We start from the raw sequence: 56950 nt of genomic DNA on the forward strand, positions 1-56950 counted from the left end.
ATGGCCGAACTGGACACCGAGCTCTTCGAGGAGCCCACCGAGGAGAGCAACCGGGCGGGACTCCGCACCTGGGAGAAGGTGAAGTCGCCGTACCTCGAGTTCATCGAGTCCGAGGGGATCCCGATCTTCAAGGGGATCGGCGTGCACAACGTCCGCGAGCTCGAGATGGGCGACTGGGCACGCACCGGCGTGAAGGGCCACTACCTCTACCTGGACGGCAATGACGGCATCAAGGGGATGTTCGTCATGGAGATCCCGGGCGGCGGCCAGACCAACCCCGAGCGCCACCTGTACCACAAGTTCTACCTGGTGATGGAGGGTCGTGGGACGACCGAGACGTGGGTCGAGGGGCCGCACGGCAGCGGCAAGAAGACGATCACCGAGTGGCAGCCGGGCTCGCTCATGTACTTCCCGCCGAACGTCAGCCACAAGCTGGTGAACGCGACCAACGAGCGGGTGCTGATCATCGCGACGACGAACGCGCCACCGATCTGGAACATCCACCGCGACGCCGAGTTCATCTTCAACAACGACTACATCTTCCGGGCGCACTACCGGGAGGACTCGGACTTCTACAAGTACGACGAGAAGGTCTACAAGGTGCCGGTGAACGAGCGGGCCCAGACCCGCACCTCGTTCTACCCGGACATCATCAACTGCGAGCTGCCCCTCGACAACCAGCGCCTCCCCGGCTACCGCCGGATCCAGCCGGGCTGGCCGGGCTTCGAGTACGACCACGGCGGCTTCATCAGCCAGTACCCGCCGGGGCGCTACTCGCGGGGCCACTGGCACGCCGCAGGCGCGGTCCTCGTCTGCCTGCGCGGCGCCGGCTACACCTTCAACTGGCACCGTGACCTCGGCCCGACTCCCTGGAAGGACGGCCACGGCGACGAGGTGCGGGTCATCGACTACGTGCAGGGCGGCCTCGTCGCCGCTGCACCCGGTGGCGGCAACTGGTTCCACCAGCACTTCAACGTGAGCCGCGAGCACTTCCGGGTGATCAATTACTGGGGCGGCCCGACCAACATCCGTGGCTCGATGGGTCGCGACGACGGTGAAGAGGGCGAGTCCGTCACGAGCGGCAACCTCAACATCACCGAAGGCGGGAGCTCGATCGGCTACTCGATGGAGGACCCCTACGTGCGCGAGCTCTACGAGTCCAAGCTCTCCGAGGTCGGCCTCAAGTCCGAGATGCCCGAGGAGCTCTACAAGACCGACTGACCGGACGTCACGTACGCATCACCAGGCGGCCCCGACCATCCGGTCGGGGCCGCTCGCTTGGGGAGGGAGAGCGGCCGTAACGGGCCGGCGGATCGGCGCCTGCGGGCGCCGGAAGGGGGAGACGGATGACCCAGGAAGTGGCAGGACCCTCGCAGTCGACGGGGTGGGACGAGGGCGCGGCCCGCTCGTGGGTGGACAACGCGCTGCGGGTGGAGGACGTCGTCTTCCCCTGGAACCTCGCCGCGAATCTCACGCGTGCGGCGCGCCCGGAGGTGAAGCTCGTCCTCGACGCCGCGTCGGGGCCTGGAGGCTTCCTCGCCGCCGTGCTCGACGCCTTCCCCGAGTCGCGGGGCGTCTGGTTCGATGTCTCCTCGACGATGCAGTCCGAGGCGCACCAGAACCTCGAGCGCTTCGGCGACCGCGTCGAGTACGTGATCGGTGACCTCGTCGAGGTCGGCGCCACCGGCCCCGCGTCGAGCTTCGACCTCATCACCTCGTCGCGCGCTACGCACCACCTCGCGGTACCTGACCTCACCCGCTTCTACCAGCAGTGCGCGGGCCTCCTCGCGCCGAACGGCTGGCTGGCGAACGTCGACTCGATGAGCGAGCCGGGGCCGTGGCGGACGCGCCTGCGAGAGGTCCGGCGCCAGTACCGCGAGGCGGCGAACACCCCCGACCTGCCGACCCACCCGCAGATCAACGTCGCGCCGACCATGTCGGAGCACATCGCGGCGCTGCGCGGGAGCGGCTTCACCGAGATCGAGCTCGTCTGGAGGGTCTTCGTCACCGGGCTGCTGATGGCCCGCAAGGTCGACCCGGAGGAGTTCATCCGCAAGTAGGCACCCGGGAACGAAAACGAACAAGCCCTCGGCAGGAGCCGAGGGCTTGTTCGTTTTTCGGGGCCGTTCGGATCAGGCTCTCGCCCGAGCCCCCTCCTTCACCTCGGCGCCCTCGTACTCCGGCGCTGCCTCGAAGACGTGCACCTGGTCGTAGCCGAGGTGCTTGAAGATGCGGTTCTGGCCCGAGAACATGAGCAGCGGCGCACCGTCGTTCGCGAAGTGCTGGGTCACGGTGTTCTGCGGGACGTAGAGCGAGTCGCCCTTCTTGAACTCGTGACGGGTTGGCTCCTTCGCGATGCGCGCGTGGTACTTCTCGTCGATGTCCGCCTCGACCTGCCAGTGGAGGGAGTAGCCGGAGCCCTCGACGATGTGCAGGATCTCGTCGGACATCTTCCAGATCTTCCCCGAGCGCGAGCCTGCGGGAATCTCCCACTCGAAGGCGTCCACGGAGAACATCCGGACGTCGGTGCGCTGTGGCGAACTGAAGGTCTTCACCCGCCCGAGGGGCGTCAGCTCCCAGGGCGTTGCGTCGCCGGGGACGACCTTGATGCGCTCCTTCACGCCCGACGTCCAGATCTTGGACCAGTCCTCGCGCTCGCCGAATCGGCTGGCCTCGTCCTCTTTCATCGGGTTGTAGCTCTTCCCCTGCTGGATGAGGCCCATGAACATCCACATCGGCTTGGCCTTGATGATCATCACCGTGGCCGGCTCGTCGTAGGGGTTGAAGTGGCGGTGCACACAGTCCGAATGGACCATGTAGAAGTCGCCCTTCTTCCAGTCGTAGCGCTCACCGTCGTGGATCTCGTAGCCCTTGCCGTCAAGGACGTAGAAGCCGGCCTCGTTCTGGTGGCCGTGGCCGCGGTTCGAGGACTCCGGCGGGAAGTCGTGGAAGTAGTTCTGCAGGGTCTGGGTGAGGAAGGGGTCGTCGCCGGGCTCGATGTGGTCCCAGGAGGTGATCCCCCGCTCGGCGTTGCTGTTCCCACCGATGAGGGAGCGCCCCTCCTGCCAGACTGCGACGTTGCCGTGGTCCTCGCCCTTCGCGTCGCGTACACGCGGTGCGGCGAGCTGCTTGGCCCGCCAGTCCTTCAGGCTGTAGTCCTCGGCGGTCACGCCCCGGACGAACACGCGTCCCTCTTCTGCCACGGTGGCCTCCTCTTCTCGGCGCTTCGAGCTCCGCTCGCACCGGTCGATCGAAGGTGCGAGAGCCCTGCACAGCGATCGTAGCTGTCCAGCGCGCATTCGTTTAGGTCTCAATTGGTTCGGGTGGCGAATAACGTGCCGGCTCTACCGTCGCGCTGCCGGCCTTCTGCCTCGTGTACGCGATGGCCTCGATGCACCGCACCTTCCGGTCGCTCTCGGCGGCCGCTCTTCGGGGTCCTCACCGCGGCCGCGACGTGGGGGATGGTCTACGCGATGTTCTCCGCCATCCGCATCCTCAACCGGCCGATCATCAAGCTCTACTGAGCGCCTCGCCGCCGGCGGGCTCGCCCAGGGCTAGCCCTCGGTCACCTCGACGAGGCCGGGCGTGCGGTACGCGGCGAAGCGCGGCATGAACCTCGCGATGAGGGCGATCCCGAGCACGCAGCCGACGCCGCCAGAGACGACCGAGAACTGCGCGGTCGTGAGCGCCGCCACCACCCCCGCCTCGGTGTTGCCGAGACGGGGGCCGGACTGCACGACCGCCGTCTGGATCGAGGAGAGGCGGCCGCGCAGGCGGTCGGGCACTTCGACCTGGATGATCGTGTTGCGGAAGGTCGCTGAGATCATGTCCGCCCACCCAGCCACCGCGAGCAGGACAATACCGACGGCGAGCGAGGTGGTGAGGCCGAAGCCGACGAGCGCAAGCCCCCAGACGGCGATTGCGATCAGCACCGCGAGGCCCTGTCGGCGGATCGTCGCCGACCAGCCGCTGAGCAGTGAGCCGAGCGCCGCCCCCGCGCCCGGCGCCGCCATCAGCAGACCGTAGGCCCGCACGCCGGCGTGGAAGTGGTGGAAGGCCATGTACGGGAAGAGCGAGACCGGGAGCCCGAGGACGTTGGCGTTCAGGTCGGCGAGGAAGCAGGCCTGGATCACCTGCCGGCCGCGTAGGTAGGAGAAGCCCTCGACGATCGAGGAGAAGCCGAAGCGCCTGCCGCCGCCCTCGGGGGGGAGAGGCGGCAGCCGGAGCACCGCCTGCAGGGCGAAGGCGGTGCTCGCGACGTCGATCCAGTAGACGACGGGGAGGTGCCGGTGGAGCGCGGCGATGAGGAGCCCTGCGGCCGCGGGGCCGACGACGAGCGAGCCCTGCTGGAGGACCTGGCGGAGCGCGTTCGCCGAGAGCACCGACTCCCGGTCGACGAGGGCGATCTGTACCGCGGCGCGCGTCGGCCCGTCGATTCCCGCCAGCCCCCAGCTCACCGCCGAGAGGACGAACAACAGCCACAGTGCGGGATGGCCCGTGCCGGCGTTCAGCGCGAGGCCCACCGTGCACAGCGACATCGCGAAGGCCGTACCGAGGAGCAGCACGCGGCGGTCGATCGCGTCGGCGAGCGAGCCGCCGAGGATCGGGGCGAAGATCGACGGGCCGAGCTGCGCGAGGCTGAGCAGGCCGACCGCGAGGTTGGAGTGGGTGATCGTGTACACCTGGTAGATCACCGTCGTGACGGTGATCTGCGCGCCGAGCTGGCGGAAGGCGTAACCGGTCCACAGGCGCCGGAAGTCCGGGAAACGCCGCAGCGGCGTGATGTCGACAAAGAGCCGCGGCACCGGGGGACCCTACCCGGGCGTCAAGGCGGCGGAGGGCTTGCCCGCTATCCTCGTTGGGGCCAGTCGCACCGACACGGGGAGGCCGCGATGCCACCGATTCCGCTCTACCGTCCCGAGCCGCCGGTCTTCGAGACCGTCGAGGAGGAGCGCCTCCACCGCAAGCAGCAGCTCGCAGCGGCCTTCCGCCTCTTCGCTCGCTTCGGCTTCTCCGAGGGGGTCGCCGGTCACATCACGGCCCGCGACCCCGAGCTGAGCGACCACTTCTGGGTGAACCCGTACGCGATGCACTTCGGACACATCCGCGTCAGCGACCTCCTCCTCGTGAACGAGAAGGGCGACGTGGTGGAGGGGAGTGAGCGGGTGAACGCCGCCGCCTTCGCCATCCACTCCCAGGTCCACCAGGCGCGCCCGGACGTCGTCGCCGCGGCGCACGCGCACTCGCTGAACGGGAAGGCATGGTCGACCCTCGGCCGTCTCCTCGACCCGATCACCCAGGATTCCTGCGCGTTCTACGGCGACCATGGCCTTTTCGACGACTACACCGGCGTCGTCCTCGACCCAGACGAGGGCAAGCGCCTCGCGCACGCCCTCGGGGAGCAGAAGGCGGTCATCCTCCAGAACCACGGCCTGCTCACCGTCGGCCACTCTGTCGACGAGGCGGCGTGGTGGTTCATCACGATGGAGCGCTCGTGCCAGGCCCAGCTCCTCGCGGAGGCCGCCGGCAAGCCGATCCTCATCGACCACGAGGTCGCCGCCCTCACCGCCTCCCAGGTCGGCTCGCACCTCGCGGGCTTCTTCAACTTCCAGCCGCTCTTCCAGCGCATCGTCCGTGAGGAGCCCGACCTCTTCGACTGACCCCTCGGCGACAGGACGCGAAGAGGGGCCCCGCGAGGCCCCTCTTCGGTCTCCGCCGACGGCTACAGACGGAAGAGCTTGGTGGTGTTGCCCTCGAAGATCGCGCTCCGCTCGCCCTCGGTGAGCCAGTCGATCTCCTCGATGAGCGGCCGGATGTCGTCGAACCAGCGGCCCGAGGCAGGGTCCTTCTGCGAGCCGGTCCCGGGCTTTTCCGAGCCGAAGAGGCAGTTGTCCACCCCGACCACCTTGAAGAGGAGCTCGAGGGAGTCCTTGGTGTACAGGCAGGTGTCGAAGTAGAGCTTGCGCAGGTTGTCGAGGAAGCTCTCGCCGTCGTGCATCGCCCGGAAGGAGAGGAAGCGCCCCACCTGGTAGGGGATCGCGCCGCCGCCGTGCGCGAAGACGAGCTTCAGCGTCGGAAAGTCCTTCATCACGTCCGAGTTGAGGAGGTGGATGATGCCGATCGTCTCCTCGGTGATGAAGTGCAGCGAGTACGACTCGCGCGCCGGCGGCCGGCACGAGGCGGAGTGGACGAGGGCGGGCACGTCGAGCTCACAAAGTGCCTCGTAGACGGGGTACCAGTAGCGGTCGCCCATCCCCGGAGGGGTCGCCGCCCCCTCCATCGGGTCGGGGTTGAGCAGCGCCCCCTTGAAGCCGAGCTCGTTCACGCAGCGCTTCAGCTCGCCGACCCACTGCTCGGGGGAGGTGGAGGCGGCCTGGTTGAGGCCGGCGACGGGGATGAAGACGTCGGGGAAGACCTGGCAGGTCTGGTGGATGATGTTGTTGGTCTCCTCGTTGAACCATTCGACGATGCGCGCCGGCTCCTCGGAGTGCATCAGCGTGTAGGGGCGCGAGGAGATCAGCTGGCGGTCGATCCCGCCCTGCGCGAGGTGCTCGATGTGCGAGAGGCCGCCGAAGTGGGGGAGGGGCGACTGGTGCGACTCGCGGATGCGGTCGTCGCTCACCTTCACCCCGCCGCGACCGTGTGCCCCGCGCGCCGCGAGCAGGCTCGCCTGGTAGGCGTAGAGCTCTGACGGCGGTGTCACGTGACCGTGGACGTCGATGATCATTTCGGGCCTCCTTCACGCCGCGGCCCCTCCGCGCAGCTGGTGGCGGGAGCTTGGCATCGCCCCATAGGGCGTGCAAGGGCCGCGATGTTGGTAGTTTGCGGCGATGGCGGGGTCAGACGAGGGGCTCTGCTTCGCGAGCGCCCGCGAGCTGGTGGCGATGATGGTGCGCCGCGAGCTCTCGGCCCGCGAGCTCCTCACGGCCCACCTCGCGCAGATCGAGCGGGTCAACACCGACGTGAACGCGATCGTCACGCTCGTCCCCGAGCGGGCGGCCGCCGCGGCCGCCGCCGCCGACGAACACCTCGCGTCCGGTGGCGCCCCCGGTCTGCTGCACGGCCTCCCGGTGGCCCACAAGGACACGCACCGCACCGCGGGGATCCGCACCACCTTCGGGTCGCCGATCCACGCCGACCTCGTCCCCGAGGAGGACGACCTCATCGTCGCCCGCCTCCGCGAGGCGGGGGTGGTGACGATCGGAAAGACCAACGTCCCGGAGTTCGCCGCCGGCTCGCATACCTTCAACCCGCTGTTCGGGGCGACCGCCAATCCCTATGACCTCTCCCGCTCGGCGGGGGGGAGCAGCGGCGGTGCCGCGGCGGCGCTCGCCACGGGGATGTGCCCGCTCGCCGACGGGAGCGACATGGGCGGTTCGCTCCGCAACCCGGCCTCGTTCTGCAACGTCGTCGGCATGCGGCCGAGCGTCGGGCGGGTGCCGGGTGTCCCGGCGGTGAACGCCTGGGCGAACCTCAGCGTCGAGGGGATGCTGGCGCGCAGCGCGGACGACCTCGCGCTCGCCCTCTCCGCGGTGGCGGGTGAGGACCCGCGCTCGCCGATCGCCCTCCCCGGTGACGGGAGCGCCCTCGGCGCCCCGCTCGGCCGGTCCGTCGGGCGGCTGCGCGTCGGATGGTCTCGTGACCTCGGCGGCGCGGTCCCCGTCGAGGCGGAACCGGCAGCGGCGGTCGCTGCGGCGGCCCTCCTCTTCGAGGGCATCGGCGCCGACATCGAGGAGGCCTGCCCCGACTTCTCCGGCGGCGACCTCGTTTTCAAGACGCTGCGCGCGCAGCACTTCGCCCTCGCTTACGGGGCGCTCCTCGACGCGCACCGGCCGCTCGTGAAGCAGACCCTCGCCGAGAACATCGAGGCCGGACGGGCGCTCACCGGCGAGCAGCTGCGGGACGCGGAGCAAGCCCGCACCGTGCTCTACCTGCGCTTCGCGGAGTACTTCTCCCACCACGACCTGCTGCTCCTCCCGGTGAGCCAGGTGCCACCCTTCCCGATCGGGGCGGAGTACCCCACCGAGATTTCCGGCGTCGCGCTCGGCGGCTACCTCGACTGGATGGCCTCCTGCTACCTCGTGAGCGTGACCGGCCTCCCCGCCTGCTCCGTGCCGGTGGCCTTCACCGAGGACGGGCTGCCGCTCGGGGTGCAGGTCGTCGGGCCGCCCCGCGATGACCGCCTCGTCCTCGAGGCGGCGCACCTGCTCGAGAGGGCGGCGGGCGTCTCGACCCGCCGTCCCGCACTCGCCGTCGGAGGCTGAGGGTGCTCGGGAGCCTCGAGAGCCAGCCAGCGGGGGAGCGCCCTGAGCTGCTCGCCCCGGTGGTCGCCGCCGCGCTCGCGGCGCTCGGCCTCGCCGAAGTCGTCGAGGTGGCCGCGATCGACCCCTCCGCCGCCGACACCGCGGCCTTCTGCGCCCGCTACGGCGTCGCCGAGAGCGCCTCGGCGAACTGCGTGGTCGTCGAGGGGCGGCGCGGCGCCGACTCTTGGCTCTGTGCCTGCGTCGTCCTTGCTACGACGCGTGTCGACGTGAACGGCCTCGTCCGCCGCCACCTCGAGGCGAAGAAGGCCTCCTTCGCTGCGATGGAGCGTGCCATCTCTGAGAGCGCGATGGCCTACGGCGGCATCACCCCCGTCGGCCTCCCCGCCGCCTGGCCGCTGCTCGTCGATCCAGCGGTCGTGGCCGCGGGCCCAGTCGTGGTCGGGAGCGGTCTCCGGGAGTCCAAGCTCGTCCTCGACGGAGCGCTGCTCGCGGCCCTCCCCGGCGCAGTCGTCCTCGAGGGACTGGGCCTGCCCCGCTGAGGGTGCGGGGGTCCGACCAGAGGTCGACCTCAGACGGAGATGCCCGCAAGAGCCAAGACGACGCCGACCGCCCCCGCCCCAAGCAAGCCGCCGACCACGCCCCGTCCGAGGCCAAGCAACCACACGAGCGCGCCGGCGAGCAGCGGAAGCTGCCAAAGGTGCGCGAAGGCGAGGCCGAGGGGGATGGCCGAACCCGCGATCGCCCCGATCACGGCGGGGCCGCTCCCGGTGAGAAAGCCCTGGACCCTGCGGCTGGCGCGGATCGCGTCGAACCGGCGAGCACCCACGACACGAAGGCGAACGAGGGGGCGAAGGCGAAAAGGCTGGCGAGGAGGCCGCCACCGAGGCCGTGCGCGGCATAACCGATGGCGGCGTGGTGAGCACCACCGGCCCCGGGGTGACCTGGCCGAGCGCCACCGCATTCAGGAACTGCCCGCCGCTCATCCAGTGGTACGTCATGACTGCGTCGTGCTGCATCAGCCGCACGATGACGAAGCCGCCGCCGTAGGACAGCGCGCCGACCTTGAAGGCGACCCAGGCAACCGCATCGAGCCCTCCGAACGCGACGGCGTGTGTCGCCGCTGCGCCGATCACCGCCCGCGGGGTGATCGGCGCCGGAGGGGCAGCGGTGCCGTCCGAGCGGAGGGCGACCTCACTGATCCGCACGCGGCGAGGACGAGGGCGAGGAACGGGCCGATGGTCGCCGCCGCGGCCGCTCCGAGGAGGGCGTAGGCCAACCAGCGGGTGCGCTCGCTCTCGGTGGCACCGATCCGCCGCCAGCTCGCCGGGATCAACCCGCGCGGCGCTGAGTGCCACCGCGGGTACCGCAGCTCCGGCGCCATCCGCCGCACCGAGGATCCAGTGCGGCGGATGGTGCGCGAGGAAGATCGCTGACAGCGCCAGGATGAGGATTAGCCCCGGCACGATGAAGCAAACCCCCCGACGAGGGCGCCCAGCGTCCTGCGCAGGCGTCAAGCGGAGAAGATCGCGAGCTGCGTTGAAGCGGGGCCGGGGAGGAGGTTTACCGTGGCGATCGCGTCCTCGAACTCGCTTGCGGCGACCCACTGTCGCTCCTCGACGCACAGCCGGCGCAGCAGGGCGATGTGCGTCGGAGGCCCGCCGAAGCCGATGCAGCCGGGACGGCCCCACTCACGGGCGACCGTCCACAGCGAGGCCTCTCCGCGTCCCACGGCGTCAGGGGGCTCGCCGCTCGCCATGGCGCAAGACTTTCTGGCCGGCTTGACAGACGCTGGCCCGCGGGCGGACACAGCCCCTGCCGGACGGCGCGGGCTCAGCTGCCGGGGCGTTCCTTGCTACGGGCGATGAGCACCGGGCAGGGCGAGTGGGTCGCGAGGTACATGCTCACCGACCCGAGGAGCATGCCCGCGAACTCGCCGTGGCCGCTGCTGCCGACGACGACCAGGTCGGCGCCCTCCGCGGCGTCGAGGAGCGACGGCGCAGGATGGCCCTCGACGACGGTCGTGTGCAGTTCGAGGCCGTGCTCGGCCCCCAGCACTTCGTCGATGGTGCGATGGAGGCGCTCTTCTGCCTCGCCTGCGAGGTCGAGGTCGACCGGGATCTCGGTGACCGCCGCCGCCGAGCTGCTCGCGAACAGCGGCGGCAGCTCCCAGGCCGTCACGACCTGCAGCAGGTCTCCAGTGAGGTGCGCCTGACGGGCTGCGAGCTCGAGCGCGCGCTTAGAGGGTTCTGAGCCGTCCACTCCCACCACGATCCGTCCCACGTCCCCTCCTCGGCCGAGGGGGCCTACTGGCCCGCCACGGATCTACCCCGAAGCGCGCCCCGGCACTCGCCGCGCCGCTCGGTCGCGTGCGGCCACACTGGGGCGATGCGCGCCTTTGCCGTCGAGCACCCCGGCCCCATCGCCTCCGGCCCGCTCGTCGAGGTCGAGCGCGGCGTCCCCGTGCCGGGCCGCGGTGAGATCCTCGTGCGCGTCTCGGTGTGCGGGGTCTGTCGCACCGATCTCCACCTCGCGGAAGGGGACCTCGCGCCCAGGCGCCCGCTCGTCGTCCCGGGCCACGAGATCGTCGGCGTCGTCGAGGAGCGGGGCCCCGATGCGCACCGCTTCGCGCGCGGCGACCGCGTCGGCGTCGCCTGGCTGCGCGGCGTCTGCGGCCGCTGTCCGTACTGCCTGCGCGGCGAGGAGAACCTCTGCGCCGCGCCGAGCTTCACCGGCTGGGACGAGGACGGCGGCTTCGCCGAGTACGCCCTCGTCCATCAGGACTTCGCCTACGTCCTCCCCGCCCGCTACTCCGACGCCGAGGCGGCGCCGCTTTTGTGCGCGGGGATCATCGGCTTCCGCGCCCTGCGGCGCGCCGGGGTGCACCCCGGCAGCCGCCTCGGCATCTACGGCTTCGGTGCCTCGGCGCACCTCTGCGCGCAGGTGGCGCTCTCGATCGGCGCGACCGTGCACGTCGTCACGCGCTCGCCGCAGGCCCAGGCGCTCGCCCGCTTCCTCGGGGCGCACTCGGCCGGCGACGGCCCGCCACCCGAGCCCCTCGACGAGGCGATCCTCTTCGCGCCGGTGGGGACCCTCGTGCCCGTCGCGCTGCAGGCCCTTGACCGCGGCGGCGTACTCGCCGTCGCCGGCATCCACCTCTCGGCGATCCCCGAGCTCGACTACGCGCGGGACCTGTTCTATGAGCGCGAGCTCGTGAGCGTCACCGCCAACACCCGCGCCGACGGCCAGGAGTTCCTGGAGGTGGCGGCGGACCTTCCCCTCGTCGTCGCGACCGCGAGCTACCCCTTCGCGGAGGCGCCGCGCGCCCTCGCCGACCTCGCGGAGGGCGCCGTCACCGGCGCCGCGGTGATCGACTGCACGAGCGGCCGGGGCACCTGACCGACACAGCGCTCTGGGAGACTGCCGGCATGGCATTCGGTCAGCAGTCCGGCCCACCCGCCCCGCCCCGCGTCGTCGCCGAGCTCCTGGAGCGCGTCCAGGAGGCGGGCTACGCGGACTTCCGCGAAGCCCGCCACCCGCTCGGCCTCAACCAGCGCCAGGCGGCCGGCCGCTTCACCCGCGACGAGGCGAGCGCCCTCCTCGAGCAGCTGCAGGCGCTGGAGGATGACGCGCCGCCGACGGCCGCCCCGCCGCCGCGGCGTGGCTCGGCCGCCCAGGAGCTCCTCGCCATGGTCTCGGACAAGCAGCTCGCCGCCGAGCTCGAGCGCCGCGGCTGGACGTTGATCGCGCCGTAGCTCAGGAGCGGGTGAGGCGGTAGCGGGTCCCGGCCCCCGCCACCTCCTCGGCGGAGAAGCCGGCCGCCCGCAGCGCCGAGACGCCGCGCGCCCCGGCGAGGCGCGCCCAGCAGGTGACGTCGCCGTAGCCGGCGTCGCCGAGGACACCGAGGGCCGCCGTGACGAGCTCGCCGGCCGACCCGGCGGCGTCGCCGACGACCAGCTCGTAGATCTCGGCACCCCCCTTGCCGTCGGCGTCGCGGCTCCCACCGGCCGAGAGGTAGGCGACGGGCGCCGCCTCCGCGCCCTCCAAGAGGAGGTGGAAGTGGTCCTCGCCCGGCGGCAGGGCGAGGTGCTCGGCGAGGTGGAGGCCGGGGCGCCGGCCCCCCAGGGCGGCGGCCGCGGCGAGCGCCTCGAGGGCCGGATGGTCGTCCGCGGTCGCGGCGCGCACCGACAGCTCAGCCGTGCCCTTCCAGACCGCGCAGGCGCGCCGAGAGGGCGGGCGCGTCCTCGGCACCGAGGACCTCGCCGACGACGCGCCCCGAGGCGTCGAGGAAGAAGGTCGCCGGCAGGGCGTCGACGCCGTAGGCGGTCGCCGCCTGCAGGCCGGCGCCGTCGACGAGGACCGGGTAGCGGACCCCGCCAGCGCGCAGCAGCTTCTCGGCGAGGGAGTGGTCCGAGTCGTTGGTGTCGATCCCGACGAAGGCGACCGCGCCCTTCGCCCGCGCCGAGACCGCGCCGAAGGCGTCGAGCTCCTTCGCGCAGGCGGTGCACCACGAGGCGAAGAAGTTCACCACCGCCGGGCGGTGGCCGACCTCCGCGGCGAGGGTCACGCTCGCGCCGCCGCCGAGGGGCGCGAGCCGCAGAGCGACCGGCGCGCGGTCACCCGCGGCGAGGACCGAGGAGGCGGAGGCGGTGCCGGACGCGGGGCTGTGCACGCGGGTCGCGGCGAAGACCGCCCCGAACACCAGCACCGAGAGCGCGGTCGAGCCGAGCGTGAGGGTGAGGCGCCGCCGCCGGCTCAGCCGGCGGGCGGGCCGGTCAGCTGCCGGGGCGGATGAGGTCGCGGGCGGCACGCGCGATGTGGAAGGCCGAGATCCCCGCGAAGTCGAGGAGCTCGCTCGGGGTCCCCGAGGCGGGGAGCTCGCGCACCGCGAGATGCGCGAAGTGCAGTGGCGTCGAGAAGGTGCCGAGCGCGGTGCGCACGGCCTCGCCGAGGCCCCCCTCGGGGTAGTGGTCCTCGGCGACGACGAGCCGCCCGCCGGTCGCAGTGACCGCCCGCGTGAGAGTCGCGGCGTCGATCGGCTTCAGGCTGTAGCAGTCGACGACGCGCGCCGAGATCCCCTCGGCGGCGAGCTGGTCGGCGGCCTCGAGGCACTCGTGGGTGGTGACGCCGGCGCCGATGAGGGTCACGGCGTCACCGTCACCGGAGCGCAGCTCCGCCGAGCCGCCGATGGTGAAGGTCGTCCCGCTCGGGTACTGCACCGGGTAGGCGCCGCGCGTCGTGCGCAGGTAGGCGATCCCGGGCGCGTCGGACATCAGCGCGGTGAGGGCGACCGCCGAGGTCGCGTCGCAGGGGTAGAGGACCGACGAGCCGTGGATCGCGCGCATGATCGCGAGGTCCTCGAGCGCCATCTGGCTCGGGCCGTCGGCGCCGATCTCGACCCCGGCGTGGCTGCCGACCAGGCGCACCCGCAACCCGGAGATGGCGAGCATGCGCACGAAGTCCGCGGCCCGTGAGAAGAAGGCGCCGAAGGTGGCGGCGTAGGGCACGTAGCCGCGCGCCGCCATCCCGCCCGCGGCGGCGACCATCAGCTGCTCGGCGATGAAGGACTGGAAGTAGCGCTCGGGGGCGACCTTCATGAACTCCTCGGCGTGGGTCGAGTTGCCGACCTCGGCGTCGAGGACGACGACCTCGGGGCGAGCCGCCAGCGCGGCGAGCGCGTCGCCGAAGGCCTTGCGCGTCGCGACCTTCTCGCCGAGCTCGTAGCGGGGAAGCGTGACCGCGGCCTTAGGGTCGGGGGTGATCGCCGGCGTGCCCGGCGAAGGCTCGGGGCCGGTGATCACGAGCTCGGAGACACCGCCGAGCTCGGCGATCGCCTTCTCGGCGAGGTCGGGCGGGAGGGCGACGCCGTGCCAGCCCTCCTTGTCCTCGATCTCCGCGACGCCCTTTCCCTTCTTGGTGCGGGCGACGATCACTGTCGGCTTGCCGCTCGTGCCGGCCTTGGTGAAGGCCTCGTCGATCTCGCCGAGGTCGTGGCCGTCGATGACGATCGCCTCGCAGCCGAAGGCGCGCACCCGCTCGGCGTAGCGCTCGGTGTCCCACTCGAGCTCGGTGGGGCCGCGCTGGCCGAGGCGGTTGACGTCGAACATCACGACGAGGTTGTCGAGGTCGTAGTAGGAGGCCTTGTCGAGGGCCTCCCAGACCGAGCCCTCGGCCGTCTCGGAGTCCCCGCACAGGACGTAGACGCGGTAGTCGAGTTCGTCGAGGTGCTTGGCCGCCGAGGCGATGCCGACCGCCGCGGCGATGCCGAGGCCGAGCGAGCCGGTGGCGAGGTCGACCCAGGGGAGCTGCGGCGTGGGGTGGCCCTGCAGGCGGCTCCCGAAGCGGCGGTAGGTGGTGAGGAGCTCCTCCTCGCTCACCACGCCGACGGCGCGGTACAGGGAGTAGAGCAGCGGGGATGCATGGCCCTTGGAGAAGACGAGGTGGTCGTTGGTCGGGCGCTCGGGGTGCTGCCAGTCGTAGCGGAAGTGGCGGGCGGCGAGCACCGCGATGAGGTCGGCGGCCGACAGCGACGAGGTCGGGTGGCCCGAGCCCGCCGAGGTGCTAGAGCGGATCGAGTCGACCCTCAGCTGGCGGGCGAGATCGGCGACTTCGGCGAGCTCGTGGTTCGGCATCGGCTCCTCGCTCCTGTTCGGGTGGACGCGGCCGAGCCTACCGGCGCGCGCCGCGCTGATCGCAGTCGTCCCGAGCGGTCGCCGGCACGCTGTGCACGGGCCGCGGCAAAGCCCGGTCGGGGCCCCGCTCCTCGGCGCGGCGCCGGGCGGTGCCGCGTCAGTGACTGTGCTGGGCGCTGCCCGCGGGGGTGAGCAGGTCGTGCAGGGTGAGGCTGAGGACGCGCTCAGCGGCGGCGGGCGGGCGCCCGAGGCCGGAGCGCACGAAGTGCCAGTGCGGCCACGAGGTCGCCGCGTCGATCGCGTCGAGCACCAGCTTGCGCTCGCCGTTCAGCGCGCTCAGCTCCGCGGAGAAGGCCTGCTCGAGGAAGTGCCGGCGCACGAGGCGGCTGCGGCGCAGCCCCTCGGCCATCTCCTCGGAGGCGTGCTCGTCGAACAGCGTCGCCCGCCGGATCGGGGTGATCGCCTCGAAGAGGCGCCGCAGCGAGCGGGTGACCATGCCGATGCGAGCCTCGAGGGGTTCGTCGCCGTCGATCGCCACGAGCATCTCGTAGTGGCGGTTCAGCTGCAGGTCGAGTGCGGTGCGGCGCAGCGCCTCGACGTCTTCGAAGTGGTGGTAGACGGTGCGCAGCGCGACACCGGCGCGCCCCGCGACCTTCTGGGCGGTGGGGCGGAGCTCGCCCTCCTCGACGAGTACGAGCAGGGCGTCGAGGACCCGCAGGCGGGTGCGCTCGCCGCGGGCGCGCCGTCCGTCGGTCGACTCGACGCTGGCGTTCGAGGCGCCGCGGCCGCGGTTCAGGCGGGGCAGTGTTGTAGTCATGGCTCCATTGTGGAGCGGCTCGGGCGTCCGCTGTTGGCGCGTTCCGGAATGGGTCCCTGCGGGCTCGTGTGCCTTCTCGCCCCGCTTGGCCGTTCGCTCCAGACGGCTCCGTGGGCGCGAGGGCAACACGTCACTGTAGTTATCCCTTTCTCCGCCGGAGTAACCATCCGCACATCGCGAGCAGCGTGACAAGACCGCAGATCGTGACGATCAGTCCGAGGAGCAGGCTCGCCGGGGCGTAGCGCCAGGTGACGACCCAGCGTCCCTTGGGGATCGGCACGGCCTGCACGAGGCCGAGACGCTGCACGGCGATGACCCGCGTCGGGCCGCCGGCGAGGGGGCGCAGGCGGGCCGTCCAGCCGCCGGAGTAGTTCTCCGAGCGGACGAGCAGCGCGGCGCGCGGCGCGTCGACCGTCGTGCGCTGGGTCGCCCCGAGCGCGGCGTCCTGCACCGTGACCTCGCCGGGCGTCGCGAGCGCAGGGTCGGCGGCTGTCGAGCGCTGCGGCTCCAGCCAGGCGAGGCCGTGCGTCTCGGTGTTCTGCCACACCGAGAAGGGCCCGAGCTGGCCGCCGTAGCGCCAGCGCGGCGCCGCGAGGCTGCCCTGCAGGGCCCCGTCGAGGAGCAGGCGCTCGGACGGGGCGGCGGTGACCGCGACGGTCGCGCCGATCTCAGCGGCGGGGCCCGTGTCGCTCACGACGAGCTCGACGGCACTCACCCCGCCGAGGTTGACGCGCACCGTCCCGTCGCGCTCGACCGCCGCGGTGCGGCGCGTCACCGCCCCGCTCGGGCCGACCGCCGCCACGGTGAGCGCCGCCGGGCGCACCTTGGCGGGGAGCAGGGTCACCGAGGCGCGCCGCAGCACCGTCGGAGAGGCGAAGACGAAGGTGGCCGGTGCCCCCGCTCCGACCGACCAGGGGCCGGCGAAGTAGGCGGGGGCCGCCGGCGCGCCGGCGGCGTTCGTGGCGACCCCCGGAGCGACGCTCAACGGGATCGGCGAGCCGATGGGGAGCGTGATCGAGAACGAGAGCGGCAGGGCGACGAGCGAGCGCAGGTCGAGGGTGTCGGCCTCGGAGCTGGAGAGCAGCGAGCGGCTCACGTTCTCGAAGAAGTGCGTCGCGGTCACCTGCTGGTAGGCGCCGCTCACGAGCGAGCCGTAGCCCTCGACCGAGGCCACGTCGTGGAGGATGTTGAGGTCGGTCACCCCGAGCTCGTTGACGGCCACCGGCCCCTCGGCGGGGATGGCAAAGCTCGGGTTGTAGAGGGCGAAGCGGCCCGTCGGACCGGTATAGCGGGCGAGCCCCTGCGAGAGGGGCGTGTGCGCGGCGAGGCTCGACTCGGGGACCGCCGGGTAGGAGGCGTTCAGCCCGTAGAGGAGGGCATCGGCGAAGACCGCCGCGCCGACGATGAGGCGCGCCGCGCGCGTCCCGCGCCGTGCCGCGACGAGCAGCGCTCCTGCGCTCAGCACGGCGAAGATGATCGTGGCGACGAAGTAGGGCCGCATCCCGTGCAGGGTGGCGAGGAGGCGCGGGAGCCGGAAGTGCGCGGCGAGGCGGCCCGGGTCGGCGATCGCGAGGGCCGCCAGCCCGATGCTCCCGAGCGCGGGGAGCAGCACCACGACGCGGCGGCGGCCGAGAAGGAGGCGCCGCACCTCGCTGTCGGGGGTGCCGAGGTCCTCGACGAGGTAGGCGGCGAGCACCGCGAGCGCGAGGTCGAAGAGCACAGCGCTGCGGTTCTGCAGCCGCTCGCCACCGAAGAGCGGCAGGTGCACCGTGAGGTGACCGAGGGGGATCGTGGTGCCGAGGGCGAGGAGCACGCCGAGGGCGCCGATCAGGTACCACAGGCCGAGGTGGCGGCCGTCCGCGGCGTGCGGCAGGCCGAGCACGCGTGCCCGCAGCGAGGCGGCGAGCGGGAAGAGATAGAGGAGCGCCGCGGCGAGCGCGACGAGGCCGCTCCCGATGCTCAGCTCCGGGAGGTTGTAGTTGCCGGCATAGACCGGCAGGGCGAGGTTGCCGTTGCCCCCGAGGAAGAAGGGGACGAGCAGCTGGGTCGCGAGGCGGAAGGCGTCGACCGAACCGGTCCCGAAGAAGGAGTAGGCCGCCGAGCTGCGCTGCGAGTTGGAGAGGAAGGTCAGCCCGGGCAGCCACTGGATCGCCCCGAGGAGGCCGCCGAGCAGTGCCCCGAGGGCCATCGGCACGAGGGCGCGCAGCAGCGCGCCGAGCGGGCGCCAGGAGAGGACGAGCGCGTAGGGGATCGCCACGATCGCGGTGCTGGTGAGGGCGCGCGGGTCGCCGGCGAGGATCGTCCCCGCGAGCGCGCAGCCGAGGAGCGCGACGAAGCCGACGCGGGCGCGCGGCGACGGCTGACCGGCGAGGCAGTTGATCGCGAGCAGCACAAAGGGCAGGAGCGCCGTGCCCGTCTCGAGGCCGAGGTGGACCACCTGGCCGCTCATGAAGCCGGTGTAGGTGAACAGCAGCGCACCGAGCACCGCGGCGAGCGGCCCGACGCCGTGGCGGCGGAGGAGGAGGTGGGTGCCCACCCCGCACAGGGCGAGGGGGGCGACGAAGTTCGCCGTCCAGGCGAGGCCGAGGGGAAGGAAGGAGAAAAGGAGCGTGCCCGGGAACAGCGCCCCGGCGTTCCACCCGGCGAGCAGCGGTGTCCCGCTCCAGATGAGGGGGTCCCAGGCCGGGAGGCGGCCACTCCGGATCATCGCCCCCGCCAGCTCGCGCAGCGGCAGGTTCTGGACGAGGTCGTCGCCGGGGAGGATCAGGTAGCCGGCGGCGACGTAGGGGAGGTAGATCGCGAGCGGGAGCGCGACGAGGACCGAGAGGGCGAGGCGGTCGCCGCGACCGATGCGCGCGAGCAGCCGCGAGCGACGACGGCGGGGGCTCGCCCGGAGGCTCGCCCGGTCGTCCTCTCCCTCGTCGCCATCCTCGGTGCTCGGCGCGCTCAGGCGCCGCTGCTCGCTCAGCCCGCCCGTCCCGACGTGCCGTCCACCGCGCCGGTGGGGGCGCCCTCGACCTCGGCCCGGCGCGCCGCGGCGGCGAGCGCGCGGCGGTGGCGCCGCACGTGGTGAACCACGAGGGCGGTGCCCAGCAGCACCAGCGCGATCAACACGTACACGAAGTAGTGGCCGATGCCGTTGTAGATCGCCGTCACATGGCTCCCGGCGACGTCGCCGACGGTCGCCCAGAGGGCGACCCAGAGCACGGCGCCGATCGCGTTGAAGGTCAGAAAGACGGGCCACGGCATCTCCGAGAGGCCGGCGACGATGCCGTTGGCTTGGCGGAGGCCCTCGATGAAGCGGGCGATGGCGACGATCTTCGGGCCCTGCCGCTCGAAGAAGGCGGTCGCCTTGTCGAGGCGTTCGGCGGTGATGAACAGGTAGCGGCCGTAGCGCTCGATGAGCGGCCGACCCCCGAAGCGGCCGATCGCGTAGCCGACGTTGTCGCCGAGGACGGCGGCGGACACCGCGACGAGCCCCACGACCACGATGTTCAGCTGCCCCGCGCCTGCGTAGATCGCCGCGGCGATGAGGATCGTCTCGCCCGGGACCGGGATGCCGAAGTCCTCGAGCATCACGAACCCGCCGACGGCGAGATAGCCGTGGTGATTGAGCGTGGGCGCGAGGCTCTTGAGGAAGCCTGGCAAGGGGGGGTTCATCGCGCCCGACGCTACACACCGCGTCGCGGCGGACCGGGGAGCGAATTCTTGACCTCTCCGGTCGACTATCGGCGCCCCCGGCGGTAAGCTCGGCGGCGCATTCCACATCAGAGGAGAAACCCCATGGCACTGCAGCTTGGAGACGACGCGCCCGATTTCACGGCGGAGACGACTGAGGGCGAGATCCACCTCTACGACTACCTCGGCGACGGCTGGGGTGTCCTGTTCTCGCACCCCGCGGACTTCACCCCCGTGTGCACCACCGAGCTCGGCGAGGTCGCCCGACTGAAGCCCGAGTTCGAGAAGCGCAACGCCAAGGTCCTCGGCCTCTCGGTCGACCCGGTGGACTCCCACAAGAACTGGGCGGGCGACATCAAGGACGTCTCGGGCCACGCGCTCAACTACCCGTTGATCGCGGACCCCGAGCGCAAGGTCGCCGACGCCTACGGGATGATCCACCCGAACGCCCTGACCACGATGACCGTCCGCTCGGTCTTCATCATCGGCCCGGACAAGAAGATCAAGCTCACGATCACCTACCCGGCGGCGACCGGCCGGAACTTCGAGGAGATCCTGCGGGTCCTCGACTCGCTGCAGCTGACCGCCAAGCACCAGGTCGCCACGCCGGTGAACTGGCAGCACGGTGACGACGTGATCATCACCGCAGCCGTCTCCGACGAGGACGCGGCGAAGCGCTTCCCCGGCTACACGACGGTGAAGCCCTACCTCCGCACCACGGCCCAGCCGAAGGACTGACCGGGCCGCGCCGACGAGCGAGCAGGGCCCCCGCGACCTCAACACGAGGGTCGCGGGGCCGCTTCGGGTCTCGGCACCATCGACGGGGGCGCCGAAACTACGCTCCCAGGCGATGGCGAGCGTGTCGGCCTCCGTGGGGCCGACCGCACCGGTGGCGTTGCGCGACCGCCTCGAGGGGGCGTGGCGTCTCCTCAGTTCGCTCCCCCTCCTCGTGCAAGACGCCGTCCTGTACGCCGGCTCCTGCGGCTTCGCCCTGCTGAACGCCGGCCTCGCGGAGTCCCCCGACTACCGGGACTGGGGCCAGATGGCGGCGGTCGCCTACGGGGCGGCGACGATCGTCTGCCTGGTGGGGGCGCGGCGCACCGGCCGCCGCCGCCCACCGGCCACGGCCGCCGTGACGCGCCTGCGGCGCGGCGTGCTGTTCGTCCTCGTCCTCGGCGTCGTGGTCGTCCCGCTCGGCGCCGAGCTCGCCTGGCGCGCCGAGGCGACGCCGGGCGCGCACGCTCAGCCCGAGGTGGCGGTGATCGAACGGGCCGGGGACCGGGCAGCCGCGGCGCGCAGCCCGTACCTCACCTCGCCCTCCTCGGTCGGCGACTCGCCGCAGAGCGACCACCACGACGTGGACTCCACCGCCTTCTTCCCCTATCTGCCGGGGATGGTCCTCTTCGGCCTGCCGAGCGCCTACGTCGCGAGCGCCGCCTTGGGCGACGCCCGTCTCGCGCTCGTGCTGTTCACCCTCGGCGTCGCCGGCGGGGCCCTCCTCCTCGGCCCCGGCGCGCTGCGATGGCGGTCACGGGTGGTGCAGGTCCTCGTCGTGCTGCCCTTCGGGGCCCTCCCGATGGTGACCGGTGGCGACGACCTGCCGGTCCTAGCGCTCTGTCTGCTCGGCCTCGTCCTCGCCGCCCGCCGACGTCCCGTCGCCGCCGGCCTCGTCCTCGGCGTCGCCGGGACCCTCAAGTTCACCGCCTGGCCGATCCTCCTGCTCCTCGTGTTCGCGGTGCGTGACGGGGAGGGGCGCCGGGCGATCGGGCGCTACACCCTGGCCGCAGCGGTCGTGGCGCTGCCGGTGATCCTGCTCGGCGTGCTCACGAGCCCCGAGGGCTTCCTCGTGAACGTCGTCCGCTTCCCCCTCGGCCTCGCGAGCGTGCGGTCGCCCGCCGCGAGCCCCCTCCTCGGCCAGGTGCTGACGACGATCTTCCCCTCGCACCGTCGCCTCATCACCGGGCTCCTCGCAGCGGTGGGCGCCCTCCTCGTGCTCGCGCTGCTCTACCGTCGCCCGCCGCGGTCAGTGGCCGGGGTCGCCGGGGTGACCGCCTTCGCGCTGCTGCTCGCGACCCTGCTCGCCCCGGCCACCCGCTTCGGCTACCTCATCTACCCGGCGAACCTCGCCGCCTGGGCGGTGGCGCTCTCGGTCGGAGCGGCTCAGTCGGGGTCGTTCTGCTCGAAGAGCGTGAGGGCGAGCGTCGTCTCGCCGGCCGAGAGGTCGCCGTTCAGCGCCGGGGTGAGCGAGGGCCCCGCCGGGGTGAGCACGACCGCCACCTCCCAGTAGTAGCCGTCGGTCGAGGGACGGGTGCCGAACAGCTCGGTGTGTTTGCCGTCCGCGGTTGTGTCGGGGCCGGAGACCGACCAGCCTCCCGCCTTCAGCTCCGTGCGGTAGAAGGTGACGGTCTTCGCGCGGCTGGCGGCGACGTCGAGGGTGACGGTGCCGTCGTAGAGCTCGAGGCCGGCATCACTGCGCTCGTGGCCCTTCACCGTCGCGCCGGCGGGCACGACGAGCGCCTTCAGCACGTCGGCGGGAGGGTCGCCCCCCGAGGAGATCTGCCGGAACAGCGGTGTCGATGCGGCGGGGGAGAGGCCCGTCCCGCCCACGGCGCCGCCGCTCGGCGCCGTCGTCTTCGGCGGCTTGCCACCGACCGCGGCGAACACGAAGCCGAAGAGCGAGATCACGAGGACGATCGCGACCACGATGAGCGCCGGCCCCCGGCGGACTCGGCCGGGGCGCCAGGGCAGCTCGCCGCCGGCTGTCGGCGGCGCCGGATCGTCGAGGGAGGGAGCAGGGTCGGTGGTGGTCGCAGGCAAACTGTAGTGGCGGTCGGCAGTTGCTCGGAATGCGTTCCTGGGCCCCGGCCGACGGACACGGCTGCGTGGGCCCTCGGTCGAGGGTTCCGCAGGCACGGAGCCGTGGCAGTCTCTTCCCGGCCCGGCCCGGCCCGGCCCGGCCCGGCCCGGCCCGGCCCGGCGCGGCCCCGAGGACCTCGCGGCCCGAGGGGCACGGGCGCCGCGCCGCCATTCAGCTTCAAATCCGGCCCCAGCCGATAATCTGTCTCATGGCCCTCGTGGACCCGCTCACCGAGGCAGCGGCGCCGCCTTCGGCGGGCGCGTCTGGCCACGGCGTCTCCGCCGAGACGCTGCTCGGCCTGCTCGGCACGCACCGCCCCTCTGACGACCTCTCCGCCGTGAAGGCCGCCTTCGACCTGGCCTGCAAGGCGCACGAGGGCCAGACCCGCCTGTCGGGCGAGCCCTACGTCACGCACTCGATCGCCGTGGCGGAGATCGTCGCTGGCCTCGGGCTCGATGCCACCTCGGCCGCGGCGGCGCTGTTGCACGACGTGGTCGAGGACACCGAGGTGAGCCTCGGCGAGATCGAGTCGGCCTTCGGACCCGTGATCGCGCAGATTGTCGACGGGGTCACCAAGCTCGACCGCCTGCACTTTTCCTCGAAGGAGGCGCAGCAGGCGGCGACGGTCCGCAAGATGCTCGTGGCGATGGCTAAGGACTGGCGGGTCCTCGTGATCAAGCTCGCCGACCGCCTGCACAACATGCAGACGCTCTCGGTGATGCCGGAGTGGAAGCAGCACCGCACCGCGCAGCAGACCCTCGACATCTACGCGCCCCTCGCGCACCGCCTCGGCATCGAGGAGATGAAGTGGCGGCTCGAGGACCTCTCCTTCGCCTCGCTGCACCCCAAGCGCTACGCGGAGATCGCGCAGATGGTGGCGACGCGCGCGCCGCGGCGCGAGCCCGAGCTCGCCCTCGTGATCGAGATCCTGCGCGGCCGCCTCTCGGCGCTCGGGATCGACGCCGTCGTCACCGGACGCCCGAAGCACCTGTGGAGCATCTACGAGAAGATGGTGCTGCGGGGCAAGGAGTTCGACGAGATCTACGACCTCGTCGGCATCCGCATCGTCGTCGAGTCCGAGAAGGACTGCTGGGCGGCCCTCGGCTCGGTGCACGCGTTGTGGCCGCCGGTGCAGGGACGCTTCAAGGACTACATCAACTCGCCGAAGTTCAACCTCTACCAGTCGCTGCACACGACAGTGGTGGGGCCGCAGGGCAAGCCCCTCGAGATCCAGATCCGCACCCAGGAGATGCACCGCCGGGCGGAGTTCGGGATCGCCGCCCACTGGGGCTACAAGGAGGACACCACCCACCCAGGGAGCTCGCACTCCTCCGAGGACATGGCCTGGCTGCAGCGGATCGTGGACTGGGAGCGCGACACCCCCGACCCGATCGAGTTCCTCGAGACCCTGAAGCTCGACCTCGACCAGGGCGAGGTCTACGTCTTCACGCCGAAGGGGGCGATCGTCACCCTCCCGACGGGAGCCACGCCGGTCGACTTCGCCTACGCGATCCACACTGAGGTCGGCCACCACTGCATCGGGGCGCGGGTGAACGGCCGCCTCGTCCCCCTCGAGAACAAGCTCGCCTCGGGGGACACCGCCGAGATCTTCACGTCCAAGGTGCCGACGGCCGGGCCGAGCCAGGACTGGCTGCGCTTCGCCGCCTCCCCGCGGGCGCGCAACAAGATCCGCCAGTGGTTCTCGCGCGAACGGCGCGAGGACGCGATCGAGAACGGCCGCGACGAGCTCGCGAAGGCGCTGCGGCGCGAGGGCCTCCCCGTGCAGCGCCTGTCCAGCTCGGCGGCCCTCGGCGAGCTCGCCGAGGAGATGGGCTTCGTCGACCTCGACGGCCTCTACGCGGCGATCGGCGAGGGGCACTGCTCGGCGCGCGGCGTGGTGCAGCGGCTGCAGCGGGATCTCGTCGGCGGAGAGGAGCAGCTCCCGACGACGGTCCTGCAGACGCGGCGGCCGAGCGCGCGGCGCGGCGGCTCGGCGGGTGTCTACGTCGAGGGCCTCGACGACATGATGGTGCGCCTCAGCCGCTGCTGCACCCCTGTCCCCGGCGACAAGATCATCGGCTTCGTCACCCGCGGGCGGGGCGTCTCGGTCCACCGCGAGGGTTGCGTGAACGCGACCGCCCTCACCGGTGGCGACAACGAGCGCCTCATCGAGGTCGAGTGGGACGACTCGCAGTCGGGTGTCTACGTCTCGGCGATCGAGGTCAAGGCCTTCAACCGGTCACAGCTCCTCGTCGACGTGGCGCGCGTGCTCGCCGAGCACCACGTGAACATCATCTCTTCGTCGTCGCGCATCGCAGCCGATAGGGTCGCTGCGATGCGTTTCGAGTGTGAACTCGCCGACGCCGCGCACCTCGACTCCGTCCTCGGCTCGCTCCGCCAGCTCGAGGGCGTCTACGACGCGTACCGCCTCCTCCCCGGCGGTGGTCGCAGCCTCCAGCCCGCCGGGAAGTGACCGCCTTTCAGGCACCCACGGGCACGCGTGACGTGCTCGCTCCGGAGAGCGCGCGCATCGAGCAGCTCGTCGCGACTTTCGCCGGGCTCTGCAGGAGGGCCGCCTACGGCCTCGTGCTCTCGCCGATGTTCGAGGACGCGGGGGTCTTTCGCCGTGGTGTCGGGGAGGCCTCCGACGTCGTGACCAAGGAGATGTACGAGTTCGAGGACCGCGGCGGCCGCCTGCTCGCGCTCCGCCCCGAGGGGACGGCATCAGTCGTACGCGCCTACGTGCAGCACCGCCCGCCGGTGCCCTTCAAGTCCTGGTACGTGACGCCGGCGTTCCGCTACGAGCGGCCGCAGGCGGGCCGCTACCGCCAGCACCACCAGTTCGGCGTGGAGGCGATCGGATCGGCCGACCCCGACCTCGACGTCGAGGTCGTCGCCCTCCTCGACGAGTACCTGCGAGCCGCCGGGCTCTCGAAGCTCGTGCTGCGGATCAACTCGATGGGCGACGACGAGTGCCGTCCGGGGTATCTTGCGGCGCTCGAGGTCTTCCTCGCGGCGCACGCCGACGAGCTCTGCGGCGAGCACCGCGAGGGGTGGGCGCGCAACCCGCTGCGGGTGCTCGACTGCAAGCGGGAGGAGTGCGTCGCGCTCCGCCCCGAGATGCCCGTCCTCTCCTCGATGCGCTGCGACAACTGCGAGCACCACTTCGCGCGCGTCGTCGCCGGCCTCGACGCGCTCGGCGTCGGCTACCAGTTCGACGACTTCCTCGTGCGCGGCCTCGACTACTACACGCGCACGACCTTCGAGTTCGGCTCGCTCGCCCTGCAGTCCGCGCAGAACGCGGTCGGCGGCGGCGGCCGCTACGACAAGCTCGTCGCCGCCCTCGGCGGCCCCGAGACGCCGGGCATCGGCTTCGCGACCGGGATCGAGCGGGTGCTGCTCGCCCTCGACGCCGAGGGCGCCGCGCCGGCGGGCGAGGACGGGGTCGACCTCTTCGTCGTCGACCTCACCGGCGGCGCCTCGGCGCGCGACCTCACCCACCAGCTCCGCCGCCTCGGCTTCTCGGCCGAGCGCGCCTTCGACCAGCGGTCGATGAAGGCCCAGCTCCGCCAGGCCGACCGCTCCGGCGCGACCGTTGCGATCATCGTCGGCGAGGACGAGCTCGCCCGACGCCAGGTCACCGCCCGCGTGCTGCGCGGCCCCGACGCCCACCACCAGGAGTCCTTCGACGTGGACGACCTCGCCCCTTCCCTGCAGAAGCTGCTCGCCGGGGCGCGCCCGTGAGCGGCCCCCGTCCGCTCGGGCTGCGCACCGACTACTGCGGGGCCCTCGGTCCCGACGACGTCGGCCGCGAGGTCGCGATCTGCGGCTGGGTGGCGCACCGCCGCGAGCACGGCGAGCACCTCGCCTTCGTCGACGTGCGCGACCACACCGGCCTCGTGCAGTGCGTGATCGACACCCGCCTCACGGTGCGCAGCGAGTACGTAGTGCGCGTCACCGGGTCGCTCAGGCTGCGGCCGGAGGGGACCGAGAACCCCGAGCTCGCGACGGGCCTCGTCGAGCTGTCCGACTGCGAGGTGGAGATCCTCTCCGAGGCCCAGCCGCCGCCGTTCGTCATCGACGGCCACAGCGAGACAGACGAGAGCGTCCGCCTCCGCCACCGCTACCTCGACCTTCGCTCGACGCGCATGCAGCACAACCTGCGGCTGCGCGCCCGCATCAACCAGGCGCTGCGTGAGCAGATGGCGGCCCAGGACTTCCTCGAGATCGAGACCCCGTTGCTCTGGACTCCGACTCCCGAGGGGGCGCGGGAGTTCGCGATCCCCTCCCGGCTGCAGCACGGCGCGTTCTACGTCCTCCCGCAGTCGCCGCAGATCGCGAAGCAGCTCTCGATGGTCGGCGGGATGGACCGCTACTACCAGATCGCCCGCTGCATGCGCGACGAGGACCTGCGCGCGGACCGCCAGTTCGAGTTCACCCAGCTCGACCTCGAGGCCTCCTTCGTCACCGAGCGCGACGTGCGCGACGCGGTCACCGCCGCGCTCTACGCGGCGGTCGAGGCGGTGCGCGGCGAACGGCCGGAGGCTCCCGTCGAGATGACCTGGGACGAGGCGCTCGACCGCTTTGGCTCGGACAAGCCGGACCTGCGCTTCGCGATGGAGCTCGTCGAGCTCACCCCCGCGCTCGAGAAGACCGAGTTCAAGGCCTTCCGGTCGGCCGACGAGGCGCACCCCGCCTCGGTGCGGGCGATCGTCCTTCCCGGTGGCGCGGAGCTCGGGCGCGCCCGCCTCGACGCGCTCATCGAACGGGCCAAGGCGCTCGGGGCCAAGGGCCTCGTCTGGATGCGAGTCGTCGCTGGCGTAGAGGGGCCCGACCTCGAGTCGCCGATCGCGAAGTTCCTCTCCGACGCCGAGCGCGCCGAGATGGTCCACCTCTGCGGCGCGGCCGCCGGCGACCTGCTGCTCATCGTCGCCGACGAGCACCGCACCGCCTCGCAGGTCCTCGGCCAGCTGCGCGTCGACCTCGGCCGGCCGCCGGTGAGCGAAGGGCCGCTCCGCTTCTGCTGGGTCGTCGACTTCCCGCTCTTCGAGGGCTACGACGAGGCGGGGGACCTCGTCGCCGCGCACCATCCCTTCACGATGCCGAAGCCGGGCGACCTCGAGAAGTTCGACTCCGACCCCCTCGCGGTGCGCGCCCAGTCCTACGACCTCGTGCTGAACGGCTGGGAGCTCGGCTCGGGGAGCATCCGCATCCACCGCCCCGACATCCAGGCGAAGGTCTTCAGCGCGCTCGGCATCTCCGACGAGGAGGCAGCGGCGCGCTTCGGCTTCCTGCTCGGCGCCTTCGCCTACGGCGCGCCCCCGCACGGCGGCTTCGCCGTCGGCCTCGACCGCTTCGTCGCGGTGCTCGCCGGCGAGGAGAACATCCGCGAGGTGATCGCCTTCCCGAAGACCCAGTCCGGGACCGACCTCATGACCGGCGCCCCCCGCGCCCTCGGCGCCCGCCAGCTCCGCGAGCTCGGGATCAACGTCGTCGTCCCCCCCGAAAAGGGGGGAGCCCCCTCCGGGCCGGGCTGAGTTGCCGACCGGCGGCGGGAGCCTCTTTGACGCCGCGGCCGCGAGCGAGCTCGAGTCGCGTGCGCCGCTCGCGGCGCGCCTGCGCCCCCGCCGCCTCGACGAGGTCATCGGCCAGCGCCACCTGCTCGGCGAGGGCGCGCCCTTCCGCCGTCTCGTCGAGAGCGACCGCCTCTCCTCGGCGATCTTCTTCGGCCCCCCGGGGACCGGCAAGACCACCGTCGCCCGCCTCGTCGCCGACACCTCCGCGAAGACCTTCGTACAGCTGTCCGCCGTCTCGGCGGGGGTGAAGGACGTCCGCGAGGAGCTCGAGGGGGCGCGCCGATGCCTCGGCGAGTCGGGGCGGGGGACGATCCTTTTCCTCGACGAGATCCACCGCTTCAGCCGCGCCCAGCAGGACGCCCTCCTCCCCGGCGTGGAGGAGGGCGTCGTCGTGCTGATCGGGGCGACGACCGAGAACCCCTTCTTCGCGCTGAACGCCCCGCTGCTCAGCCGCTCCACCCTGTTCCGCTTCGAGCCGCTCACGCGCGACGACCTCGAGGCGCTCGTCGGCCGCGCCCTCGAGCGCGAGGGAGCCTCCGCGGCGCCGGACGCGGTGGCCGCCGCCTGCTCGCTCGCCGAGGGCGACGCGCGCGGCGTGCTCACCTCGATCGAGGTCGCCGTCGCGATCGCGCGCGGCAGGGGCGAGCCGCCGGTCGTCACCCTCGCCGACGTCGAGGCGGCGCGCACCACGCGCGCGCTGCGCTTCAGCCCCGACGACCACTACGACATGGTGAGCGCCTTCATCAAGTCGCTGCGCGGCTCGGACCCCGACGCCGCCGTCTACTGGATGGCCCGCCTGCTCGCGGCCGGCGAGGACCCCCGCTTCGTCGCCCGCCGGATGGTGATCCTCGCGAGCGAGGACGTCGGCATGGCCGACCCGACGGGGCTCGTCGTCGCGACCGCGGCCGCCGAAGCGCTGGAGCGCGTCGGCCTCCCCGAGGCGGCGCTCAACCTCGCGCAGGCGGCGGTGCACCTCGCCCTCGCGCCGAAGTCGAACGCCACCGCGAAGGCGCTCTGGGCGGCGCAGGCCGACGTCGAGCACGAGCCCGCCGGCGCCGTCCCCGAGCGGCTGCGCGACGCCCACTACAAGGGGGCCACGGCGCTCGGCCACGGTCGCGGCTACGAGTATCCTCACGACGACCCGCGGGGCTTCGTCGAGGGCGTCTACCTGCCGAAAGAGCTGGCTGGACGGCGGTACTTCGTGCCCAGCGCGCACGGCCGCGAGGCTGAGCTCGGGGCACGCCTGGAGGCGCTGCGCCGTGGCGAGGCGCCCGACGGAGAGCCCGAGAGACAGCCCGACGGACCGAGAGAGGGAGGTGGCAGCGATGAGCGTTGAGGCGGAGCGGCTGCGCAGCACCTTCAGCGAGTTCTTCACGAGCCGCGAGCACACCCTCGTGCCCTCGGCGGGGCTGATCCCACACCACCCGCGCGCCCCGATGTTCACTAACGCCGGGATGAACCAGTTCCTCCCCTACTTCCTCGGGGAGGAGGCGCCCCCCTTTCCGCGAGCGACGACGGTGCAGAAGTGCGTGCGGGTGCGGGGCAAGCACGACGACATCGAGCTCATCGGCCGCACCACCCGCCACGGCAGCTTCTTCGAGATGCTTGGCAACTTCAGCTTCGGCGACTACTTCAAGGCCGATGCGATCGCTTACGCCTGGGAGCTGCTCACCGACGTGATCGGCCTCAACCCGGAGCGCCTGTGGGTGACCGTGCACACCTCCGACGACGAGGCCGAGGCGCTGTGGCGGGGCATCGGCTTCCCCGCCGAACGCATCCAGCGCCTCGACGAGGACAACTTCTGGGAGATGGGCGAGACGGGCCCCTGCGGCCCTTGCTCGGAGATCGCCTACGACCGCGGCGACGCCTTCGGTCACGACGGCGGCCCCGCGCTCGGGAGCGACGAGCGCTTCCTCGAGATCTGGAACCTCGTCTTCATGCAGTTCGACCGGCAGTCCGACGGCACCCTCGAGCCGCTGCCGCGCCCGAACATCGACACCGGCTTCGGCCTCGAGCGGGTGCTCACCGTCGTCGAGGAGGCGCCGAGCGTCTGGGAGACGAGCCTGCTGCGGCCGATCATCGCCACCGCCGAGGTGGCGACGGGCGTGACCTACGGCAAGGGGGGCGAGGCCGACGTCGCGCTGCGGGTGCTCGCGGACCACGCGCGCACGATGGCCTTCCTCGTCTCCGACGGCGTCTTCGCCTCCAACGAGGGGCGCGGCTACGTGCTGCGGCGGATCATCCGCCGGGCGGTGCTGCGCGCCCAGCAGCTCGGTGGCGAGGGCCTCGTGATGCCGAAGGTCATCGAGGGCGTGATCGCCGAGATGGCCTCCGCGTGGCCACAGCTCGTGCGCGACGCCGGCCTCATCACCACCGTCGTCGCCCACGAGGAGGAGGCCTTCCGCCGCACCCTCCGCCAGGGAAGCGCGCTCTTGGAGGAGGAGCTGGAGAGCGGCGGCGAGCTCTCGGGGGCGGTCGCCTTCCGCCTGCACGACACCTTCGGCTTCCCGATCGACCTCACCAACGAGATCGCTGCCCAGCGGGGCGTGACCGTCGACGTCGCGGGCTTCGAGGCCGAGATGGAGCTGCAGCGCGCCCGCGCCCGCGCCGGGGCGCGCGCGGGCAAGGGCGACAGCGGCCTCGCCGAGGCGGCGCGCGGCGTGCTCGAGGAGTTCGGCCCGAGCGAGTTCGTCGGCTACCGCCGGGAGGAGGCCGACGGCCGCCTGCTCGCGGCGCTCGAGCGCCCCGAGGAGGCCTTCAGCAACTTCGACGGCGAGGCCTTGCCGGAGGGCGCGGTGCTCCTCGACCTCTACCTCGACCGCACCCCCTTCTACGCGGAGGGCGGCGGCCAGGTCGGCGACACCGGGCGGATCACCGCCCCCGAGGGGACCTTCCGCGTCCTCGACACGACCGTCGCCACCGAGGGCCTCGCCCGCCACACCGGCTACTTCGAGCAGGGCTCGATCGAGGCCGGCTCGCCGGTGCACGCTGCCATCGACGCGGCGCGCCGGCAGGCGATCCGCCGCAACCACACCGCGACACACCTGCTGCACGCGGCGCTGCGCAAGGTGCTCGGCGACCACGTGAAGCAGCAGGGCTCGCTCGTCGCCCCCGACCGGCTGCGCTTCGACTTCAGCCACTTCGCGGCGCTCAGCGCCGAAGAGCTCGCCGAGGTGACCGGCCTCGTGAACGCCGAGGTGCTCGAGAACGAGCCGGTCCGCACCTACGAGACCTCGCGCGGCGAGGCCGAGCAGTCGGGGGCGATGGCCTTCTTCGGCGACAAGTACGGCGAGGTGGTGCGCGTCGTCGAGACCGGCGGCGTCTCGGTCGAGCTCTGCGGTGGCACCCACGTCGCCGCCACGGGGACCATCGGCCCGCTGCGCATCGTCTCGGAGGCCTCGATCGGGGCCAACACGCGGCGCATCGAGGCGACGACCGGCACCGCCTCGCTCGAGGGGATCGCCGTGAACGACGCGCTGCTCGCCGAGTTCTCCGAGGCGCTGCGGGCGAGCCCCGCGGAGCTGCACGACGCCCTCGGCCGCCTCCTCGAGCGGGAGCGCTCGCTCGAGGAGGAGCTGAAGAAGGTGCGCGGCGCGCAGTCCCGTGACGAGGCGAAGAGCCTCGCCGCGGGGGCTGAGCGCGGTGTCGTCGTCGCCCGCCGCGACGCGCTCGAGCCGGCGGCGCTGCGCGACCTCGCGCTCGCGGTGCGCGACGACCCCGCGATCGGCGCGGTGGCGCTCGTCGGCTCGCCCGACGGCGAGAAGGTGGCGCTCGTCGTCGCCACCACGGCGGGGGGGGCCGACGCGCGCGCCCTCGCCTCCGAAGCGGCGCGCCTCGTCGGCGGCGGGGGCGGCGGCTCGCCCGAGCTCGCGACGGCCGGCGGTCGCGACCCGTCGGGGATCGACGCCGCGCTCTCGCTGCTGCGCGAGCGCCTCGGGGCCTGATGGCCGGCACGCCCCCCGCGCTGCCGGCGCGCGGCCGGCTGCTGGGGGTGGACCTCGGCACCGTGCGCATCGGCATCGCCGTCTCGGACTCAGCGCAGCACATCGCCCTCGCCCACGAGGTCCTCCGCCGCTCCGACGAGCCCGCGCGCGACCGCCTCGCCGTCGCCGGGCTGGTCGAGGAGTTCGGCGCGGTCGGTGTGGTCGTCGGGCTGCCGCTCCGCCTCTCCGGTGAGGTCGGTCCCGCGGCGCGCGACGCCCTCGGGGAGGTGGAGGCGCTCGCCGCGGTGCTCTCGGTCCCGGTGGTGACGGTCGACGAGCGCCTCTCCACCGTCGAGGCGACCCGTCGTCGCCGCGAGGGCGGCGGCAGGGGTCGCCGGCGCGCCGTCGACGACGCCGCGGCGGCGGTCCTCCTGCAGGGCTACCTCGACCGCCGCATCGCCGACGCGGCGCGCGCCGCCGCGCCGTGAACGGGTGCCCCCCGCTCTCGGGGGCGACGCGGCTGTGCGCGCTGATCGGTGATCCCGTCGCGCACTCGCTCTCGCCGCTGCTGCACGAGGCCGCCTACGCGGCGCTCGGCGTCGACCTCCGCTACCTCGCGTTCTCGGTGGCGCCCGGCGAGGCCGCCGCCGCCCTCTCCGGCGCGGCCGCCCTCGGCCTCGTCGGCCTCTCGGTGACCACCCCCCACAAGGACGGGATTGCCGCCGCCGCCGACACGAGGAGCGCCGTCGTCGAGCGCCTCGGGGCGGCGAACACCGTGGTCTTCCGCCAGGGCCTCTCCGTCGCCGAGAGCACCGACGGCCCCGGCCTGCTCGACGACCTTGCCCGCGCCCTGTCCTTCTCGCCGGCGGGCGCCCGCTGCGCCGTGCTCGGCGCCGGGGGGGCGGCGCGCGGCGTGGTGGTCGCGCTCGCCGACGGCGGCGCCGAGTCGGTGCTCGTCGTCAACCGCACGCCGGCGCGGGCGCGCACCGCGGCGGCCCTCGCCGGCGAGCGCGGCCGGGTCGGCGAGGCGGCTGAGCTCGGTGGGGTCGACCTCGTGGTGAACGCCACCTCGCTCGCCCTGCAGGCCGGTGGTGAGGCAGAGGCCCTCGGCGCCTCGTTGGCGGCGGCGCTGCGGCCCGGTCAGCTCGCCGTCGACCTCGCCTACCACCCGGCCCGCTCGCCCTTCCTCGCCGCCGCCGCGACGCGTGGCGCGACGGTTCGCAACGGCCTCGGGATGCTCGTCCACCAGGCGGCGCGCCAGGTGGAGCTCTTCACCGGCGGCGAGGCGCCGGTCGCGGCGATGTGGGCTGCGGTGGGGGAGCGGCCGACCAGCTGAGGCGGCCGCGCCTGCGGCCGGGGTGGTCAGCCGGTGAGGGTGATCGCCTCCGCGGGGCAGCGCAGCATCGCGGTGCGCGCCGCCTCGATGCGCCCGTCGGGGACGGGATCGACGAGCACGTGCGCGATGCCGTGCTCGTCGACGCGGAACAGATCGGGGGCGACGTCCTCGCAGATCGCGTGGCCGACGCAGATCACCTCGTCGACGACGAGCCTCACCGGGCGGTCCCGAGGCCGCGGCAGCGCGCCTCAGCCACGCGGCGTGAGGTCGAGGTCCGAGGAGGCGTCCGTCGGGACCTTCCAGACGAGGTAGCCGTGGTCGAACTCCTCGTGGTTGGCGTTCACCGAGAGGGTGAGGTCCTCCCAGGCCTCGGGGAACTTCTCCCACTCCTCGGCGTCGACGACGGCGCGCACCTTGGCGAGGTCCTCGGAGATGAACTTGTCCATCGCCTCCTGGTACTGGGGGCGGACGAGCACCGAGAGGCGCAGCGTCTTGGTGAGCTCGCCGATCTGGTGCAGGCAGACGCGACGGTTCTTCGCCACCCCCGCCTGGTGGGCACGCGTCGCGCGGTCGGAGATCTCGAGCATGAACTTCGCGAGCCCGCCGTGCAGCTCGGCGAGCTGGTCGAGGCTGAGCTCGGCGCGCCCGTTCGAGGCGACGTGCTGGTGGTCGGTGGCGTCGGACATCTGGACCTCCGTGCTTGGCGGCGTGGCCGCGGCGGGACCTGGCGGCCCGGGCACGGGCCTGTTCCCCGGCGACAGTAGTCAGAAGTCGCGACCCGGTGGCGCGGGCGCCCGGCGGGGGCGCGCCCGGCGGGGCGCCTCAGTTCACCGGCACCGGCAGCATGTGCTCGGCGGCGAGGCGCTCGACGACGGCCTGGCGGAGCACGCGGGCCACGTCGTCGGCGGCGAGCGGCGCCGTCTGCACCTCGAGGTCGATCGTCACCTGCTGGGCGGCCACGTCCGAGACACCGAGGACGTGCACCCCTGAGCGGAGCTTGCCCTCGAGCTCGGGGGCGTCGAGGGCGGTGGTCGCCGCCTCCTCGATCGCCCTCGTCGCGTCCGGGATCGAGACGCCGGTCGCGATCGCGACCCTCACGAGGGCGCGCGACCAGTGGCGCGAGCTGTTGCCGAGCTTCAGGATCTGCCCGTTCGGGATGTACCAGGCGGTGCCGTCCGCGGTGCGCAGGCGGGTGACGCGCAGCGAGACCTCCTCGACGGTGCCGGTGGTGGTGTCGTTCACGGTGACGAGGTCGCCGATGCGGTACTGGTCCTCCATCAGCATCAGCATCCCGGAGAGGAAGTCGCGCACCAGGCTCTGCGCGCCGAAGCCGATCGTCGCCCCGATCACCGTCGCCCCCGCGAGGAAGGGGCCGAGATTGATGCCGACGACGGCGAACACCGTGAGCAGGGCGATGATGCCGATCGCCACCCGCCAGGCGTTGGCGACGATCCGCAGCACGGTGTCGACGCGGCTCGCGTGCGCCGGGTCGGCGCCCGGCTGCAGGATGCGGCGGACGCGCCCGGGCCCCTTGCGGATGAGGCGCGAGCCGAGGTGCGAGGCGAGCAGGCCGACCACGACGACGAGCAGCACGGCGAGCGGTCGCGAGGCGAGGTCCTGCCAGCGCTGGGCCTGCGACGGGTCCACGCCGATGCCGTGCAGCACCTCGTAGAGGTAGCCACCCCGCGAAGCGCCGATGATCACGGCCGGTAATGATGGCAGCCGTGGCGGTTCAGATGCTCGAGCGTCGCGCCCGCGCTGTCACCGGGCGCCGCGAGGCGAGCCGCCTGGCGGCGCTGCGCCACCTCGACCTCACCCTCGTCGCCGCCGCGCTCGCCCTCGCGGCGATCGGCGTCGTGATGGTCTACTCGGCGACGAACGCGATCTACGGCGGCTACTACCTGAAGCACCAGCTGATCTACGCCGTCCTCGGCATCGTGGTGATGGTCGTGCTGATGAGCTTCGACTACCGCCGCCTCGAGGAGTGGGCGGTCTTCATCTACGGCTTCTCGGTGCTCACGCTGCTCGCGGTGCGCGCCGTCGGCCACACGAGCAACCTCGGCGCGACCCGCGAGATCGTCCTCGGCCCGCTCGCCATCCAGCCCTCGGAGTTCGGGGTGCTCTCGGTGATCGTCGCCAGCGCGGTCTTCCTGCACCGCCACGACACCGAGCTCGGCGTCGCCAACCTCGCCCGCCTCGGCGGCCTCGTCGCCGTGCCGATGGCGCTCGTCGCCGCCGAGCCCGACCTCGGGACGACGATCGTCACCGCGGTCGTGGTGGCGACGATGCTCGTCGTCGGCGGGGTGCGCCTGCGCTACCTCGCGCTCGTCGTCCTCGGCCTCGTGAGCCTCGTGCTCATCGGCACCAAGGTCCACCTGCTGCACAGCTACCAGCTGCAGCGCCTCACCGCGTTCCTCCATCAGAGCGACTGCAACCAGCCGAAGTTCGCCGGGACCCAGGCCTGCTACCAGCCGCTGTTCGCGCAGACCGCGATCGGTGCCGGCGGCGTCTCGGGGACGGGGCTCTTCCACGGGGCGCTCACCAACTCGAACTACATCCCCGAGGACTGGACGGACATGATCTTCTCGACCATCGGCGAGCAGTTCGGCTTCGTCGGCTCGGTCGTCGTCGTCGGCCTCTTCGGGGTGATCGCGCTGCGCATGGTGCGCGCCATGCAGGTCGCGCGCGACACCCTCGGCCGCCTGCTCTGTGGCGGGGCGCTCGCCTTCGTCGCCTTCTCGGTCTTCCAGAACGTCGGGATGAACGCCGGGCTGATGCCGATCACCGGGATCCCGCTCCCGTTCATCTCCTACGGCGGCTCGGCGCTGTTCGCTACGTTCGCGGTGGTGGGCCTCGTCGCGAACGTGGAGATGCGCAGGTTCCGCAGCCGGTGAGCGAGGCCGGAGCGGCCGCCGACACCGCCGGTGGGGAGGAAGAGGGGTCCGAGCAGCTGGCGCCCGTGCGCTACTGCCCGGTCGAGATCGCCGCCGTCGAGGTCCTCCTCCCCGAGAGCCACGCCCGCCTCGTGCTCTGCGAGATCGGAGGCCAGCGCCGTGCCTTCACCGTGCCGATCGGCATCCCCGAGGCGAACGCCATCGTCTACGCCCGCGAGGGGCTGCAGACGCCGCGCCCGCTCACCCACGAGCTCTTCGCCTCCAGCCTCGCCGCCTACGGGATCGTGCTCGAGGCGGTGCGCATCACCGCCGGCGAGGACCGCGCCTTTCGCGCCGAGGTGGTCTTCTCCGGGCCGAGCGGCCCCCGCACCCTCGACTGCCGCCCCTCGGACGGCATCGCCCTCGCGCTCCGCCACCCCCTACCGGTGCCGCTCACGGTCACCGAGGCGGTGCTCGATCAGCTCGGCGTCGCGACCGGCTGATTGCCCTCGTTGGAGATCCGCATGAGGATCGCCAGCAGCGCGTAGTTGGCGACGAGCGAGGAGCCACCCGCCGAGACGAAGGGGAGGGTGACCCCCGTGAGCGGCAGCAGGCGGGTGACGCCGGCCATGATGAAGAAGGCCTGGAAGCCGATGAGCACCGTCAGCCCCGCGGCGCAGAGCTTGGAGAACTCCGAGCGGGCCCGCAGCGAGGCGCGCAGCCCGCTGCCGACGAGCAGCAGGAAGCCGATGATCACCGCCGTCGCCCCGAACAGGCCGAGCTCCTCGCCCATCACCGCGAAGATGAAGTCGCTCGTGTTCACCGGGAGCACCACCGGGTTCGCGGAGATGCCGAGGCCGAGGCCGGTGCCGTAGAGGCCGCCCCGCGCGAAGGCGACCTCGCCCTGCACGGTCTGGTAGCCGGTGTTGGTCGGGTCGGACCAGGCGTGCAGCCAGGTGGTGATCCGCCCGTCGACCTGGCCGAGGACGTGGCTCGCGACGAAGGTGGCGGCGATGAAGGCGACGATGCCGATCGCGAGGTAGGTCCAGCGTCCGGTCGTCAGCCACAGCAGCGACAAGAAGACGATGAACAGCAGCAACGCGAAGCCGATGTCGCGCTCGCCGAGGATCACGATCAGTGACATCACCGCGGCCACCGCGATCGGCCCGAAGGCGCGCAGGTCGGGGAGCATGTGGTTGCCGACGCGGCGCGTCGGGATGGTGAGCAGCTCGCGCTTCTCGATGAAGTACGAGGCGAAGAAGATCACGAGCAGCAACTTCGCGATCTCGACCGGCTGGAAGGTGATCGAGCCGGCGTGCACCCAGAGGTAGGCGCCGCTCACCCTGTTGATCGGCGCGCCGATCACTGGGACGACCGGCGCGACGAGCAACCCGAAGGCCGCGAGCAGCAACAGGTAGCGGTAGCGCTCGAGGTCGCGGCTGTGGCGGAAGACGAGCAGCACCGCGCTGTAGGCGCCGAGGCCGATCACCGTCCAGGCGAACTGCGGCCCGGCCCCGTGCGGGGCGATGCGGCTGATCATCACGTAGCCGAGGCCGTTCATCACGAGGGCGAGCGGCATCATCACCGGGTCGGCGTCGGGGACGAGGCGGCGGTTCACGGCCTGCACGATGACGAGCACGCCGATCAGGCCGAGGAGGAAGAGGAGCTCGTGCGCGGGGAGGGCGTTGGACTTCGCGAGCGCCGGCAGCAGCGAGGCGAAGATGATCGCGACCCCACCGACGACGAGGAGGCCGAGCTCGCTCCGCCGTCGCGGCTTGGTGCGGTAGCCGAGCGCCGCGAGCTGCACCTCGCCACCGTACCGCCCCAGATGAGTCGACCGGCGCTCACGCAGCCCCGGTAGCGTTGGGCCCGATGATCAGGCGCTTCGACGAGGAATCGGTGATCCCCCTCCACCCCGAGCGCCTCGAGGACGAGAAGTCCCCCGATCACTACGGGGCGGCGCGCTTTTTGAACCGCGAGCTCTCCTGGCTCGAGTTCGCCGACCGCCTCCTCGACCTCGCCGCCGACGCCTCGCTGCCGCTGCTCGAGCGGGTGAAGTTCCTCGCCATCTTCTCCTCGGGCCTCGACGAGTTCTTCCAGGTGCGCGTCGCGGGGTTGCGCGACCAGGAGGCGGCGGGCTACGCCGAGCGCTCCGCGGACGGCCGCACCCCGACCGAGCAGCTCGCCGCGGTCCGCGAGCGGACCTGTGAGCTCGTGGTGCGCAACGCGGCGATCTTCTCCGGCGCGCTCCACCCCGCCCTCGCCGCCGCGGGCATCCGCCTCCTCGACTACGAGCACCTCGACGCCGCGGGGCAGGCCGAGCTCGACGAGGTCTTCGAGCGCAAGATCTTCCCCGTCCTCACCCCCCTCGCCGTCGACCCCGGCCACCCCTTCCCCTACATCTCCAACCTCTCGCTCAACCTCGCGGTGCGCGTCGAGGACCCCGAGGCGGGGATGCACCGCTTCGCGCGGGTGAAGGTGCCACCGCTGCTGCCGCGCTTCGTGCCGCTCGCGGACGGCGAGCGCTTCTGTCCCCTCGAGCAGGTGATCGCCGCCAACCTGCACACGCTCTTCCCGGAGATGGAGATCGGTGGCCACTACGCCTTTCGCGTCACCCGCAACGCCGACTTGGACTTCGAGTCCTCCGACGCGGACGACCTGCTCGCCGCCGTCGAGATCGAGCTTCGCCGCCGCCGCTTCGGCCGCGCCGTGCGCCTCGAGATCGACCCAGCGATGTCGCGGGACATGGTGCAGCTGCTCCTCGACGAGCTCGAGCTCGACGACGACGACGTCTACGCCGCCTCGGTGCCCCTCGACCTCGCGCAGCTGTGGTCGATCGCGGCGATGGACCGCGCGGACCTGAAGGACCCGCCCTACCAGCCGGTCCCGCCGCCCGCCCTCACGACCGGCGTCGACGAGCCGACCGACTTCTTCGCGGTCCTCGCCGAGCGGGACGTGCTCGTCCACCACCCCTACGAGTCCTTCGCCGCCTCGGTCGACGCCTTCGTGCTGCAAGCCGCCGCCGACCCCGACGTCCTTGCCATCAAGCAGACCCTCTACCGCACCGCCGGTGACGCGCAGATCGTCGCCGCGCTGGCACGCGCCGCCGAGGAGGGCAAGCAGGTCGCCGCCCTCGTCGAGCTCACCGCCCGCTTCGACGAGCAGCGCAACATCGCCTGGGCCCGCCAGCTCGAGCAGGCCGGGGTGCACGTCGTCTACGGGGTGGTCGGCCTGAAGACGCACGCGAAGACGATCCTCGTCGTCCGCCGCGAGGCCGACGGCATCCGCCGTTACTGCCACGTCGGGACGGGGAACTACAACGCGGACACCGCACGCATCTACGAGGACCTCGGCCTGTTCACCGCTGACGAGGCGATCGGGGCCGACCTCACGGACATGTTCAACTACCTCACCGGCTTCTCCCAGCCACCGCGCACACGGCGCCTCGTGCTCGCGCCCCAGGACTTCCGCCCCTGGGTCCTCGAGCAGATCGCCCTCGAGGCGGCGGCGGGGGAGGCGGGACGGATCGCCCTCAAGCTGAACGGCATCACCGACCCCGAGGTGATCGACGCCCTCTACGGCGCGGCGCGCGCCGGGTGCGCGGTCTCCCTCGTCGTGCGGGGGCTCTGCTGCCTGCGCCCGGGGGTGCCCGGGCTCTCCGAGACGATCCGCGTGCGCTCGATCGTCAGCCACTACCTCGAGCACTCCCGCATCTACCGCTTCGGCAGCCCCGGCCCCGAGGTCACCGCCCACTGCGCCCTCGAGCCGGCGACCGACACGCCCGCCGAGGAGAGCCGCCCCGCCCGCTACTTCGTCGGCTCGGCCGACCTCATCCAGCGCAACCTCGACTTCCGCATCGAGGCGCTCGCCCCGGTGCTCGACCCCGAGCTCTGCGGGCGCCTCGAGGACGTCCTCACGCTCTGCGCCGAGGACGACCACAACTCCTGGACCCTCTCCGCGGCGGGCAGCTGGCGGCGCAGCCACGGCCCCGCGGAGCACGCCGCGCAGCGCCGACTGCAGGCGCTCGCCCACGAGCGCGCCCAGCGACGGCGGGCGCACGAGGTGCTCGGCAACTAGTGCGGATCGCGGCGCTCGATCTCGGCAGCAATTCCTTCCACCTCCTCGTCTGCGAGGCGCGCCTCGACGGGAGCTTCAGCCCGCTCGCCCGCGAGAAGGAGATGCTCCGTCTCGGCGACCAGGTCGCCCGCACGGGGAGGATCGGACGCGAGTCGACGGCGCGCGCCGTCGAGGTGATCGCGCGCTTCAAGGCGATCGCGGAGGCCAACCACGCCGACGAGACGATCGCGCTCGGCACCGCCGCGATCCGCGAGGCCGAGGACGGCGTCGCCTTCGTGAATCGCGTGCGCGCCGAGACCGGCGTCGAGATCGAGGTTGTCGACGGGGTGGTCGAGGCGCGGCTGATCTTCACCGCGATCCGCTCGAGCGTGCTCATCGAGCCCGCCCCCGCGCTCGCCGCCGACCTCGGCGGCGGCAGCCTCGAGGTGATGGTCGGCGACCAGGGGGCGCTCATGTACGCGGCCAGCCTCCGCCTCGGCGTCGGCCGCCTCACCGCCGAGCTCGTGAGCACCGACCCGCCCTCGCGCCGTGACCGCCGGCGCCTCGAGGAGCGGGTGCGCGGCGAGCTCGCCCCGGTCCTCGCCGAGGCGCGTGAGCTGAAGCCGCGCATGCTGATCGGCTCGTCGGGGACCTTCTCTGACCTCGCGAAGATGGCGGTCGCGGAACGCGGCGGGGGTGAGCCGGCGAGCCTCAACCAGGTGACCGTGGCCCGCGCCGAGCTGCTCGCCCTCGAGCGGGCGATCTTCGGCGCGGACGCGGAGGCGCGCGCCAAGCTGCCGGGCGGCGACCAGAAGCGCGCCGAGCTGCTCCCCGCGGGGATCATCGTCCTCAACCACCTGATGGAGGAGACCGGCCTCGGCGAGCTGACGATCAGCGACTGGGCGCTGCGCGAAGGGGTGGTGCTGAACGCGATCGGCGGTCACGACCGCGCCGAGCTCGCCGACGACCCGCGCGCGCTGCGGCGCGCCTCGGTGCTCTCGCTCTGCCGCCGCTCCAACTGGCGCCAGCCGCACGCCCGCCAGGTGGCGGCGATCGCGGTCGCCCTCTTCGACGTCACCGCGCAGCTGCACCGCCTGCCCCCCGAAGACCGGGAGCTCCTCGAGCTCGCCGCGCTGCTGCACGACATCGGCGAACACGTGAGCCGCGTCGACCACGACCGCCACACCGCCTACCTGATCGAGCACGGGGGGCTGCGCGGCTTCACCCCCGAGGAGGTGCGGATGCTCTCGCTGATCGGCCGCTTCCACGTGCGCGGCACCCCCCGCCCGCACAGCGCCGGCAATGGGGCGCTCACCGAGGACGAGCGCCAGCGGGTGCTCGGGCTGACGGCGCTGCTGCGCGTCGCCGACAGCCTCGACGCCTCGCACGCAGGCTCGGTCGGCGCGATCCGCCTCGAGAAGGAGCGCGCCGGGACGGTGACGCTGCGCATCGCCGCGAAGGGCGACGCCGAGCTCGAGCAGTGGGCCTTCCGCCGCAAGCGGGGGTTGTTCGAGAAGAGCTTCGGCCGCCGCGTCGAGGCGGTGTTCGACCGCCAGGGCCGCGAGGACTTCGAGGCCGCGGAGCTCGTCCCCGGCTACTCCTGATCGTCCTCGCGCTGCGGCGCGTCGGGATCGAACTCGACGGTGCGGTCACGCGACTCGGCGGCCATCTGGCGGAGCGCCTCGCGGCGCGTCCCCCGCTCGGCGCGCAGCGACAGGTAGGCGCCGGCGCCGACGGGGATCGGCGCCCAGAAGTTCACGAGCCGCCAGCCGATAACGGCGAGGGTCGCCGTCTTCGCGACGGCGCCGAAGCTCACGAGCAGCAGCGGGACGAGGGTCTCCACCACCCCGAGGCCGGACGGGGTGAAGGGGAGCGCGGCGAGGACGTTGCCCACCCCCCAGGCGACGAGGACGTAGACGGGGTTCAGGTAGACGTGGAGCGCGGCGAGGAAGCACCACAGCGAGGCCGCGTCGAGGAGCCAGTTCACCGTCGCCCAGCGCAGTGCGGCGATCAGCCGGTCGTGGTCGCTCGCGAGGGCCCGGAGCGCCCCGCCGATGTGGCGGACGATGCGCTCGAGGCCGTCGGGGGTGACTCGCGGCACCTTGGCCCCGAGCCCGCGCACGAGGCGCACCGCCCGCTCCTCGCCGCGGGTGAAGAAGAAGACGATCGCCGCGAAGGCGAGCAATACGAAGGTGCCGACGAGGGCGGCGAGCACGTAGACGGGGTGCACCCCGGCAAAGGGGATCGAGACCACGAGCGCGAACCAGAGCAGCACGTTCAGCACGACCGCCGAGCCCATGCCCTGCGTCGCCATCGCGAAGCCGGCGTCCTCGCCGCGCACCCCGTGCGAGGTGAGCAGCCGGTAGCCGAGGGTCGCCGAGCCGGCCGTCCCGCCCGGCACGACGTGCGCGATCGCGAGGCCGGCGAGGTCGATCCGCCAGAGCACCGAGACCCCGGGCCCGTCGGCGGGGAGCAGGACCTTGGTGAGCACCGAGTAGGCGAAGAGCGCTCCCGCCTCGACGAGCACGCCGGCGGTGAGCCAGATCGGGTCGAGGTGCTCGAGGCTGTTGAAGTTGCGGCTGGCGATGATGAACTTCGGGACGACGAGGTACTCGACGACGAGCGCGGTGATGAAGAGGATCACCGGGATGCGCACGCCGGCGGGGATCTGGTCGCGGAGCTTGCGCTTCGGCTGCGGCGGCTGCGCCTCGGCGCCGAAAGCGCCGCTCACCCGCCTCCGCCCCGCATCGGGACATGCTCGCAGATCCCCGACCGGGCGGGCACCTCCCCGCCCCCGCCCCTGGCGCGCCGCTCCTGAGCTGGGTGGCGGCGCAAACCCGTGTGCCGCACCCCGCCGTCGAGTTCAATGCAGTGATGCCACCGGCCCTGCGACGCCCGTCCTTTGTCCGCCGGCCGCGGCCGGCGAGCGAGCGGAGCCTCGAGCGGCTGGTGGTGCGGATCTCGATCCAGGTGCTGCTCAGCTCGATCGGGATCCTCGTCCTCGTGCTGCTCGCCTGGCGCCTCCGCCTCCTCCTGCTCCTCATCGCGGCCTCGCTCTTCGTCGCCGCGCTGATCAACCCCTTCGTCCACGTGCTGATGCGGCGTGGCCTCGGGCGCACCTCCTCGACCTTCGTCGTCTACCTCGTGCTCGTCGTGGTCGCCGCCGCGCTCGGCTTCGTGCTCGTCGCACCGGTCTACGGCTCGGCCGTGCATTTCGCCTCGGACTTGCCGAACCTCGTCCGCCAGGCCCAGCAGGGCCGCGGCCCGGTCGGCCACCTCGTCACCCGCCTGCACCTCGCGAACTACGTGGACCAGCACGCGGCGGCGTTCAAGTCGTTCATCACCCGCCTCGGAAAGCCCGCGCTCTCGGTCGGCAAGACCGTTTTCTCGGGGATCGCGAGCGTGGTGACGATCGCCTTCGTCTCGTTCTTCATCGTCCTCGAGGTCCCGAAGATGGTGAACGGCGCGCTGCGCTTCCTGCGCGAGGAGGACGCGGAGGAGTTCCGCCGCATCTCGACGATGATGAGCCGCCAGGTGACCGGCTTCATGCTCGGCGACCTCGCCACCTCGGTGATCGCCGGCCTCGTCGTGTTCGTCGCGCTGCGCATCACCGGCGTCCCCTTCGCCTCGGTGCTTGCGATCTGGGTCGCCCTCGTCGACTTCCTCCCGCTCGTCGGCGGCCTGCTCGCGGGGGTGCCGACGGTCGGGGTGGCCTTTTTGCACTCTGTGCCGGCGGGGATCGTGACGGTGATCGTCTTCCTCGTCTACCAGCAGATCGAGAACCACGTCCTCTACCCGATCGTGATCAGCCGCACCGTGCAGCTGAACCCGCTCGCCGTGCTGCTCGCGGTGCTGATCGGCGCTGAGGTCGGCGGAATCCTCGGCTCCACCTTCGGCGCGATCTGCGGGGCGATCTTCGCCGTCCCCGTCGCCGGCTCGATCCAGGTCGGCGGCGGGGAGCTGCTGAAGGCGCGCCTCGGTGACCCCGGGGAAGCAAAGGGCCAGCAGTAGGGTTTGCAGATGCGCGTGCTCGTCGTTCTGCCGACGTTCAACGAAGCGGCGAACATCGAGAGGATGCTGCGCGAGGTCCGCAAGCACCTCCCGGACGCCTCGATCCTCGTCGTCGACGACTCGAGCCCGGACGGCACCGCCGAGATCGCAGAGCGTGCCGGCGGCGAGCTCGGCGCGATCGAGGTCCTCGTCCGCCCCGAGAAGAACGGCCTCGGCCCTGCCTACCGCGCCGGCTTCGCCTGGGGGCTCGAGCGCGACTACGACGGCTTTGTCGAGATGGACTCCGACTTCAGCCACGACCCCGCTGCCCTCCCCTTGCTCGTCGCTGCCTTTGAGGGTGGTGCCGAGCTCGTCATCGGCTCGCGCTACGTGCCCGGGGGCTCGATCCCGGACTGGTCGCTCCGCCGCCGCCTGCTCAGCCGCTTCGGCAACCGCTACGCGAAGGCGCTCCTCGGCCTGCGAGTCGAGGACTCGACGGCCGGTTTCCGCGTCTACGCGGCGTCGCTGCTCCGCCGCATCCCCCTCGACGAGGTGCGCGCCGACGGCTACGGCTTCCAGATCGAGATGACTTACCGGGCGCGGCGCGCCGGCGCGCCGATCACCGAGGTGCCGATCCGCTTCGTCGACCGCGTCGAGGGCGAGTCGAAGATGTCGATGTCCACCGTCACCGAGGCGCTCGCCCTCGTCACGGTGTGGGGACTGCGCCGCCTCGTCGGCTCCGGCCCGCACGGCGCCCGCCCCGCCGCGGCCAGGGGGCGCTGAGCCCCGAGCGGCGCCAACTCCGCGGCGCTCCGAGCCCCCTCAGTCGGCCGCGGTGGCGTGCGCGAGCGCCTCGTCGCGGTCCTCGTAGCCGATGATCTCGCGCACCCCCGCGCTCCCCACGCTGAGCACCTGCCAGCGTTGCTCCTCGCCCACCGCGCCGGGGCGGCCGCGCACGAGGAGGCCGACGAGGAGGCGCTCGCCGTGCGTCTCGACCTCGGTCACCGACGCGCGCACCCCCGCCGCGTGGGAGCGGCGCCACCAGCTGAGGACGTCGGCGGGGCTGGTGCACGCCTCAGGGTCGCCGGGGGCGCCCCAGAAGACGTGCGGGTCGAGCAAGCCGCCGAACGCATCGAGGTCCGCGCCCTCGAGGAGCGCCTTCACCCGCGGCGCCAGCGCCGCGGCGGTCATCGGTGTTTCGGCCATCGCGCCTCCCGGTGCTCGTGATCGTCGGTCATCGCCGAACTCGCTCGCCGCCATTGTCGCCGCCCCGGTTGCATCGCGCGCTGCTCGGAGTGCCGAGGAGCTGGAGCGCCTCGGCGCGCCTGCTCGAGCAGAGGCCGCGGCGACGACGCCGCAGATCCTCAGCCGCGCGCGGCGGGTGCCGTTGCTTGGCTCGTTTGGTGCGGCATCGGCAGCGACTCAGTGCCACCGCCACCTTGCGCGCCCAAGCCATGCTGAGCGCGACGCACCTTTCGCCCGAGAGGCCCTTGTCTTCCACGCGGGTGGCTGATCGCCTCGCTCGCGACGGTCCAGGTTCGCGCGGCGTCACTAGTCTTCACGCGATGAGGGCTTGGCTCGAGTCCCGCGCCGGCGAGTGCTCGTAGGACGTGGGCGGCACCTCGCGGGAAGCGCCGTCGAGAGGGCGAGCCTTACTCGCCCTCGGTCTGTTGACCCTCGCGCTCCAAGCGGCGTCGCCGTTGGACGCGGGAGGGAGTGTCGCTGGTCATGTGCGACAAGCGACGGGAATTGCGGTCACGGGGGCCTTCGACCTTCCAACCCTTGACGTCTCGCAACCGACTGCATCCGTCGCCGCGAACTTCCCCATTTTCGACCTCATCTACGGGACCCTCTTCACTGTCGGGGCCGGCGGCGTCATCCAGCCGGCTCTCGCCCTCGGGTACAAGCTGAGTCGAGATCACAGGAGTGTCACGCTCTTTCTCCGGCCGCACCTGACCTTTCAGGACGGCACCCCTCTCGACGCACGAGCGGTGGCATGGAACATCAATCGCGACCGACTGGCCACGGCCGGTCCTTCTTGTCGAGTCCCGCTCGCCGATCTCGAAGGCGTGGCGACGCTGTCCCCCGTGAAGGTCGTGTTGGTGTTTCGGCACCCGTACGCGCCGATCATCTCCTCGCTCGCCACCGGGTGTCCGGGAATGATGGCTTCGCCTACCGCCGTCAGCTCCGAAGGGGAGCAGCAGTTCGGCGATGCGCCCGTCGGCGCCGGCCCGTATCGGCTCTTGCAGTACGGACAGCCGTATTCCGTCACCGTTGTCCGCTGGGCGGCGTACTGGGATGCGCGCCGCACGCACGCGAGCACGATTTCCTTTCGGAACTCGACCGACCCGAGCACCTCGATCGGCGGGATCGAGTCCGGAGGCACGCAGCTCTACGTGGACCCCGGCCTCGGCAGCTTGGCCTTCGCAAGGTTGGACCCCCACTATCTGAAGGTCGTGGCCCTGGCTGCGACGAGTTTTGTCGCCTTCCTCCCCGACGTGAGGACCGCGCCGTTTGACAACGAGCAAGCCCGCAAGGCCGTCGCGTACGCGCTCGACGCGAGATCGATCAACAGCCAGGTCTTCGACGGGCTCGAGCGGCCGTCGGCGTCGATTTTCGGGACCGGGGACAGCAATTACCTCGGCACGAGCATTCCTGGAGCACCGGCGTACGATGCGCCCCAGGCAGTGGAGGCCGTGCAGGGCCTCGGTGGCCTGAGCTTTTCGTACGGCCTTTCGGGGGTCCGCTTCTCGCCGCTTGGCACTCGCGCGGTCGCATCGGAGGTCGCCGCCGCGCTGAGCGCACAGTTCTCGGCGGTGGGGATCCACGCGACCGTCGGTGGCATTGCGTCGGGCCCGGGTGCATCGGGGCAATCCCCTGCTTCTTACGCCGGACTTGTCCTGCAGTACGGCGGCTTTTCTGATGACGGCATCTACGCGGCGCAATTCTTCCAATCCGACGGCGCGTTCGCGCACTTTCGCGATCCTCACTTGGATGCACTCGTGGCGCAGGCAAATCGGTCGTTCAGCGCCACAACGAGGACGGCGCTCTTCCGGCGTGCGATGTCGTATGTGGATGCGAACGCGTATGTGATTCCGATGTACACCCTCCCGAGGTACTACATCGCCGCGCGTTATCTCGCGGGAATCCCGCGGGGCACACCGGTGCTGTATCTCGCGAACGCGTATCTGAAATGAAAAGGACAACCACGGAGCGGGTCAGAGGATCCCATCACGCACGGCCAGCCAGTCCAACGAATCCGTGAGGAGAGCCGCGAACACCGAGCCCGTGTGCCCGCCCGGGACCGTCAGGGTCTGCACGTGCATTCCGGCGTGCCGGCACAACGTCGCGGTTCGCTCGATCTCGCCGAGATAGTACGTGTCGTCGCTTCCCGTCCCGAGCATCGCCCAGGTGCTCGGCCGACGATGGTGAACGAGGATCTGGGCCGGATTGACATTTGCGAACTCTCGGGAGTTGCCGTCGAAGGTGGCATCGATCGTCTCCTGCAGCGTGCCGCGCAGTTGCTCGTAGACGCCGGAGAAGTCGAGGAAGGTCGGGAAGAGCTTCGGGTGGTCGACGGCGAGCTGCCACGCGCACGTCCCGCCGAACGATCCGCCGCCGATCGCCCACGCCGTCGGGTTGTGATCGACGCGCAAATGGGTGCGCACCCAGTTCGGGACGTCAACGGAGAGGTAGGTGTCTGACTGGCCGAGCTTGGAATTGATGCAGAGCGGGTTCGACAAGAACGAGCCGAGGGCGTCAGGCATGACTACCACCGGAGCGAGCCCGTGATGGGCAGCCGCGAACCGGTCCATGACGCCGGCAAGGTCGTTCCACTTGAGCCAGTCGTGAGAGGTGCCAGGCTGACCGCCGATGAGCTCGAGGACGGGCAGCAGCGGGGGCTCTGAGGTGAGATAGGCGGGCGGGAGGTACAGCCAAGCAGCTCGTGCCGCGAACTTCGAGATCCGTCCGGAGATGGTGACCTCGACCACCTGGCCTGCTGCTGGAAGGTCCGACGGTGGTCGCCAGTCCTCGAACAGCGAACGTGCAGGTCGTGGGGCAGCGCGTCCGCGCCTGATCGACTGTGCAGCCGTCGCCCCATTGGCGGAGCTCGTGTTCGTCACTACGAGGAGGGTGAGCACGATCGCGAGGCCCGCCGGTGCCCATCGGCGCCGCGCCGCGACGTGCCTCCGGATGAGACGTGCAAAATCGCGCCAAGCGGGGCTGCGAAAGGATGCGCCGCAGGCCCTGGTGCCACGCTCGGCGGGTGCCCGCCGCTGCCCACTCGACTGGCAATCGCGACAGTGACGAGCACGAACCGCTGGGCTTCGGGCTAGTGCCGTGTAGGGCTGTTCAACGATTTGCATCCGTCCCCAACTCGCACAGAAGAACTAGCTTCGGACCTCGACGATGTCAACCTTCGCATGCCGCGCCGGTCGGAGGCGCTCAATGGCACGGCACGACGGCGCGAGCCGCGACCCTGGTACCGAGACTCCCCTCGAGCAGCGCGCCGAGATGCGACAACGAGGCGGTCGTCTGCGTGCGAGGTCCTTGGCGGTGGGGAGACTTGGCGCGCGATGGCGCCCCGCCGCCGTCTTCCTCGCCACCGCGATCGCGGTGATCCTGCTTGCGGCACCGCGCCCGGTGGCGGCGACGGGATCGGCCAGCAAGGCGCGGGTCGTCGTGGCGCTTGGCGATTCGATCACGTCAGGGTTTGGCCTCGAGGATCCGTCGACCGAGAGCTGGCCGGCACAAGCACAGGCGCTCTCTGACGGCAGGTACGTCTTTGTCAATCAAGGGGTGGCAGGCGACGAGCTGGCAACGGCGGCCGGCCGAGTGTCGCCGGGGTGGCCGCCCATGCAGGTCCGACTGAGGGCGGCCCTCGCGCATCATCCCTGGTGCGTCGTCCTGCTCGGAGGCGCAAATGATGTCGGCATCGTCTCGGTGGAGACCGATGAAGCAGCGATCAGAGCGATGACAGACACCATTGTCGCTGCCGGCTCACGATTCGCGGTCGTGACCATCACCCCTCTCGCTGCGCCAGCCATTCGGCCCCACGGCTACCCGGCATTCGCGAACCGCCTCAATAGCTGGATTCTCCAGACGTATCCCGGTCGCACCGTGAACTACTGGAAGTACATGACGGGCGACTCCGGGACCAGGATGCTCAGTGCGTTGAACTCCGGAGACGGCATTCACCCCAACGAGGCCGCTGCGCATTGGCTCGCATTGCATGTGCTCGCGCTCTTGGGGTCCCCGTCGATCTAGTCGCGCGGTTAGGCCTCACGCCGAGTTTGATTGGGCATTGATGGTGTAGTTCCACTCACCGTGGAACTCGTGCGGTTCGAGAGCAAGAGCGGCGAGCTCGGCATCGGTGATCTTGACGCCCTTCGGATACCAGTTCGAGTCGTAGTCGGCCTGGATGGTGAGCCCGGTGGTGGTCGTTGTCGCGGAGATGAGCTCGATGACCGTGCGCAGCGAGGTGAGCGGCCGTCCTCGCCAGTTCATGGTGATGAAGCTGAACATCCGGTGCTCGATCTGGGGTGAAATGCGGTTCCCACTCACGACGCGACGGCGCGCGCATCCAGGGTGCGGGGCGGAGCCCCGCTCGGGACGACGTCCCGATCTTTAGCTGGCGGGAGTGAAGGTGACCCGGTGGCCGAGCGCCTCCAGCTGACGGACGAGGCGAGCGGCCTCACGATCGGGATCGTGGCGACGCTCGAAGTAGTCGCTGCCGAGGTCTTCGAAGCGAACGCCGGTGGTGAGGAGATGCCAGACAAGGCAGAGCAAGCTGTGCGCGACGGCGACCGCGGCCTTGTTCGGTCCGCGCCGCCGAGCGATCTGGCGGTATTGCGCGCCGAAGTAGCTGCCCTTCACCCGCACGGCCGCCCGCGCCGCTTCAATGAGTGCCCGACTAAGCCAAGGATTGCCCGCGGTCGTCGCCACGCGGCGCCGCTTGCCGGCGGACTCGTGGTTGCCCGGAGAGAGCCCCGCCCAGGAAGAAAGGTGCTCGGGGGTGGGGAAGCGGCTCATGTCCGCTCCGGTCTCGGCGATCACGACGTCGATCGTTCGTCGGTCGAAGCCTGGAACGGGCGTCAAGAGCTCCATCACGGGCTGGTAGGCGGCGGTGCGCTGGTCGATCTGCTCGCTCAGGGTCGCGATCGTCTGGTCGAGGAAGTCGACGTGATCGAGGATCTGGCGCGCGGCGATGGCATGGTGCGGGCCGAAATGACCATCGAGCGCCTCTTCGAGCTCGGCGATCCTCGGCCGCAGCTTGCCCTTTGCGAGCTGCGCAAGGGTGGCCGAGTCGCGCTCTCCTTCGATCAGCGCCTCGATCATCGCCCGGCCTGACTGGGTGAGCACCTTTGAAGCAACGGAGGTGAGCTTCACACCAGCGTCCTGGAGCACCTTTTCGAGCCTCGCGATCTCCGCGCCTCGGATGTCGATCTCGCGCTTGCGATACCGAGTGAGCTCGCGAAGTTCGCGGATTGGCCGCGACGGGACGAAGCTCGGACGCACCATGCCGTGTGCGGCGACGTCCGCGAGCCACTCCGAGTCGGAGAGGTCCGTTTTGCGGCCAGGGACGTTCTTCACGTGGTGGGCGTTGCACAACCAGCACTCGAAACGCTCCTCGAGGGCGTAGTAGACCGCCTTCCAATAGACGCCGGTTGCCTCCATCGCGACGAGCGCGACGGCTCGCTCGGCGAGGAAGCGCTCGAGGTCAACGAGGCCCAAACGTGTCGTCTTGAAGCGAGCCTTGTCCGTCACCGTGCCGCCACGCGGGCCAGGCTGGCGAACACAGGCGACGACCGTGTCCCGATGGACATCGAGTCCAGCAACCCGGTCGTGGATCTGTTCCATGGTCTCTCCTTTCGGCAGGTAATGACCTGCCGGGGAGGGACCGGCAACCAGGAGAATCTGGGGTTCGTGCTCGCGGCGACAATCCCAGGTCCCTCGGGCCCCGCGCCAAACTTGTTTCGGGCTCTTGCGCTCCACTATCGAGACGGCGACCGCGCCCGGCAGATCGCCCCCAGCATTTCATTGCTCCGTGGTGACCGCCCAGGTCATGCGCACTTGTTCCACTTCGAGGTCCCCGGCGGGTAGTGACAGACCGTGATCTGTAGCCCGGTCTCAGCGGCGAGCTTCGCGAGCTCGACCTTCCAGGCGCGGACCCGATAGCCGTTCGATCCCCCGGCGTCGGCGGTGATCAACAGGCGTGTCGCGTCGGGGAAGCGTTCTTTCCCGAGGGTGCTCCACCACCGTCGGATCGATTCGACCGCGAACTCCGAGGTGTCGGCGACATCGCCGACGTTCACCCACCCCTCGTTGTTGGCGACGTCGTAGATCCCATAGGGGATGGCCTTGGCGAACTCACCGAGGGCCCGGTCCGCGAAATCGTGGTCGTTCACCTCTTCGGGCTCACCGACGGGTTGCCATTCCTCCCCGCCGTTCGCGTAGTTGCCGATCAGCTCCTTCTTCTTCAAAGCGCACACGTTCGGGCCAACGTGTGCACAACGCTTCCGAAAGCTCACAGGTTGGCGAGCTCCGCAAGGCGCGCCGAGTCGACACCGTCGGCGAGGTAGTGCAGTGGTGCGCGGTAGGTGAAGCCGAAGCTCGACGCGACGAGGCGCGGGTCGGTGCTGCGCGTGAGCGCGGCGAGGCGGGTCGAGCGGAGCACCCGGAGCGAGACTCCGGCCGGCCTGAGGACGCTGCGGAGGTAGGTCGCTGAGACGGGGATGGCGTTCGTCGTCGTGAGCCGGGTGACGATGACGTGGTGGTTCTCGGTGCACAACGTCTCGTGGTGCGCGAGGCAGGCGGCGAGCGCAGCCGTGGTGCGCGGATCGAGCGGCACCGGGCGCGGGCGGCGTCCGAGACGCAATGTGGATCTGGCGAGATCGCAGTCCTCGAGGACGAGGTTGCAAAGCTCGGCCGAGGAACAGCCGTGCAGCAGCCCGGCGAGGCCGACGAAGGACTCGTAGGGGTGGACGTCGGCGCTGCCGGTCCAGCGCTCGTAGAGGGCGCGCTGGCGCTCGAGGGGAAGGAGCTCGCTCGCCACGCCGCTTTGGCCTTTCGGTCCCTCGAGGCGCGCCGTCGGGTCGACGAGCACGAGCCGTTCGGCTCGGGCGAAGGAGAAGAAGCGATGGAGATGCGTGAGGTAGCGGCGGGAGACCGCCGGTGAGAAGGCGACGAGGAAGGCCTCGACGTCTCCTTCGGCGACGACTTCGAAGCCACAGCTGTCCCCAGTTCGCCTGGCGATCGCGATCGCCAGACCCACGATCGCATCGAGGCGCTCCTCGGTGAGGTGGTGACGAGGGACGGTCGCCTTGAGGCGCTCGGCGCGCTTGCGGGCAATGAGCTCGGCTTCGACGAAGCGCTCGACGGCTGGGAGGAAGCCCGCCGGCGTCGCCACGAGTCGTCGCCTTCGCCGGAGCTCGGCTCGACGATCGCCTTCGTCCTCGACATCGATCGGTGCGGGCCCGACCGTGGAGAAGAAGTCGCCGAGGCTGCGAGCGAGCGTCCCGCCGCGAGCCGTCGGTGACCGAGAAGCTCGAAGCAGCGATGCGGGATCGTTGCCCTCGCTTTCGAGCAGTCGGCCGAGGTCAGCGACGAGCCGAGTCGCACGCGAGACAGAGAAGCGCTCGGTCACGTAGGCGACGTAGGCGTCGAGGAACCCGGGGGGATCGACGAGGCGTCGGTGGAGGCCCTCGGCGCAAACGAAAGGGCGGTCGGGCTGGCGGCGCAAACACCGCGCGCACAACCCGTGTCCGGCGTGGGGCCTGAGCTCGCCGCACGACGAACAGGAGATGATCCTCACGCCGGCGGCAGCGAGCGCCCACGCCGGGCGATCGGCGTGGGAGTCGACGACGCCTTCGAGCGGTTTTCTGTCGCTCGCGAGACCGGCGTCGTGTCGATCTCGATCAGGTCGTTCGGTGAGCACTCGAGCGCGGTGCAGAGCGCGGCGAGCGTGGTGAGCTTCACCTGCGAGGGCGTCTTCGAGAACAGCGCCGAGACCGACGCCGAGGAGAGACGGAGCCCCGCACGCTCGGCGAGGAGGCGCTGGAGCGCGACACCGGTCCAGACCTCGCGTTGCGCGGCGGCCATCCGGAGTCGCCACCTAGCCTCCATCGCCCTCCCCCTCGAGCTCGCTCATCGTCGCCGACATCGCTCGCCGATAGGCATCCTCGATGAAGGTTGCCGAGGGCGAGACGTACTTCATGGTGGTCCCGATCTGCCAGTGGCCAAGAAGCTGCTGAATGGCGACGAGATCGACGCCGCGCTCGTAGTTGTGGGTCGCGCACGCCCGCCGCAGCGAGTGCGGGGTGAAGCGCTCCTCGGGCGGCCCGCCCTCGATCGCCAAGAGCGAGGCGAGGCGGTTGCGGATCGTGCCCCGGCTGATCGGCCCGCCCCCTTCGTCGCAAAAGAGCGCTGTCCCGTCGCGAAAGCGCGGGCGAACGTCGGCCAAGTACCACGTCATCACGAGGTCGAGGTGGTCGAGCATCGGCACGAAACGCGGCCGCGGACCGGATCCCCGCGCACCTTTGCCGTTGCGGACGTGGAGCTTGCCGAACGGCCCTCGCTCGAAGTGGACATCGGAGTGCATCAGGCTCGCGGTCTCCTCGGCACGGAGCCCCGCGTGGTAGATGGTGCGATAGAGGGCGTAGTCCCGGCCGGCGACGGCGTACTTGCGCACCGAGCCGACCCGCTCACGAAGGAAGGTGAAGAAGCGTTCGAGGCGATCCACGTCGGGCGGGACGAGCGCGCCTGGTGAGAGGTCTGTCGTGTGCGCCGCGGAGTTGAACCGGTCGATCGGGTCGAGGACCGGAGCGGCCCCGAAGAGTGCCTCGATCTCGGTCGCCTTGCGGAGGAGGAGGAACTCGTGGAAGCCCTTGAAGGCCTGGACGTAGCCGCGGCGCGTCGACGGCGCCATGCCGAGCCCGGCGAGCCCGCCGACCACCCGGTCGACATCGTCCCGCGTGACCTCCCAGGCCGGTCGGCCGCATGCGGAGAGGAAGCGACGCAGCACGCCGCTCGTGTTCGTGATCGAGTCCTTGCTGAACGAGCGCGCCACCCAGGTGGCGACGTAGGCGTCGAGACAGCTCGCCTGGTACTCGAAGGGATCGATCGCACTGTCAGCTCGTGCTGCTGATCCCTCGATGACCCGAAGACGGGCTTGACTCACTGCACACCTCCACAGCGCCGCGAATTTCACGGCCGCGAGGCAGTTTCTCAGGTATCGCCTCGAAGATCGCGGATCTCCAGATCCACTGATTTGTCCTGCAAGCAGCAGCTATTCGCGCTCAGGAACCTGTGCCAAAACCGGATGTGTCGACGCTGATCACCGGTTGGTTCGCCTCGATGAACGCGCTGGCCTGGTCGTTCAGGTAACGGAACTGGGCATCACGGTCGGGGTGCTGGGTCCCCTCGTTGACCTTGGCGTTGGCCTGGAGCGAGTAACCGAGGCGGTGCAACAGGCGAAGCACCGTGCGCGAGGAGACGTCGAAGCCTTGGGCGACGAGCTCTGCGGCCAGTTTCGTCGAGGACTTCTGGGTCCAGCGCAGCTTCGACATCGGGTTGCCCCGGGTCTCCGGGCCGACGAGCTCGTCGAGGGCCTCGAGCAGGCCGGGCTGCTTGTCGATCAGGAGCTTGTCGCCACCGCCGGGAGCACGGAGGCGCGAGGAGGGATCAATGCCCGAAACGACTTCGGACTCGGCCTTGATCACGGTGTTGCGGCTCATCCCCGAGGCCTCGGCCACCGCGGACTTGCCACCACGGCCGAGCATCTCGGCGGCAGCACCCGCGACGACCCGACGTTGCAGCTCGTCCATGTGGGGAAGGACGACGGCGAAGAATCGCGCGAGCCCCTCCCTCGTGACCTCCACCCCGCCAGGATACTACGCGCGTACTAACTTGGCGTGGAACCTTAGGGGCGCACCGCGGCGGCGAGCAGCGCCTGCAGCTTCAGCTGGGTCTCGGCAAGCTCGTCGTCGGGCACCGAGCCGGCGACGATCCCCACCCCGGCGAGCAGGCGCGCGTCGCGCCCGTCGATCATCGCCGAGCGGATCGCGAGCCAGAACTCGCCGTCGCCGTCGCCGTCGAGGTAGCCGACGGGGCCGGCGTAGCGGTCGCGGCGGAGGTGCTCCTCCTCGCGCAGGTACTGCAGGGCGGCCTCGCGGGGCGTGCCGCAGACCGCGGGGGTGGGGTGCACCGCGGCGGTGAGCTCGAGGCAGCCCGCCCGGTCGGCGGCGAGGCGCCCCTCGATCGTCGTCGCCAGGTGCACGACGTTGCGCAGCTCCATCAGGTGGGGGGTCTCCGGGACGCTCAGCGCCGCGCTGAAGGGGGCGAGCGCGTCGCGGATCGCGTCGACGACGTAGCGGTGCTCGGCGCGCTCCTTGTCCGAGGCGAGGAGCGACTCCGCGAGACGGCGGTCCTCGTCGGGGTCACCGCTGCGGCCGACGGTGCCGGCGAGCGGCTGGGAGGTGACCGCCTCGCCCCGTCGCCGCACGAGCAGCTCGGGGCTCGCGCCGACGACGCCGTCCACCGAGAAGGTGCAGCAGGAGGGGTGCAGGCGGCGCAGGCGGCCGACGAGGTGCTCGGGGCGGAAGGGGCGGTCGGCGTGCACCGTCACCTCGCGGGCCAGGACGACCTTGTCGAAGCGCCCGCTCTCGATCTCCTGGAGCGCGGCGGCGACGCGCCGGCGGAACGAGGCGTGGCTCCCCGCGGGCGCGAGGTGGAAGCGCTCGGGGGGCGCGGTGGGGTGGCCGTTGCCGGCGGTGAGCGCCCCGAGCAGGGCGCCGCGATCGACCCGCTCGCCTGCCGGCAGCACGACGAGAGCGCGGCTCGCGCCGTCCTCCTCGCGGACGACGAGGCGTGGCACGGTGAGGCGCGCCGGCGCGGCGGGGTCGAAGGGGAGGGCGCCGAGGGCGACGGCGCGAGTGCGCCCCTCGGCGGGCAGCGCGGCCAGCAGCGCGGCGGCGGCGCGCGCCGCCCCCTTCTCGCCGAGGCCGGCGGGGAGCTCGATCGCCGCCGCCTCGCCGAGGCCGCGCAGCGCGAAGCCGTCGCGGGCGAGCACGCGCCCGGCGCGCGTCGCGGCCTGTACCACGGCAGCGAGCTCGCCGGCGTGCAGCTCCATGTCCTCGACGTGCAGCTGGCCGGGGTCGAGCTCGGCGCCGTCGGAGGCGAGGAGGCGGACGCCGCTCATGGGTCCCCCCGGCGCGTCGCTGTCACCACCTGGGTGAGGCCGCCCGAGAGGCGGAGGCGCGTCACCGCGGTGAAGCCCGCCGCCTCGAGGGCCGTCGCGAGCGCGGACGGGTCGGGGAGGTAGGCGACCGAGCGCGGGAGGTAGGCGTAGGCGCGGGCGTCGGAGAGGAGGGCGCCGAGGCGTGGCACGACGCGCTCGAACCAGAGGCGGTGGCCGAGGCGCAGCAGCGGGTTCGCGGGGCGGTCGACCTCGAGGATGGCGAGCCTTCCCCCCGGCCGCAGCACGCGCGCGAGCTCGGCGAAGGTCGCGCCGAGGTCGGCGAAGTTGCGCAGCGCGAAGCCCGAGACGACCCCGTCGAGGGCCCCCCCGGCGAGCGGCAGCGCGGCCGCGTCGCCCTGCAGCGAGCCGGCGGCACGGGCGCCGCCGGCGGCGAGCATCTCGTAGGAGAGGTCGGCGCCGAGCGCCCGCAGCCCGCGCGCCCGCAGCGTCGCGAGCAGCGGCCCCGTCCCCGAGGCGAGGTCGAGGACCGCCTGGCCGGGGGCGAGGCCGAGCGCGCGCACGGTGCGCACCCGCCAGCGGCGGTCGAGGCCGAAGGTCATCAGCGTGTTCAGCAGGTCGTAGCGGGGGGCGATGCGGTCGAACATCTCCTGCACGTAGGCGCGCTTCTCGGCGCCCTCGGGGAGGTGCTCGTCTTGGGTCGCCGCGTCGGGGGTGGTGGGCACCCCGCTAGGAGAACCAGACCTTCACGTGCG

The 56950-nt window shown here is 71.7% G+C and carries 51 protein-coding genes and 2 pseudogenes (1 of these 53 cut by a window edge); 24 read left to right on the top strand and 29 right to left on the bottom strand.

Going from position 1 to position 56950, the window contains the following annotated elements; genetic code table 11:
* Both VNF07_05930 and VNF07_05935 read left to right on the top strand, forming a co-directional pair.
* A partial coding sequence (locus VNF07_05930) for a cupin domain-containing protein (GenBank protein HVB05767.1) occupies positions 1-1221 on the top strand: 1221 nt, incomplete at its 5' end.
* Positions 1222-1346: 125 nt separating this feature from the next.
* The gene (locus tag VNF07_05935; protein HVB05768.1) at positions 1347-2060 is read left to right on the top strand and encodes a class I SAM-dependent methyltransferase; all 714 of its coding nucleotides are present in this window, start codon (positions 1347-1349) and stop codon (positions 2058-2060) included.
* 72 nt (positions 2061-2132) lie between these two features.
* On the opposite strand, the gene VNF07_05940 is transcribed toward VNF07_05935, so the two are convergent.
* A complete protein-coding gene (locus VNF07_05940; protein ID HVB05769.1) occupies positions 2133-3203 on the bottom strand; it encodes a cupin domain-containing protein in 1071 nt (356 codons plus the stop codon).
* 351 nt (positions 3204-3554) lie between these two features.
* Complete coding sequence (locus VNF07_05945; protein HVB05770.1) at positions 3555-4805, bottom strand: MFS transporter; 1251 nt, start codon at positions 4803-4805, stop codon at positions 3555-3557.
* Between the two features lie 87 nt (positions 4806-4892).
* Between VNF07_05945 and VNF07_05950 the strand changes: the two genes are divergently transcribed.
* Positions 4893-5660, top strand: coding sequence for a class II aldolase/adducin family protein (locus VNF07_05950; GenBank protein HVB05771.1), 768 nt, complete (start codon positions 4893-4895; stop codon positions 5658-5660).
* A gap of 62 nt (positions 5661-5722) precedes the next feature.
* Here VNF07_05950 and VNF07_05955 read toward each other — a convergent pair whose 3' ends face one another.
* Positions 5723-6727 carry an amidohydrolase family protein gene (locus VNF07_05955; protein ID HVB05772.1) on the bottom strand — a complete coding sequence of 335 codons (1005 nt, stop codon included), beginning with the start codon at positions 6725-6727 and terminating at the stop codon, positions 5723-5725.
* A 103-nt stretch (positions 6728-6830) separates the two neighbouring features.
* Here VNF07_05955 and VNF07_05960 point away from each other — a divergent pair, with 103 nt between their 5' ends.
* Both VNF07_05960 and VNF07_05965 read left to right on the top strand, forming a co-directional pair.
* Complete coding sequence (locus tag VNF07_05960; GenBank protein HVB05773.1) at positions 6831-8264, top strand: amidase; 1434 nt, start codon at positions 6831-6833, stop codon at positions 8262-8264.
* Positions 8265-8266: 2 nt separating this feature from the next.
* Positions 8267-8803 carry a YbaK/EbsC family protein gene (locus VNF07_05965; protein HVB05774.1) on the top strand — a complete coding sequence of 179 codons (537 nt, stop codon included), beginning with the start codon at positions 8267-8269 and terminating at the stop codon, positions 8801-8803.
* Between the two features lie 29 nt (positions 8804-8832).
* On the opposite strand, the gene VNF07_05970 is transcribed toward VNF07_05965, so the two are convergent.
* From VNF07_05970 to VNF07_05980, 3 genes are all read right to left on the bottom strand, one after another.
* Complete coding sequence (locus tag VNF07_05970; GenBank protein HVB05775.1) at positions 8833-9090, bottom strand: hypothetical protein; 258 nt, start codon at positions 9088-9090, stop codon at positions 8833-8835.
* A gap of 684 nt (positions 9091-9774) precedes the next feature.
* On the bottom strand, positions 9775-10020 hold the full coding sequence (locus VNF07_05975) for a chromate transporter (GenBank protein HVB05776.1): 246 nt from the start codon (positions 10018-10020) through the stop codon (positions 9775-9777).
* A 74-nt stretch (positions 10021-10094) separates the two neighbouring features.
* The gene (locus VNF07_05980) at positions 10095-10544 is read right to left on the bottom strand and encodes a universal stress protein (GenBank protein HVB05777.1); all 450 of its coding nucleotides are present in this window, start codon (positions 10542-10544) and stop codon (positions 10095-10097) included.
* 105 nt (positions 10545-10649) lie between these two features.
* Between VNF07_05980 and VNF07_05985 the strand changes: the two genes are divergently transcribed.
* Together VNF07_05985 and VNF07_05990 are read left to right on the top strand one after the other, a co-directional pair.
* The gene (locus VNF07_05985; GenBank protein ID HVB05778.1) at positions 10650-11660 is read left to right on the top strand and encodes a zinc-dependent alcohol dehydrogenase family protein; all 1011 of its coding nucleotides are present in this window, start codon (positions 10650-10652) and stop codon (positions 11658-11660) included.
* 29 nt (positions 11661-11689) lie between these two features.
* The gene (locus tag VNF07_05990; GenBank protein ID HVB05779.1) at positions 11690-12016 is read left to right on the top strand and encodes a hypothetical protein; all 327 of its coding nucleotides are present in this window, start codon (positions 11690-11692) and stop codon (positions 12014-12016) included.
* A gap of 1 nt (position 12017) precedes the next feature.
* On the opposite strand, the gene VNF07_05995 is transcribed toward VNF07_05990, so the two are convergent.
* The 6 genes from VNF07_05995 to VNF07_06020 form a co-directional block, all read right to left on the bottom strand.
* Positions 12018-12446, bottom strand: coding sequence for a hypothetical protein (locus tag VNF07_05995; protein ID HVB05780.1), 429 nt, complete (start codon positions 12444-12446; stop codon positions 12018-12020).
* Between the two features lie 7 nt (positions 12447-12453).
* Positions 12454-12969 carry a TlpA disulfide reductase family protein gene (locus VNF07_06000; GenBank protein HVB05781.1) on the bottom strand — a complete coding sequence of 172 codons (516 nt, stop codon included), beginning with the start codon at positions 12967-12969 and terminating at the stop codon, positions 12454-12456.
* Positions 12970-13036: 67 nt separating this feature from the next.
* Positions 13037-14893, bottom strand: a complete 1857-nt coding sequence (locus VNF07_06005; protein HVB05782.1) for a transketolase — start codon at positions 14891-14893, stop codon at positions 13037-13039.
* Positions 14894-15050: 157 nt separating this feature from the next.
* A complete protein-coding gene (locus VNF07_06010; protein HVB05783.1) occupies positions 15051-15710 on the bottom strand; it encodes a TetR/AcrR family transcriptional regulator in 660 nt (219 codons plus the stop codon).
* 139 nt (positions 15711-15849) lie between these two features.
* Positions 15850-18417, bottom strand: a complete 2568-nt coding sequence (locus VNF07_06015; GenBank protein ID HVB05784.1) for a hypothetical protein — start codon at positions 18415-18417, stop codon at positions 15850-15852.
* A gap of 257 nt (positions 18418-18674) precedes the next feature.
* A complete protein-coding gene (locus tag VNF07_06020) occupies positions 18675-19370 on the bottom strand; it encodes a DedA family protein (GenBank protein HVB05785.1) in 696 nt (231 codons plus the stop codon).
* A 123-nt stretch (positions 19371-19493) separates the two neighbouring features.
* On the opposite strand from VNF07_06020, the gene VNF07_06025 reads away from it, so the two are divergent.
* From VNF07_06025 to aroE, 9 genes are all read left to right on the top strand, one after another.
* On the top strand, positions 19494-20126 hold the full coding sequence (locus VNF07_06025; GenBank protein ID HVB05786.1) for a peroxiredoxin: 633 nt from the start codon (positions 19494-19496) through the stop codon (positions 20124-20126).
* A 112-nt stretch (positions 20127-20238) separates the two neighbouring features.
* Positions 20239-21675, top strand: a complete 1437-nt coding sequence (locus VNF07_06030) for a glycosyltransferase 87 family protein (GenBank protein HVB05787.1) — start codon at positions 20239-20241, stop codon at positions 21673-21675.
* A 778-nt stretch (positions 21676-22453) separates the two neighbouring features.
* The gene (locus VNF07_06035; GenBank protein HVB05788.1) at positions 22454-24718 is read left to right on the top strand and encodes a bifunctional (p)ppGpp synthetase/guanosine-3',5'-bis(diphosphate) 3'-pyrophosphohydrolase; all 2265 of its coding nucleotides are present in this window, start codon (positions 22454-22456) and stop codon (positions 24716-24718) included.
* The gene (gene hisS, locus VNF07_06040; GenBank protein HVB05789.1) at positions 24715-25989 is read left to right on the top strand and encodes a histidine--tRNA ligase; all 1275 of its coding nucleotides are present in this window, start codon (positions 24715-24717) and stop codon (positions 25987-25989) included. Before VNF07_06035 ends, hisS begins: the two co-directional genes overlap by 4 nt.
* A complete protein-coding gene (gene aspS, locus VNF07_06045; protein HVB05790.1) occupies positions 25986-27782 on the top strand; it encodes an aspartate--tRNA ligase in 1797 nt (598 codons plus the stop codon). The genes hisS and aspS overlap by 4 nt, the downstream gene beginning before the upstream one ends.
* A gap of 1 nt (position 27783) precedes the next feature.
* Positions 27784-29157: a replication-associated recombination protein A gene (locus VNF07_06050; GenBank protein HVB05791.1), complete on the top strand. Its 1374-nt coding sequence runs from the start codon at positions 27784-27786 to the stop codon at positions 29155-29157.
* Positions 29147-31765 (top strand): alanine--tRNA ligase, encoded by a 2619-nt coding sequence (gene alaS, locus VNF07_06055; protein HVB05792.1) that lies wholly within the window; start codon positions 29147-29149, stop codon positions 31763-31765. The genes VNF07_06050 and alaS overlap by 11 nt, the downstream gene beginning before the upstream one ends.
* Positions 31765-32232: a Holliday junction resolvase RuvX gene (gene ruvX, locus VNF07_06060; protein HVB05793.1), complete on the top strand. Its 468-nt coding sequence runs from the start codon at positions 31765-31767 to the stop codon at positions 32230-32232. Before alaS ends, ruvX begins: the two co-directional genes overlap by 1 nt.
* Positions 32229-33080: a shikimate dehydrogenase gene (gene aroE, locus VNF07_06065; protein HVB05794.1), complete on the top strand. Its 852-nt coding sequence runs from the start codon at positions 32229-32231 to the stop codon at positions 33078-33080. The genes ruvX and aroE overlap by 4 nt, the downstream gene beginning before the upstream one ends.
* A 26-nt stretch (positions 33081-33106) precedes the next feature.
* Here the strand turns inward: aroE and VNF07_06070 are convergent, their stop codons facing one another.
* The 3 genes from VNF07_06070 to VNF07_06080 form a co-directional block, all read right to left on the bottom strand.
* Complete coding sequence (locus tag VNF07_06070; protein HVB05795.1) at positions 33107-33298, bottom strand: ferredoxin; 192 nt, start codon at positions 33296-33298, stop codon at positions 33107-33109.
* Positions 33299-33328: 30 nt separating this feature from the next.
* Positions 33329-33766, bottom strand: coding sequence for a hypothetical protein (locus VNF07_06075; protein ID HVB05796.1), 438 nt, complete (start codon positions 33764-33766; stop codon positions 33329-33331).
* Between the two features lie 136 nt (positions 33767-33902).
* Complete coding sequence (locus VNF07_06080; GenBank protein HVB05797.1) at positions 33903-34784, bottom strand: mechanosensitive ion channel domain-containing protein; 882 nt, start codon at positions 34782-34784, stop codon at positions 33903-33905.
* A 20-nt stretch (positions 34785-34804) separates the two neighbouring features.
* Between VNF07_06080 and VNF07_06085 the strand changes: the two genes are divergently transcribed.
* Both VNF07_06085 and VNF07_06090 read left to right on the top strand, forming a co-directional pair.
* On the top strand, positions 34805-35974 hold the full coding sequence (locus VNF07_06085) for an FtsW/RodA/SpoVE family cell cycle protein (protein HVB05798.1): 1170 nt from the start codon (positions 34805-34807) through the stop codon (positions 35972-35974).
* Positions 35971-36456 carry a bifunctional nuclease family protein gene (locus VNF07_06090; GenBank protein ID HVB05799.1) on the top strand — a complete coding sequence of 162 codons (486 nt, stop codon included), beginning with the start codon at positions 35971-35973 and terminating at the stop codon, positions 36454-36456. Before VNF07_06085 ends, VNF07_06090 begins: the two co-directional genes overlap by 4 nt.
* Here VNF07_06090 and VNF07_06095 read toward each other — a convergent pair.
* Positions 36432-37760 carry an FtsW/RodA/SpoVE family cell cycle protein gene (locus tag VNF07_06095; GenBank protein HVB05800.1) on the bottom strand — a complete coding sequence of 443 codons (1329 nt, stop codon included), beginning with the start codon at positions 37758-37760 and terminating at the stop codon, positions 36432-36434. The genes VNF07_06090 and VNF07_06095 overlap by 25 nt on opposite strands.
* Before the next feature lie 65 nt (positions 37761-37825).
* Between VNF07_06095 and ppk1 the strand changes: the two genes are divergently transcribed.
* Together ppk1 and VNF07_06105 are read left to right on the top strand one after the other, a co-directional pair.
* On the top strand, positions 37826-40030 hold the full coding sequence (gene ppk1 / locus VNF07_06100; protein HVB05801.1) for a polyphosphate kinase 1: 2205 nt from the start codon (positions 37826-37828) through the stop codon (positions 40028-40030).
* Positions 40030-41613: a Ppx/GppA phosphatase family protein gene (locus tag VNF07_06105; protein ID HVB05802.1), complete on the top strand. Its 1584-nt coding sequence runs from the start codon at positions 40030-40032 to the stop codon at positions 41611-41613. The genes ppk1 and VNF07_06105 overlap by 1 nt, the downstream gene beginning before the upstream one ends.
* Here the strand turns inward: VNF07_06105 and VNF07_06110 are convergent.
* On the bottom strand, positions 41604-42740 hold the full coding sequence (locus VNF07_06110) for a lysylphosphatidylglycerol synthase transmembrane domain-containing protein (GenBank protein HVB05803.1): 1137 nt from the start codon (positions 42738-42740) through the stop codon (positions 41604-41606). The two genes, VNF07_06105 and VNF07_06110, sit on opposite strands and share 10 nt — an antisense overlap.
* 143 nt (positions 42741-42883) lie before the next feature.
* On the opposite strand from VNF07_06110, the gene VNF07_06115 reads away from it, so the two are divergent.
* The gene (locus tag VNF07_06115; protein ID HVB05804.1) at positions 42884-44020 is read left to right on the top strand and encodes an AI-2E family transporter; all 1137 of its coding nucleotides are present in this window, start codon (positions 42884-42886) and stop codon (positions 44018-44020) included.
* A 9-nt stretch (positions 44021-44029) separates the two neighbouring features.
* Positions 44030-44782, top strand: coding sequence for a polyprenol monophosphomannose synthase (locus tag VNF07_06120; GenBank protein HVB05805.1), 753 nt, complete (start codon positions 44030-44032; stop codon positions 44780-44782).
* 39 nt (positions 44783-44821) lie between these two features.
* Here VNF07_06120 and VNF07_06125 read toward each other — a convergent pair whose 3' ends face one another.
* On the bottom strand, positions 44822-45205 hold the full coding sequence (locus tag VNF07_06125) for a hypothetical protein (GenBank protein HVB05806.1): 384 nt from the start codon (positions 45203-45205) through the stop codon (positions 44822-44824).
* 464 nt (positions 45206-45669) lie between these two features.
* Here VNF07_06125 and VNF07_06130 point away from each other — a divergent pair, with 464 nt between their 5' ends.
* Complete coding sequence (locus VNF07_06130) at positions 45670-47196, top strand: ABC transporter substrate-binding protein (GenBank protein ID HVB05807.1); 1527 nt, start codon at positions 45670-45672, stop codon at positions 47194-47196.
* A 21-nt stretch (positions 47197-47217) separates the two neighbouring features.
* Here VNF07_06130 and VNF07_06135 read toward each other — a convergent pair whose 3' ends face one another.
* Positions 47218-47991: an alpha/beta hydrolase-fold protein gene (locus VNF07_06135; protein HVB05808.1), complete on the bottom strand. Its 774-nt coding sequence runs from the start codon at positions 47989-47991 to the stop codon at positions 47218-47220.
* A gap of 457 nt (positions 47992-48448) precedes the next feature.
* On the opposite strand from VNF07_06135, the gene VNF07_06140 reads away from it, so the two are divergent.
* A complete protein-coding gene (locus tag VNF07_06140) occupies positions 48449-49267 on the top strand; it encodes an SGNH/GDSL hydrolase family protein (GenBank protein HVB05809.1) in 819 nt (272 codons plus the stop codon).
* A 15-nt stretch (positions 49268-49282) separates the two neighbouring features.
* On the opposite strand, the pseudogene VNF07_06145 reads toward VNF07_06140, so the two are convergent.
* The 10 genes and pseudogenes from VNF07_06145 to VNF07_06190 form a co-directional block, all read right to left on the bottom strand.
* Positions 49283-49540: pseudogene (locus tag VNF07_06145) on the bottom strand (ISAzo13 family transposase).
* 87 nt (positions 49541-49627) lie between these two features.
* On the bottom strand, positions 49628-50995 hold the full coding sequence (locus VNF07_06150) for an IS110 family transposase (GenBank protein HVB05810.1): 1368 nt from the start codon (positions 50993-50995) through the stop codon (positions 49628-49630).
* Between the two features lie 77 nt (positions 50996-51072).
* Positions 51073-51492, bottom strand: a pseudogene (locus VNF07_06155) (ISAzo13 family transposase).
* Between the two features lie 35 nt (positions 51493-51527).
* Complete coding sequence (locus VNF07_06160; GenBank protein ID HVB05811.1) at positions 51528-52409, bottom strand: hypothetical protein; 882 nt, start codon at positions 52407-52409, stop codon at positions 51528-51530.
* Positions 52410-52810: 401 nt separating this feature from the next.
* Positions 52811-53101 (bottom strand): helix-turn-helix transcriptional regulator, encoded by a 291-nt coding sequence (locus tag VNF07_06165; protein HVB05812.1) that lies wholly within the window; start codon positions 53099-53101, stop codon positions 52811-52813.
* A 13-nt stretch (positions 53102-53114) separates the two neighbouring features.
* Positions 53115-54179, bottom strand: coding sequence for a tyrosine-type recombinase/integrase (locus VNF07_06170; protein ID HVB05813.1), 1065 nt, complete (start codon positions 54177-54179; stop codon positions 53115-53117).
* 118 nt (positions 54180-54297) lie between these two features.
* Entirely contained in the window at positions 54298-54879 is a 582-nt protein-coding gene (locus VNF07_06175; GenBank protein ID HVB05814.1) for a hypothetical protein, read from the bottom strand.
* 41 nt (positions 54880-54920) lie between these two features.
* The gene (locus VNF07_06180) at positions 54921-56198 is read right to left on the bottom strand and encodes an isochorismate synthase (GenBank protein ID HVB05815.1); all 1278 of its coding nucleotides are present in this window, start codon (positions 56196-56198) and stop codon (positions 54921-54923) included.
* Entirely contained in the window at positions 56195-56920 is a 726-nt protein-coding gene (locus VNF07_06185; GenBank protein ID HVB05816.1) for a ubiquinone/menaquinone biosynthesis methyltransferase, read from the bottom strand. Before VNF07_06185 ends, VNF07_06180 begins: the two co-directional genes overlap by 4 nt.
* A 4-nt stretch (positions 56921-56924) precedes the next feature.
* Positions 56925-56950 carry the end of a hypothetical protein gene (locus tag VNF07_06190; GenBank protein ID HVB05817.1) on the bottom strand. 343 nt of this gene lie beyond the right edge of the window, so 26 of the gene's 369 nt are visible here — the last part of the coding sequence; its start codon lies off the right edge, out of view — the gene reads right to left on this strand; the stop codon is at positions 56925-56927.

Source organism: Acidimicrobiales bacterium (assembly GCA_035533595.1).
Taxonomy (GTDB): Bacteria; Actinomycetota; Acidimicrobiia; order Acidimicrobiales; family Bog-793; genus DATLTN01.

What these genes read in the sequence shown, in the direction of transcription:
- VNF07_05985 (HVB05778.1), top strand. Translation starts at nt 10,650, where the DNA reads ATGCGCGCCTTTGCCGTCGAGCACCCCGGCCCCATCGCCTCCGGCCCG.
- VNF07_06180 (HVB05815.1), bottom strand. Translation starts at nt 56,198, where the DNA reads ATGAGCGGCGTCCGCCTCCTCGCCTCCGACGGCGCCGAGCTCGACCCC.
- VNF07_06020 (HVB05785.1), bottom strand. Translation starts at nt 19,370, where the DNA reads ATGAACCCCCCCTTGCCAGGCTTCCTCAAGAGCCTCGCGCCCACGCTC.
- VNF07_06125 (HVB05806.1), bottom strand. Translation starts at nt 45,205, where the DNA reads ATGGCCGAAACACCGATGACCGCCGCGGCGCTGGCGCCGCGGGTGAAG.
- VNF07_06015 (HVB05784.1), bottom strand. Translation starts at nt 18,417, where the DNA reads ATGATCCGGAGTGGCCGCCTCCCGGCCTGGGACCCCCTCATCTGGAGC.
- VNF07_06030 (HVB05787.1), top strand. Translation starts at nt 20,239, where the DNA reads ATGGCGAGCGTGTCGGCCTCCGTGGGGCCGACCGCACCGGTGGCGTTG.
- VNF07_06035 (HVB05788.1), top strand. Translation starts at nt 22,454, where the DNA reads ATGGCCCTCGTGGACCCGCTCACCGAGGCAGCGGCGCCGCCTTCGGCG.
- VNF07_06010 (HVB05783.1), bottom strand. Translation starts at nt 15,710, where the DNA reads ATGACTACAACACTGCCCCGCCTGAACCGCGGCCGCGGCGCCTCGAAC.
- alaS (HVB05792.1), top strand. Translation starts at nt 29,147, where the DNA reads ATGAGCGTTGAGGCGGAGCGGCTGCGCAGCACCTTCAGCGAGTTCTTC.
- VNF07_05990 (HVB05779.1), top strand. Translation starts at nt 11,690, where the DNA reads ATGGCATTCGGTCAGCAGTCCGGCCCACCCGCCCCGCCCCGCGTCGTC.
- VNF07_06005 (HVB05782.1), bottom strand. Translation starts at nt 14,893, where the DNA reads ATGCCGAACCACGAGCTCGCCGAAGTCGCCGATCTCGCCCGCCAGCTG.
- VNF07_05935 (HVB05768.1), top strand. Translation starts at nt 1,347, where the DNA reads ATGACCCAGGAAGTGGCAGGACCCTCGCAGTCGACGGGGTGGGACGAG.
- VNF07_06140 (HVB05809.1), top strand. Translation starts at nt 48,449, where the DNA reads ATGGCACGGCACGACGGCGCGAGCCGCGACCCTGGTACCGAGACTCCC.
- VNF07_06165 (HVB05812.1), bottom strand. Translation starts at nt 53,101, where the DNA reads ATGGCCGCCGCGCAACGCGAGGTCTGGACCGGTGTCGCGCTCCAGCGC.
- VNF07_06075 (HVB05796.1), bottom strand. Translation starts at nt 33,766, where the DNA reads ATGTCCGACGCCACCGACCACCAGCACGTCGCCTCGAACGGGCGCGCC.
- VNF07_06120 (HVB05805.1), top strand. Translation starts at nt 44,030, where the DNA reads ATGCGCGTGCTCGTCGTTCTGCCGACGTTCAACGAAGCGGCGAACATC.
- ruvX (HVB05793.1), top strand. Translation starts at nt 31,765, where the DNA reads ATGGCCGGCACGCCCCCCGCGCTGCCGGCGCGCGGCCGGCTGCTGGGG.
- VNF07_05960 (HVB05773.1), top strand. Translation starts at nt 6,831, where the DNA reads ATGGCGGGGTCAGACGAGGGGCTCTGCTTCGCGAGCGCCCGCGAGCTG.
- VNF07_05975 (HVB05776.1), bottom strand. Translation starts at nt 10,020, where the DNA reads ATGGCGAGCGGCGAGCCCCCTGACGCCGTGGGACGCGGAGAGGCCTCG.
- ppk1 (HVB05801.1), top strand. Translation starts at nt 37,826, where the DNA reads ATGATCAGGCGCTTCGACGAGGAATCGGTGATCCCCCTCCACCCCGAG.
- VNF07_06025 (HVB05786.1), top strand. Translation starts at nt 19,494, where the DNA reads ATGGCACTGCAGCTTGGAGACGACGCGCCCGATTTCACGGCGGAGACG.
- VNF07_06115 (HVB05804.1), top strand. Translation starts at nt 42,884, where the DNA reads ATGCCACCGGCCCTGCGACGCCCGTCCTTTGTCCGCCGGCCGCGGCCG.
- VNF07_05950 (HVB05771.1), top strand. Translation starts at nt 4,893, where the DNA reads ATGCCACCGATTCCGCTCTACCGTCCCGAGCCGCCGGTCTTCGAGACC.
- VNF07_05955 (HVB05772.1), bottom strand. Translation starts at nt 6,727, where the DNA reads ATGATCATCGACGTCCACGGTCACGTGACACCGCCGTCAGAGCTCTAC.